General features: G+C 31.5%; 47 protein-coding genes and 6 tRNA genes (1 of these 53 running past the window's edge). 14 read left to right on the top strand and 39 right to left on the bottom strand.

Annotated elements, in window-relative coordinates; translation table 11 throughout:
• Positions 1-773: 773 nt before the first annotated feature.
• Both Lupro_RS04245 and Lupro_RS04250 read left to right on the top strand, forming a co-directional pair.
• Complete coding sequence (locus Lupro_RS04245; RefSeq protein ID WP_068206586.1) at positions 774-1,865, top strand: M42 family metallopeptidase; 1,092 nt, start codon at positions 774-776, stop codon at positions 1,863-1,865.
• Positions 1,866-2,621: a lysophospholipid acyltransferase family protein gene (locus Lupro_RS04250; protein ID WP_082703853.1), complete on the top strand. Its 756-nt coding sequence runs from the start codon at positions 1,866-1,868 to the stop codon at positions 2,619-2,621.
• 99 nt (positions 2,622-2,720) lie between these two features.
• Here the strand turns inward: Lupro_RS04250 and dsrP are convergent, their stop codons facing one another.
• The 9 genes from dsrP to Lupro_RS04295 all read right to left on the bottom strand — a co-directional run bounded on the left by dsrP (position 2,721) and on the right by Lupro_RS04295 (position 13,147).
• Positions 2,721-3,941: a sulfate reduction electron transfer complex DsrMKJOP subunit DsrP gene (gene dsrP, locus Lupro_RS04255; protein ID WP_068206590.1), complete on the bottom strand. Its 1,221-nt coding sequence runs from the start codon at positions 3,939-3,941 to the stop codon at positions 2,721-2,723.
• A 130-nt stretch (positions 3,942-4,071) separates the two neighbouring features.
• Positions 4,072-5,124 (bottom strand): 4Fe-4S dicluster domain-containing protein, encoded by a 1,053-nt coding sequence (locus tag Lupro_RS04260; protein ID WP_068206592.1) that lies wholly within the window; start codon positions 5,122-5,124, stop codon positions 4,072-4,074.
• Positions 5,125-5,140: 16 nt separating this feature from the next.
• The gene (locus Lupro_RS04265) at positions 5,141-5,779 is read right to left on the bottom strand and encodes a cytochrome C (protein WP_068206593.1); all 639 of its coding nucleotides are present in this window, start codon (positions 5,777-5,779) and stop codon (positions 5,141-5,143) included.
• Between the two features lie 4 nt (positions 5,780-5,783).
• The gene (locus Lupro_RS04270; protein ID WP_068206595.1) at positions 5,784-6,455 is read right to left on the bottom strand and encodes a cytochrome C; all 672 of its coding nucleotides are present in this window, start codon (positions 6,453-6,455) and stop codon (positions 5,784-5,786) included.
• Between the two features lie 18 nt (positions 6,456-6,473).
• Positions 6,474-8,801, bottom strand: a complete 2,328-nt coding sequence (locus Lupro_RS04275) for a molybdopterin-dependent oxidoreductase (protein ID WP_068206596.1) — start codon at positions 8,799-8,801, stop codon at positions 6,474-6,476.
• 8 nt (positions 8,802-8,809) lie between these two features.
• Positions 8,810-9,040 carry a chaperone NapD gene (locus Lupro_RS04280; protein WP_068206598.1) on the bottom strand — a complete coding sequence of 77 codons (231 nt, stop codon included), beginning with the start codon at positions 9,038-9,040 and terminating at the stop codon, positions 8,810-8,812.
• Positions 9,041-9,280: 240 nt separating this feature from the next.
• Positions 9,281-11,197 (bottom strand): acetate--CoA ligase, encoded by a 1,917-nt coding sequence (gene acs, locus Lupro_RS04285; RefSeq protein WP_068206601.1) that lies wholly within the window; start codon positions 11,195-11,197, stop codon positions 9,281-9,283.
• A 25-nt stretch (positions 11,198-11,222) separates the two neighbouring features.
• Positions 11,223-11,582 (bottom strand): DUF779 domain-containing protein, encoded by a 360-nt coding sequence (locus tag Lupro_RS04290; protein ID WP_068206602.1) that lies wholly within the window; start codon positions 11,580-11,582, stop codon positions 11,223-11,225.
• Positions 11,583-11,647: 65 nt separating this feature from the next.
• Complete coding sequence (locus Lupro_RS04295) at positions 11,648-13,147, bottom strand: aldehyde dehydrogenase family protein (protein WP_068206605.1); 1,500 nt, start codon at positions 13,145-13,147, stop codon at positions 11,648-11,650.
• Positions 13,148-13,357: 210 nt separating this feature from the next.
• Between Lupro_RS04295 and Lupro_RS04300 the strand changes: the two genes are divergently transcribed.
• From Lupro_RS04300 to Lupro_RS04310, 3 genes are all read left to right on the top strand, one after another.
• A complete protein-coding gene (locus tag Lupro_RS04300; RefSeq protein ID WP_068211436.1) occupies positions 13,358-14,140 on the top strand; it encodes a sulfite exporter TauE/SafE family protein in 783 nt (260 codons plus the stop codon).
• A gap of 174 nt (positions 14,141-14,314) precedes the next feature.
• Positions 14,315-18,823, top strand: a complete 4,509-nt coding sequence (gltB, locus tag Lupro_RS04305) for a glutamate synthase large subunit (RefSeq protein ID WP_068206606.1) — start codon at positions 14,315-14,317, stop codon at positions 18,821-18,823.
• 4 nt (positions 18,824-18,827) lie between these two features.
• On the top strand, positions 18,828-20,282 hold the full coding sequence (locus Lupro_RS04310; RefSeq protein WP_068206608.1) for a glutamate synthase subunit beta: 1,455 nt from the start codon (positions 18,828-18,830) through the stop codon (positions 20,280-20,282).
• Positions 20,283-20,327: 45 nt separating this feature from the next.
• On the opposite strand, the gene aroC is transcribed toward Lupro_RS04310, so the two are convergent.
• Complete coding sequence (aroC, locus tag Lupro_RS04315; RefSeq protein ID WP_068206609.1) at positions 20,328-21,377, bottom strand: chorismate synthase; 1,050 nt, start codon at positions 21,375-21,377, stop codon at positions 20,328-20,330.
• Positions 21,378-21,470: 93 nt separating this feature from the next.
• Here aroC and Lupro_RS04320 point away from each other — a divergent pair, with 93 nt between their 5' ends.
• Positions 21,471-21,746: an acylphosphatase gene (locus Lupro_RS04320; RefSeq protein ID WP_068206611.1), complete on the top strand. Its 276-nt coding sequence runs from the start codon at positions 21,471-21,473 to the stop codon at positions 21,744-21,746.
• Here the strand turns inward: Lupro_RS04320 and Lupro_RS04325 are convergent.
• Positions 21,743-22,495, bottom strand: coding sequence for a sulfite exporter TauE/SafE family protein (locus tag Lupro_RS04325; protein ID WP_068206612.1), 753 nt, complete (start codon positions 22,493-22,495; stop codon positions 21,743-21,745). The two genes, Lupro_RS04320 and Lupro_RS04325, sit on opposite strands and share 4 nt — an antisense overlap.
• 110 nt (positions 22,496-22,605) lie before the next feature.
• Between Lupro_RS04325 and Lupro_RS04330 the strand changes: the two genes are divergently transcribed.
• The 7 genes from Lupro_RS04330 (at position 22,606) to Lupro_RS04360 (ending at position 29,337) form a co-directional block, all read left to right on the top strand.
• Positions 22,606-22,690 (top strand) — tRNA-Ser (locus tag Lupro_RS04330).
• An 89-nt stretch (positions 22,691-22,779) separates the two neighbouring features.
• Positions 22,780-23,583, top strand: a complete 804-nt coding sequence (gene rluF, locus Lupro_RS04335) for a 23S rRNA pseudouridine(2604) synthase RluF (protein ID WP_068206614.1) — start codon at positions 22,780-22,782, stop codon at positions 23,581-23,583.
• 53 nt (positions 23,584-23,636) lie between these two features.
• Positions 23,637-24,767, top strand: a complete 1,131-nt coding sequence (tgt, locus tag Lupro_RS04340) for a tRNA guanosine(34) transglycosylase Tgt (RefSeq protein ID WP_068206616.1) — start codon at positions 23,637-23,639, stop codon at positions 24,765-24,767.
• Between the two features lie 3 nt (positions 24,768-24,770).
• The gene (locus Lupro_RS04345; protein ID WP_082703854.1) at positions 24,771-25,859 is read left to right on the top strand and encodes an LptF/LptG family permease; all 1,089 of its coding nucleotides are present in this window, start codon (positions 24,771-24,773) and stop codon (positions 25,857-25,859) included.
• Positions 25,846-26,724, top strand: a complete 879-nt coding sequence (locus tag Lupro_RS04350) for a DMT family transporter (protein WP_068206617.1) — start codon at positions 25,846-25,848, stop codon at positions 26,722-26,724. The genes Lupro_RS04345 and Lupro_RS04350 overlap by 14 nt, the downstream gene beginning before the upstream one ends.
• 57 nt (positions 26,725-26,781) lie before the next feature.
• The gene (locus Lupro_RS04355) at positions 26,782-27,735 is read left to right on the top strand and encodes an acetyl-CoA carboxylase carboxyltransferase subunit alpha (RefSeq protein WP_068206620.1); all 954 of its coding nucleotides are present in this window, start codon (positions 26,782-26,784) and stop codon (positions 27,733-27,735) included.
• Between the two features lie 51 nt (positions 27,736-27,786).
• The gene (locus tag Lupro_RS04360) at positions 27,787-29,337 is read left to right on the top strand and encodes a bifunctional ADP-dependent NAD(P)H-hydrate dehydratase/NAD(P)H-hydrate epimerase (RefSeq protein ID WP_068206622.1); all 1,551 of its coding nucleotides are present in this window, start codon (positions 27,787-27,789) and stop codon (positions 29,335-29,337) included.
• A gap of 160 nt (positions 29,338-29,497) precedes the next feature.
• Here Lupro_RS04360 and Lupro_RS04365 read toward each other — a convergent pair whose 3' ends face one another.
• Complete coding sequence (locus Lupro_RS04365) at positions 29,498-30,520, bottom strand: TlpA family protein disulfide reductase (RefSeq protein ID WP_068206623.1); 1,023 nt, start codon at positions 30,518-30,520, stop codon at positions 29,498-29,500.
• A gap of 16 nt (positions 30,521-30,536) precedes the next feature.
• The gene (locus Lupro_RS04370; protein ID WP_068206626.1) at positions 30,537-31,910 is read right to left on the bottom strand and encodes a TlpA family protein disulfide reductase; all 1,374 of its coding nucleotides are present in this window, start codon (positions 31,908-31,910) and stop codon (positions 30,537-30,539) included.
• 134 nt (positions 31,911-32,044) lie between these two features.
• Between Lupro_RS04370 and hutH the strand changes: the two genes are divergently transcribed.
• Entirely contained in the window at positions 32,045-33,553 is a 1,509-nt protein-coding gene (hutH, locus tag Lupro_RS04375; protein ID WP_068206628.1) for a histidine ammonia-lyase, read from the top strand.
• Between the two features lie 350 nt (positions 33,554-33,903).
• Here hutH and Lupro_RS04380 read toward each other — a convergent pair whose 3' ends face one another.
• The 26 genes from Lupro_RS04380 to Lupro_RS04505 form a co-directional block, all read right to left on the bottom strand.
• On the bottom strand, positions 33,904-34,497 hold the full coding sequence (locus Lupro_RS04380) for a peroxiredoxin-like family protein (RefSeq protein WP_068206629.1): 594 nt from the start codon (positions 34,495-34,497) through the stop codon (positions 33,904-33,906).
• A 59-nt stretch (positions 34,498-34,556) separates the two neighbouring features.
• Positions 34,557-34,877 (bottom strand): Mpo1-like protein, encoded by a 321-nt coding sequence (locus tag Lupro_RS04385; protein WP_068206631.1) that lies wholly within the window; start codon positions 34,875-34,877, stop codon positions 34,557-34,559.
• Positions 34,878-34,974: 97 nt separating this feature from the next.
• Positions 34,975-36,780, bottom strand: coding sequence for a TonB-dependent receptor (locus tag Lupro_RS04390; RefSeq protein ID WP_068206633.1), 1,806 nt, complete (start codon positions 36,778-36,780; stop codon positions 34,975-34,977).
• A gap of 105 nt (positions 36,781-36,885) precedes the next feature.
• Positions 36,886-37,200, bottom strand: a complete 315-nt coding sequence (locus Lupro_RS04395) for a DUF3467 domain-containing protein (RefSeq protein ID WP_068206635.1) — start codon at positions 37,198-37,200, stop codon at positions 36,886-36,888.
• Between the two features lie 2 nt (positions 37,201-37,202).
• Complete coding sequence (gene rpoC / locus Lupro_RS04400; RefSeq protein ID WP_068206637.1) at positions 37,203-41,477, bottom strand: DNA-directed RNA polymerase subunit beta'; 4,275 nt, start codon at positions 41,475-41,477, stop codon at positions 37,203-37,205.
• A gap of 86 nt (positions 41,478-41,563) precedes the next feature.
• On the bottom strand, positions 41,564-45,379 hold the full coding sequence (gene rpoB / locus Lupro_RS04405; protein ID WP_068206639.1) for a DNA-directed RNA polymerase subunit beta: 3,816 nt from the start codon (positions 45,377-45,379) through the stop codon (positions 41,564-41,566).
• A 120-nt stretch (positions 45,380-45,499) separates the two neighbouring features.
• Complete coding sequence (gene rplL, locus Lupro_RS04410; RefSeq protein WP_068206641.1) at positions 45,500-45,874, bottom strand: 50S ribosomal protein L7/L12; 375 nt, start codon at positions 45,872-45,874, stop codon at positions 45,500-45,502.
• A gap of 45 nt (positions 45,875-45,919) precedes the next feature.
• A complete protein-coding gene (gene rplJ, locus Lupro_RS04415; protein ID WP_068206643.1) occupies positions 45,920-46,435 on the bottom strand; it encodes a 50S ribosomal protein L10 in 516 nt (171 codons plus the stop codon).
• A gap of 18 nt (positions 46,436-46,453) precedes the next feature.
• Positions 46,454-47,146, bottom strand: coding sequence for a 50S ribosomal protein L1 (gene rplA / locus Lupro_RS04420; RefSeq protein ID WP_068206645.1), 693 nt, complete (start codon positions 47,144-47,146; stop codon positions 46,454-46,456).
• A 14-nt stretch (positions 47,147-47,160) separates the two neighbouring features.
• Positions 47,161-47,604 (bottom strand): 50S ribosomal protein L11, encoded by a 444-nt coding sequence (gene rplK / locus Lupro_RS04425; protein WP_068206648.1) that lies wholly within the window; start codon positions 47,602-47,604, stop codon positions 47,161-47,163.
• Between the two features lie 71 nt (positions 47,605-47,675).
• Positions 47,676-48,227, bottom strand: coding sequence for a transcription termination/antitermination protein NusG (gene nusG, locus Lupro_RS04430; protein ID WP_068206650.1), 552 nt, complete (start codon positions 48,225-48,227; stop codon positions 47,676-47,678).
• A gap of 19 nt (positions 48,228-48,246) precedes the next feature.
• Positions 48,247-48,435 carry a preprotein translocase subunit SecE gene (gene secE, locus Lupro_RS04435; protein ID WP_068206652.1) on the bottom strand — a complete coding sequence of 63 codons (189 nt, stop codon included), beginning with the start codon at positions 48,433-48,435 and terminating at the stop codon, positions 48,247-48,249.
• A gap of 81 nt (positions 48,436-48,516) precedes the next feature.
• Positions 48,517-48,589 (bottom strand) — tRNA-Trp (locus tag Lupro_RS04440).
• 60 nt (positions 48,590-48,649) lie between these two features.
• On the bottom strand, positions 48,650-49,837 hold the full coding sequence (gene tuf / locus Lupro_RS04445) for an elongation factor Tu (RefSeq protein WP_068206653.1): 1,188 nt from the start codon (positions 49,835-49,837) through the stop codon (positions 48,650-48,652).
• A gap of 61 nt (positions 49,838-49,898) precedes the next feature.
• Positions 49,899-49,970 (bottom strand) — tRNA-Thr (locus Lupro_RS04450).
• Between the two features lie 10 nt (positions 49,971-49,980).
• Positions 49,981-50,053: transfer RNA gene (locus tag Lupro_RS04455), tRNA-Gly, on the bottom strand.
• A gap of 48 nt (positions 50,054-50,101) precedes the next feature.
• Positions 50,102-50,182, bottom strand: a tRNA-Tyr gene (locus Lupro_RS04460).
• Positions 50,183-50,199: 17 nt separating this feature from the next.
• Positions 50,200-50,273: transfer RNA gene (locus Lupro_RS04465), tRNA-Thr, on the bottom strand.
• Positions 50,274-50,371: 98 nt separating this feature from the next.
• Positions 50,372-50,671 carry a ribosome hibernation-promoting factor, HPF/YfiA family gene (gene hpf, locus Lupro_RS04470; RefSeq protein ID WP_068206654.1) on the bottom strand — a complete coding sequence of 100 codons (300 nt, stop codon included), beginning with the start codon at positions 50,669-50,671 and terminating at the stop codon, positions 50,372-50,374.
• A 6-nt stretch (positions 50,672-50,677) separates the two neighbouring features.
• Positions 50,678-51,565, bottom strand: a complete 888-nt coding sequence (locus Lupro_RS04475) for a tyrosine-type recombinase/integrase (protein ID WP_068206655.1) — start codon at positions 51,563-51,565, stop codon at positions 50,678-50,680.
• Between the two features lie 74 nt (positions 51,566-51,639).
• Positions 51,640-51,837 (bottom strand): 30S ribosomal protein S21, encoded by a 198-nt coding sequence (gene rpsU / locus Lupro_RS04480; protein ID WP_068206657.1) that lies wholly within the window; start codon positions 51,835-51,837, stop codon positions 51,640-51,642.
• A gap of 92 nt (positions 51,838-51,929) precedes the next feature.
• Positions 51,930-53,321 (bottom strand): alpha-amylase, encoded by a 1,392-nt coding sequence (locus Lupro_RS04485; RefSeq protein WP_418001096.1) that lies wholly within the window; start codon positions 53,319-53,321, stop codon positions 51,930-51,932.
• A 211-nt stretch (positions 53,322-53,532) separates the two neighbouring features.
• A complete protein-coding gene (locus tag Lupro_RS04490) occupies positions 53,533-54,699 on the bottom strand; it encodes an acyl-CoA dehydrogenase family protein (RefSeq protein ID WP_068206660.1) in 1,167 nt (388 codons plus the stop codon).
• Positions 54,700-54,722: 23 nt separating this feature from the next.
• The gene (locus tag Lupro_RS04495) at positions 54,723-55,595 is read right to left on the bottom strand and encodes a ComEA family DNA-binding protein (protein ID WP_068206662.1); all 873 of its coding nucleotides are present in this window, start codon (positions 55,593-55,595) and stop codon (positions 54,723-54,725) included.
• Positions 55,596-55,605: 10 nt separating this feature from the next.
• A complete protein-coding gene (locus Lupro_RS04500) occupies positions 55,606-57,216 on the bottom strand; it encodes an alanine/glycine:cation symporter family protein (RefSeq protein ID WP_068206664.1) in 1,611 nt (536 codons plus the stop codon).
• Positions 57,217-57,326: 110 nt separating this feature from the next.
• Positions 57,327-57,671: the final stretch of a potassium channel family protein gene (locus Lupro_RS04505; protein ID WP_068206666.1), read on the bottom strand. The gene runs 651 nt beyond the window's last position; the window shows 345 of its 996 coding nt (coding positions 652-996); its start codon lies off the right edge, out of view; the stop codon is at positions 57,327-57,329.

Below are 57,671 nucleotides of genomic sequence, written 5' to 3' on the forward strand. Positions count from 1 at the left end.
AAAAATACAACATTCAAAAATCGATTTCAAATGTAAGTTATTAAAATAATTAACAGCTAATTTTATTTGTAATTTAAATGCTCCATGAGATAGCGCGGATTTGCAATCTGTCCCTTTAAAATAACAACTTCTAATTCCGCATAGTTGTTTCTAATTTTTAGGGTTCGCTACTATCTTCTCTTTTTTAGGGTTGTTCTGATTTTTACTTTATAAATGTATTCGAATTACATCCTTTTCATAATACCTATCTTGCATATTTTGTAATTTTGTTTTCGCTTTAAACGTTCACATCCTTTTTGAAAATCATTGAACAACCATTATCTTCTACTTTCGTGACAATTAGTAATAGTATCTATTATTATTTTTGAGATGTTTTTTTAAAATTACACCTAACATTTGATAGCAAAAAACCTGCTTTAGCCTTTTTAACTTTTCTTAGTTTACCATCAAAATAACACTTCTATAAATTTCTATACAAATAGGATAGGATAACGTTATTACGAGCAAAGCATAGATTTCTAATACAGAAAGTACAGATTTGTAATCTGCATCTCAACATAGTTGTATTGTTATTATTTGTCAAATGCATGGGTTGCAAATCTGCGCTATTTGGGTTACAGCGTTAGGGATTGAGCGGCCTGTTTGAGCTCTTTTAAATTTTGTTCAAAAATTTAAAAAGCAAGTAGTGAAAGCCCGCCCCACGAGGGAACGCCCAAATAATTATTTTTAGTATGAGAAAACTTCCTTATTTTTGATGAAAATTTAACTTAATTATGAGCAAAAAGAAAGCGATACTTACCAAAAAATCTATACTTTTTTTAGAGAAATATTTAAATAATGCATCGCCAACAGGCTATGAAAATGAAGGGCAAAAGATTTGGATGGATTATTTAAAACCATACGTAGATACTTTTATTACTGATAGCTATGGCACTGCTGTTGGTATTATAAATCCTGACGCTAAATTTAAGGTGGTGATTGAAGGGCATGCCGATGAAATTTCATGGTACGTTAATTATATTACCCCTGAAGGATTGATATATGTGATTAGAAATGGAGGTAGTGACCATTTAATAGCACCATCTAAAATAGTACATATTCACACAAAAAAGGGAATAGTAAAAGGTGTTTTTGGGTGGCCTGCCATTCATACGCGTATGAAAGGGAAAGAAGACACCCCTAAACTTGAAAATATTTTTATTGATACAGGTTGTAAAACTAAAAAGGAAGTTGAAGCTTTAGGAGTGCATGTTGGTTGTGTTATTACCTATCCTGATGAATTTTTTATATTGAACAAAAATAATTTTGTTTGTAGAGCTTTAGACAATAGAATGGGTGGTTTTATGATTGCTGAAGTAGCACGATTGTTAAAAGAAAATAAGGTAAAACTTCCGTTTGGTTTGTATATTACTAATTCTGTACAAGAAGAGATTGGCTTGCGTGGTGCTGAGATGATAACTCATACTATTAAGCCTAATATTGCCATAGTTACTGATGTTTGTCATGATACCACAACTCCTATGATTGACAAAAAGAAAGAAGGGGAAACAATTTCAGGTGACGGCCCTGTTATTAGCTATGCTCCTGCTGTACAAAATAATTTACGTGATTTAATTGTTGATACTGCTGAAACCAATAAAATTCCTTTTCAACGTTTAGCATCTTCAAGAGCAACAGGAACCGATACTGATGCTTTTGCTTATAGCAATGGTGGTGTTCCATCTGCCTTAATTTCTTTAGCATTACGCTATATGCATACAACTGTAGAAATGGTTCATAAAGATGATGTTGAAAATGTAATTAAATTAATTTATGAAACCCTCCTTTCTATTAAAGAAGGTGAAACATTTAGTTATTTTAAATAGGTGAAAATACTCCGTACATTTTTAGCAATTGTTAGGCTGTTACTATTTGCATTAGTTACGCTAATTTTTTACAGCCTATTGCTAATTACTAACTTATTTTATAAAAGTAAAGATAAAAAAATTGAAAGAGCAATTATTTACAGACGTTTTATAATTAGAGTTTTACATTATATATTAGGTACAAAAATTACTATTTATGGTAAAGAACCTACTATTTCGGGATTAATTATCTCAAATCATAGGAGTTACTTTGACCCTTTAGTTATTTTGAGAAATATTTTAGCGTATCCCGTAGCTAAAAAAGAAGTTGAATCTTGGCCTTTGATAGGGAGTGTTTGTAAAACTACTGGTGTAATTTTTGTTCACAGAGAGAACAAAAATAGTAGAATGAAAACTTTAGATAAGATTAACATCATTTTAAATAAAGGTTTTTCTATTTTAAATACTCCTGAGGGAACTACACATATTGAACCTACTACTATAAAATTTAAACCTGGCGCATTTGTTATTGCTGCACAATTAGGCGTGCCTGTAATTCCCGTTGCGTTAGATTACAAAAACACTTCTGATGCTTGGATAGGTGATGATACTTTTATTCCACATTTTTTACGCTGTTTTGGGAAATGGCGTACTGAAATTAAAATAAGTTTTCTAGAACCCATATTTTCTGATAACGTAGATGAATTAATAGCGTCTTCAAAAAAACAAATTGACCAAGAATTGCTTCGTTTTAGAAAAGAATGGGATGCTGCGTAACTTTATAAAATAAAAGAGGCTGATTGAAAATTTGATGCCATTCTGAAACAAGTTCAGAATGGCATCTTCAATCAGCCTCTTTTTAACATTCTTTCTTCGTTATTTCTTCTTATAAACTAGTTTTCCTAATTCAATAGCAATACCTGTTTTTGCAAGAATTGTAAATATAAATGCCCCCATTGCCCAAATACCAATAGTAACTGAAATTTCAACAAATGTTGGAGTATACTCTGCTATTTTACCCCAAGGGCCTGGAATAAAACCAGGAACAATTAACCCGAAACCTTTTTCAATCCAAATAGCTACAAACAACATTCCACATACAACATATAAAACCTTAAAATTACTTCTCAATTTATGAAATGTTAACACAGTGGTAGCAATTACATTCATACTAATAGAGGTCCAAATCCAAGGCAATAACGCTGTTTTATCACCCAAGCCAAAAAATAAATACACTGCACTTATACTATGATGTGTTGGTGCATAAAACTCTTTAAACAATTCTGAAATTAACATAATCAAATTAATTTGGGCAGCAACAGTTACAATTAAACTAATTTTTTTTATGGTATTATCGGGTACTTTAAACGCTGTAAATTTTCTAATTACAGCCAATACTAAAATAATTAATGCTGGCCCTGCAGCAAATGCCGATGCTAAAAATCGTGGACCTAACAAAGCATTGTTCCAAAACGGACGTGCCTGCAATCCTTGGTACAAAAATGCAGTTATCATATGAATTGCTACTGCCCAAAATACCGAAATAAATACCCCAGGAATATAAATTTTAGGATTGGGAGTTTTTCCTTGGTAACGCATTATTAAAATATACAATGGTACTGTTATGTTTATAAAAAGGTATCCATTTAGCACCAATACATCCCAAGTTAACATTGAGTTTGGAAAGTTAAACACGCCAATAACAGGTATCATATGCCATAAACGAGCAGGCCCACCCATATCTGCAACTACAAACGCTAAACACATTAACAACGCTGCAACAGCCAATCCTTCACCAATTAAAACTGCTTGCTTAAAATCTATGCTTTTTAAAACATATGCTGGTAGCACTAACATCACAGCCGCAGCCGCAACACCTACTAAAAAAGTGAAATTTGAAATATACAATCCCCAACTTACACGGTCTGTCATTCCAGTAACACTTAAACCCTGCTCTAATTGAATTCCATAATTATACATTCCAAACAACATTACAAAAGTTAGCACCGCCATCCATATATGGTACGCCTTACTTCCGTGCGTAATTTCTAGCAAAGAGTCTTTAATTAAACTTCCTAAAACTTTTAATGTCTTCATTTTTATTTTTATTTGGGCGTATCCTTTTATTTCTAAAAGGTCGGACTTTCGCTACTCGCTTTTTTATTTCCAATAAAAAGAGCTCAAACATACCGCTCTATCCCTTACGCAGTTTTATTTATTTAACTAATTAATCCATATAATACCAAAACTTAGGCTCTGTACCCAAATCCTCTTTCAATCTAAAAACTTTTTTATTTTCTAAAATCCAACGAATAGTACTATCTGGATCTAATAAATTACCAAAGGTTCTTGCTCCTGTAGGACAAGCCTCAACACAAGCCGGATTTTGTCCTTTACGTGATCGTTGTATACAGAATGTACATTTTTCCATCACTCCTTTCTTTCGTAATCTATTTCCTAAATAATGTTGATTTTTATTAACTTCTTCCTCAGGTACTTCAGGTGTTTTCCAATTAAATCGTCTTCCATCATAAGGGCACGCAGCCATACAATAGCGACATCCAATACACCAATCATAATCTATCACTACAATACCATCTTTTTCTTTCCAAGTAGCTTGAACTGGACAAACCTCAACACAAGGTGGGTTATCACAATGAAAACATTGTGTACCCATATAAAAATGCCCTTCAGCTGGAACTTCATGATAATAATTATCATCAGCTTCTTCAAAATTAAAGCCTTTACCATCTTCCATTTCATGGATACGTATATATTGCATTTGAGAAGCTCTATCTTGATTGTTTTCTTCAATACAAGCATTTACACAATCCATATATCCCTGACATTTAGAGATATTAAATGCATATCCAAATAATACATCCTCTTCAGCATCTTTTGAAGACATGTTTATTTTCTTTCCTGTTCTTAATTCATAGGAACGAACCAAACGATTTACCGTTTCATTCTTTTCTTTATCAGTCATTAATTTATAATTCCCTTTAAAGTATTCGTCCCATTCAATAGCTGATTTTTCTTTGCTTTCATCTCCACCAATAACACTACAAGATGTACTTACTGCTCCAGCTCCAATTAAAAGTCCGGCTGTTAGTTTTTTAAATGCAGATCTTCTGCTCATTGATACATCCATTACCTGACTGTATCCATCTTTAGGTGTTTTCTCTTCGCAAGAACCTGTATTGTTTCCACAACTACAATCTTCTAATTTTTTAGATTGATTTAAGTTTAAAGAAAACCATTTTTTAGTATTGTTACTCATTGTTTAATTTCTTAAGTTATTGTCTTTCTTTAACTTTTTCAGTATTGAAACGTGCAGGCCAACGTTTTTCAAATTGTGGTGTATGTGGATTGTGGCAATTCACACAAGTATTTGATAATCTTGGTGGCGCCCAACCTCCTAGCTGTTTTCCATGAGCACCGCCTTTCCAATCTTTAAATTCTTTTTGGTGACATTGGCTACACAATTTATGACTGTAGTTAAAATCAATAGTACTACTTGTTAAACTATGTAAATTTCCCATATCATTTGAAGTATGACAGGTAGCACAATTCATTGTTTCAGAGTTTGCATGGTTTAATTTAATGTCCCAATGTGCTGCTTTTTTATCAGCTTGCTTTTGTACCAGTGCTTCTAATGGCTCCGTATGGCACTCTACGCAATTATAAGATGATAGTTGGCTCTTGCGTTCGGGAATTAAAAACGCTGTTTCACCTTCTTCTACTAGTACTGTTTTAATTTCAGCATTTATCATAGAAGAACTTTCTGAAGGCGCTTTGTAATTAACACTTTCTCCTTCTATTTTTTCCATCACATTATGATATTTTTTTTCATTGTGTTTACAAGAAATTACAAACAAGCAAATGAATGTACCTAACATCACTTTTTTAATTATGGTTATCTTTAAATATTTCATCTTGTTATCGTATAAAATTCCCTATATCCTTCAATTCTTTATTATTCACCACATGACATTGTCTACAATTTGAACGTTCTGGATGAATGACTCTAATTTCTTTTGGTACTGCTGGCCCTGCGTGACATGCCAAACAATTCTCATGCAACTGAATTTGATGTGGAATTACCGGAGGCGCTCCAACAAATGCTGCATTGTCTTCAATAGGTACATAAAAATCTTGCTTCGTATAATTTTTAAATACACCTTTAGTGTTTTCCGTAACATGGCATTGACGGCAATTTACTTTTTCTGGGTGAGGCACTACAGGTGCATAAGCTTTATACTTGGGTACATAACCTCCATTTTGATGACATTTTAAGCAACTCTTCCCTCCTATGATTAAATCATCAATTACTGGATGAGGAATACTTGGAGGAGCTCCGTGAAAAGCTCTATTGTTATAGTATGTTTGCAACGTTCTTTGATGATTTTTATCTTCAGGCATTTTTGCATAATCCAATGCATACTTAGCCCGCTCAAACACTCCTTTTTCAGAGGGGATAAATGCTTGTTCTGTTTCTATTGAAAGATCAACATAAGCTTCTTCTTGTGATGTATAATAGCTTTTAGACCAAATATAAATGACTGTAAACATTAACAGAGTAAATAGTACTATTAAAAATAATCGTTTCATTTGTGTGTTTTTACTTTGTTAAACCCTTTCAACTTTTACAGCACATTTCTTATAATCAGGTTCTTTAGAAATTGGACAAAAAGCATCTAATGTAACATCGTTAATTAACATACTCTCATCAAAAAATGGCACAAATACTTGCCCTCTTGTTGGTAAACCTCGCTGATTTATTGAGGCTGGTAATGTACAAGAACCTCTTCTAGATGTTACTTTTACCTTTTCACCATTTCTAATTCCTAATGTTTTGGCATCCTCTGGATGAAATTCTACATACGCATGAGGCATTGCTTTATGTAACACAGGAATTCTTCTAGTCATAGACCCTGTATGCCAATGCTCTATTACACGTCCTGTATTTAACCAAAATGGAAACTCTTGATCTGGATATTCTGCTGCTGGTTCGTAAGGTCGTTGCCAAATAACAGCTTTCCCATCTGGTTTTCCATAGAAATGAAAATCTTCTCCATTAGAACAAGCAGGGTCGTACACAGCATTAAATCTCCACTGCGTAGATTTTCCATTTACATAGGGCCAAATTGCACCAGACTCTTTCTTTAAAACCTCTAATGGAGCCATTCCATGTTTGGCTCCTTCATGAAATTGTATGTACTCATTATATATTTCTTCTACGTGATTTTCTTCTGAATAAGGAAATAAATCACCATAACCCATTCTTTTTGCTACCTCAATAGTCATCCAAGCATCAGGAGTTGTATCACCCGGGCCTTCAATCATTTTATCCCAGTGCTGGGTTCTGCGTTCTGAATTCCCATACAATCCACTTTTTTCAATATGCCAAGATGCTGGTAAAATAACATCTGCTACATCAGAAGTTGGTGTTGGGAATACATCTGAAACTACTACAAAACATGAATTTTTTTCCATTCCTGAACGGTAACGACTTGTTTTTGGTAATGATACTAACGGATTGGTAACTTGTGTCCAAATAAATTTGATATCTCCTCGGTCAACGGCTCTAAACATTTCCGTTGCGTGATATGTAGGTTTTGAAGGAATATTCTCATAAGGTACTTTCCATATTTTAGCTGCCAATCTTCGGTGCTTTTCATTCATTACCACTCCTTTTGGCAATTTATGTGTAAACGTACCTACTTCACGAGCGGTTCCACAAGCAGATGGTTGCCCTGTTAAAGAGAAAGGACCATTACCGGGTTGTGATATTTTTCCTGTTAATAAATGAATGTTATATACTAAATTATTTATCCAAGTACCACGAGTATGTTGATTCATACCCATACACCAATACGAAACTACTTTTTTATTTGGGTCTCCATAAATGTTTGCTAAATACTTGATATCTTTTACAGAAACTTTAGAATATTTTGCTACTTTTTCTGGAGTATAATCTTCCAAAAACTTTTTAAATTCTTCAAAATTAATCCCTACAGGTTTGTCTTTAAATTTAAAATTATCTTCTATACCATACCCAATATTGGTAGAACCCTTACTAAAATTACAATGCTTTTCTACAAATAATTTATTTACCCAACCGTTATTTATTATTTCATAACAAATGGCATTAGCCACAGCCAAATCTGTTTGTGGTTCAAACAAAATAGACTTATTAGAGGCCATACTAGAACGAGTAGTTCGGGTAGCAAAATCAATAATTTTAGCTCCTCTATTGTTTTTTTGTTCTAACATTCTTGAAAATAATACTGGATGCATTTCTGCCATATTATTTCCCCAAGTAATAAAATAATCTGCGTGATTGATATCTTCATAACAACCCATTGGCTCATCGGCTCCAAAAGTTGTTAAAAACCCTGCAACAGCACTTGCCATACATAAACGTGCATTACAATCTAAATTATTGGTTCCAATAGCTCCTTTCATTAATTTTGAAGCTACATAACCTTCAGGTATTGTTGACTGACCTGATGTATACATTGCAACAGCATCTTTCCCATGTTTCTCAATGGTTTCCTTCATTTTGTTTGCAACAATATCCAAGGCTTCATCAATTGGTATTTTTATATAACTACCATTTTTTTTAACCAAGGCATGTGTTAATCTATCTTTTGCCTGAATACACATTGTTTGGTGGTATCCTTTTACACAAAGTAAGCCTTTATTAACTGAACTATTTGGATCTCCTTTTACTGCAACTGCCTTCCCTTTTTCTACTCCAACTAAAATACCACAGCCAACACCACAGAAACGACATGGGCCTTTTTTCCATTCCAAATTACCTCCGCTTGGTAAATTTTCAATTTGCTCAGAGGCAAAAATAATTCCTGGGAACATTGTAGCAGCAGTTGTCATTGCAGCTACAGCTGCCATTTTTTTAATAAAAGACCTGCGATCTATGCTTTCTTGTATCATTTTATCTATTATTTAGTATCAAAACCAGAAACTAATGACAAATGTTTTAAGCCATTTACATCTAGTAATTTATGATATAATTTTGTGTCTAATTCTTCTGTCTCTGTTTCAGTAACAACCACAATTACGTCGTGATTTTTAGCTGGAAAAACTTCACAGTTTTGTAATTTTTGAAGTTCCTTAACAAATGCTTCTTTCTTATCTTCTTCATAATGAATAATGTAACTTTTTATAGGCATCTTCTTAATTTTGTAACATTTGTTACAAAGATAATTGTATTTCATTAATCAAAAAGCTGACTTATGTCAGTTTTTAGAATTTGGTAATTAATTTAAAATAAATCTAAATAACGATTTAAAGATATTTTTATCTTTTAATGTTTTTCATGAGAGACCTTGCCCTAAAAAAAATTCAAAAAAAATGCCAACCTGATACCAATTCAAGTTGACATTTTATAAGCTTTAAATAAATAATTCGTTTTATTTTTTAACTAATGAACCATCGATAATAGACTGTACTACATCTGGATTTAATAAAGTTGAAATATCTCCCAAATTATCTGTTTCATTACAAGCTATTTTGCGCAAAATACGTCTCATAATTTTACCACTTCTTGTTTTTGGTAATCCAACAGTAAATTGAATTTTATCTAGCTTCGCAATTGGTCCAATATGTTCAGTAATTATTTGATTAATTTCTTTTCGTAAATTTTCATGCTTTCGAGATTCTCCTGTTTCCTTTAGAATAACAAAACCATAGAGAGCACTTCCTTTTACATCATGAGGAAAACCAACAATTGCCGATTCTGCAACTGCTTGATGTTCATTAATAGCATCTTCAATAGGAGCGGTTCCTAAATTATGACCCGATACAATTATTACATCATCTACCCTACCTGTAATTCTATAATACCCCACCTCATCACGCAATGCTCCATCTCCTGTAAAATACATGTTTTTAAATGCTGAAAAATACGTTTCTCTGTAACGCTCATGATTCCCCCAAATAGTTCTAGCCATAGCAGGCCATGGAAATTTAATACATAAGCGTCCATCTACTTGATTCCCTGTAATCTCGTTACCATGCTCATCCATTAAAGCCAATTGAACTCCTGGTAACGGTAAGGTTGCATACGTTGGTTTTGTTGGTGTGGCATACGGTATAGGTGAAATCATCATTCCTCCTGTTTCTGTTTGCCACCATGTGTCAACAATTGGACTTTTCTTTTTCCCTACATTGTCGTTATACCAATGCCAAGCTTCTTCATTTATAGGCTCACCTACTGACCCTAAAACTTTTAAAGACGACAAATCATACTTTTCTACATAATCTAAATTTTCTTTAGCTAGTGCTCTAATCGCCGTTGGAGCAGTATAAAACTGGTTAATTTTATGCTTTTCTACTATTTCCCAAAAACGACCAAAATCTGGGTAGTTAGGTACTCCTTCAAACATAACAGTGGTTGCTCCATTTGCTAATGGGCCATACACAATATAACTGTGCCCGGTAATCCATCCAATATCAGCGGTACACCAATACACATCATTTTCTCTATAATTAAATACATTCTTAAATGTATATGCAGTGTAAATCATATATCCCGCTGTTGAATGTACCATTCCTTTTGGCTTTCCTGTAGACCCTGAAGTATACAATATAAACAACGGATCTTCTGCATCCATAATTTCTGGTTCACATTCATTAGATGCTGCATCTAATAATGGTTGTAACCATTGATCACGGCCTTCTTTCATGTTAATTTCTGAATGAATACGCTTTGCTACTAATACTGTCTCAACACAAGGACATTGTGCAACTCCTTCATCTACAATTCCTTTTAAGTCTATGGTTTTACTTCCTCTATAAGAACCATCAGAAGTAATTACCATTTTACAATCTGCGTCATTAATTCTTGTTGCCAATGCGGTTGCTGAAAAACCTGCAAAAACTACAGAATGAATTGCTCCAATGCGTGCACAAGCCAATAAAGAAATTGCTAATTCTGGAATCATAGGTAAATAGATACATACACGATCTCCTTTTTTAATTCCTTGCGATTTTAACACATTGGCAAACTTATTTACACGCTCATATAATTGTTGATAGGTAATATGCTGAGTATCTTCTTCTGGATTATTTGGTTCAAATAAAATAGCCGTTTTTTCTCCTCTAATTCTTAAATGTCTATCAATGCAGTTTTCAGTAATATTTAATTTTGCGCCTTCAAACCATTTTACTTCAGGTTTTGTAAAATCCCAACTTAAAACTTTATCCCATCTTTTACGCCAAACAAAATGCTCTTCTGCTACTTCTTCCCAAAAAACTTCTGGATACCGAATTGATTTTCTATAAACTTGATAATATTCTTCTAAATGTTTTATGTGATAATTACTCATTTATACTTTCCTCTTTATTATTTTATTATTTATTTAATGCTGAATTTTCCTCTTCTGTTAATATTCTAGAATGAATAATAAACCTGATTCCGAGTGGAATTTCAAGTGAAAAACTAGAACCTCTTCCTTTAGTAATATCAACTGTTAAATGTGTGTGTTTCCAATATTCAAATTGATCTTGGTTCATATAATAATTCACTCCTACTAATTGTCCTAACAGTATATCACTATCATCCAAATACATATCTTCTTTTTCAAAAATCATAGGTGCTGAACCATCACAACAACCGCCACTTTGATGAAATATTAATTCGCCATGCTTGGCTTTTAACTGTTCTACTATTTTTGATGCTTCTTCTGTAATTGCCACTCTTTCAAAACTCATTCAAATGAAGTTTAAAAAGCTGACCGCAAAAAATACAGTCAGCTTTTGTTATTTTAATCTACTTTCTAAAAGAAACCTAATTTATTTTTGTCGTAAGAAATCAACATGTTTTTAGTTTGGCGATAATGATTCATCATCATTAAATGATTTTCACGACCAAATCCTGATTTTTTATAACCACCAAATGGTGCATGAGCAGGATATGCATGATAACAATTCACCCAAACTCTACCAGCTTTAATTGCTCTTGGTATTTGATATAATTGATGTGCATCTCTAGTCCAAACTCCAGCTCCTAAACCATAAAGTGTATCATTCGCAATTTCCAATGCTTCTGCTTCATCTTTAAATTTAGTAACAGCCACAACCGGTCCAAAAATTTCTTCTTGGAAAACACGCATTTTATTGTGTCCTTCTAAAATAGTAGGCTGTATATAATAACCATTCGCTAATTCTCCTTCTAATTTACAAACATCACCACCAGCCAATACTTTTGCGCCTTCTTCCTTTCCTATTTTGATATAAGATAGAATTTTTTCATATTGATCATTAGATGCTTGAGCACCCATCATACAATTAATATCGTATGGATTGGTTTGATTGATAGCTTTTGTTCTAGCTACTACCTTTTCCATAAATTTATCGTAAATATCTTCTTGCACTAATATTCTTGAAGGACAGGTACAAACTTCGCCTTGATTAAATGCAAATAAAACAGCACCCTCAATTGCTTTATCTAAAAACGCATCATCTTCATCCATAACACTATTAAAGAAAATATTAGGAGATTTTCCACCTAATTCCATTGTAACAGGGTTTAAATTTTTAGATGCATATTGCATTATCAATTGACCTGTAGTTGTTTCACCTGTAAAAGCCACTTTATTAACTCCAGAGTGTGATGCTAAAGGTTTTCCTGCTTCTGGACCAAAACCGTGAATAATATTAAGAACTCCAGGAGGAAATACATCTGCAATTTTTTCCATTAATAAGGTTGCTGACGAAGGAGTTTGCTCGGCTGGTTTTAATATGACACAGTTTCCGGCTGCTAAAGCTGGAGGTAATTTCCATGACAACATTAACAATGGAAAATTCCAAGGAATAATTTGTGCAACCACTCCTAAGGGTTCTTTAATATTCATTGATAAAGTATTTGCATCTAACTCAGTTGCTGAACCTTCTTCTGCTCTAATTACAGCTGCAAAATAACGCCAATGATCAATAGACAACGGAATATCTGCATTTAAGGTTTCCCTAATTGCTTTTCCGTTATCACACGTTTCTACCAAAGCAAATTCTTCCAAATTAGCTTCAATAATATCTGCTACTTTATTTAGAAGAGCTGCTCTTTCTGCTGCTGAAGTTTTACCCCAGGCATCTTGAGCTGCATTTGCTGCGGCCACAGCGTTATTCACATCTTCTTTTTGTGAACGTGCATACTTTGCAATTAATGAATTGTCTATTGGTGACCTATTTTCAAAATACGCACCTCCTACTGGGTTTACAAATTTACCGTTTATAAAATTCCCATATTTTTCTTTAAATGTTGGTTTTGAATAACTCATGATTTTATTTTTTTGAAAGATAATAATTTATTTTAACTATCAAAAATATAAGAATGTATCAAATATTACTTGCTAACTTTATGATTATTATAAAAGTAGAGGTCAATTTATCGTATTGGAGTAAAATATTTCACTCTATAAATCAACTATACTTTATAAACCGAAAGAAAAATAATGTATTTTCGTGTTCTCATTAATTTTATGATTCATATGAATATTTCTTTTCTTTTGGAAACTCTTCTTTTAAACTGGGAAATAATTCTATTATTTTTTTTTATAGCTATTCTTTACTCTTCTGTGGGGTTTGGTGGTGGATCTAGTTATTTGGCTGTACTTGCTTTAACTTCATTAACTTTTATTCATATTAGAGCAATTGCCTTATTGTGCAACATTGTTGTTGTTTCTGGCGGAAGTTACATTTACATTAAAAACAATCTTTTTAATTGGAAAAAAATAATTCCATTAGTTTTAATGAGTGTACCTATGGCTTTTCTTGGTGGCTATTTAAAAATTAGTCAAAAATTTTTCTTCATCCTTTTAGGAGTAACACTTTTTATTGCAGCTGTTTTAATGTGGTCTTCAAAATTTATCACTAAAAAATCTAAAGAAAGTAATTTCCAAAATTCTACAGCAAAAGATGTTTCTTATGGTGGAGTAATTGGATTTATTTCAGGAATGGTTGGTATTGGGGGTGGTATTTTTTTATCTCCTCTTTTACATTTAACCAAATGGGATACCCCCAAAAGAATTGCGGCAACTTCAAGTTTTTTTATATTGGTAAATTCTATTGCTGGCTTAAGTGGTCAATATTTAAATCCAAACTTTTCAATTGAACCAACCATTACACTAATTTTAATGTTTACTGTTTTAATTGGAGGCCAAATAGGTTCTAGATTAAGTGTGAAATTTATTTCACCTATAAAACTTAAAAAAGGCACTTCTATACTAATTGCTTTTGTAGCTCTACGGATTTTATGGAAACATTTGATGTGAAATTAATTTAATTCTGATTATTAAAACCCTAAAAAAACAATACATTTATTGCTGTTTTAATTATTTTCAACATTCTTATTGTTTTATTGAATATACGATAACGTATTCGTAGATTTATTAATATATAAACCTGTGTTTTCTTATTTTTGTAACTATTCTACAAATAACTTTACAATGATAAAACAAGGACTTTACTTACCTGAATTTGAACATGAAAACTGTGGTGCGGGTTTTATATGTAACTTAAAAGGAGAAAAAACAAATCAAATTATACATGATGCTTTAGAAATATTAGTGAAACTAGAACATCGTGGCGGTGTAAGTTCTGATGGAAAAACTGGAGATGGCGCCGGGCTTTTAATTGATATTCCTCATGAATATTTTAATAGAGTTTGTGATTTTAAATTACCTGCAAGAAGAGAATATGCTGTTGGCATGACTTTTTTACCTAAAAATAAAAATCAATATAACTATTGTATAGCTGTTTTTGAAAAAGAAATATTAAATCAAGGTCTTGAAATTTTAGGATGGAGAGATGTACCGGTAGATTCTTCTCAGCTTGGTGAAATTGCACTCGCTTCAGAACCCACAATAAATCAACTATTTGTTGGTAAAGGCACTATTAAAGATGAGCATATTTTTAAAGCAAAATTATATGCAGCTCGAAAAATTACAGAGCATACTATTGCCAATTCAAAAATGTCTGAAAGTTCATACTTTTATGTTTCAAGTTTTTCTCATACTACACTAATTTATAAGGGCATTATTATGCCTGAAGATATTGGCCCTTATTTTATTGATTTACAACAGCCCGATTTAGTAACTAGATTGGCATTAGTACATCAGCGTTTTTCAACAAACACAATGCCTTCATGGGAATTGGCACAACCATTTAGAATCATGTGTCAAAATGGAGAGATAAACACCTTGAGAGGAAACGTTGGTAGAATGCGTGTGCGTGAAGAAATTATGCGCAGTGAAATATTTGGTAATCAAATTGAAAAATTATTTCCTATTATTTTACCTGGAAAATCTGATTCAGCCTCCATGGATATGGTGGTTGAATTACTTTCATTATCTGGTAGATCTTTACCTGAAGTAATGATGATGATGGTTCCTGAAGCCTGGGAAAAGCACTTAACAATGTCTGATGAGAGAAAGGCATTTTACGAGTACAATGCATGTATTATGGAACCTTGGGACGGTCCTGCTTCCATTCCTTTTACTGATGGGGATTATATTGGTGCTTTATTAGACAGAAACGGACTAAGACCTTCAAGATATACGGTTACAAAAAGTGGAAAACTAATTATGTCTTCAGAAATTGGCGTAGTTGATATAGCTCCTGAAGATGTTGAAAGACATGGTAGATTAGAACCCGGAAAAATGTTTCTGGTTGATATGAATGAAGGTAGAATTATTAATGATGAAGAAATAAAATCTAAAATTGTTTCAGAAAGACCTTATAAAAAATGGTTGGATGCTACTCGGAAAAATTTAAGTGATTTACCTAATACCAATAAAGTTTGTCCTATAGAAAACACAGATCTTAAAACACGTTCTCGGTTGTTTAATTATACTACTGAAGATATTCAAGTAGTAATTACACCTATGGCACAAAATGGCAAAGAAGCGTTAGGTTCTATGGGAATTGATACTCCGCTTGCTGTTTTATCAGACAGACCTCAACTAATATCTAACTATTTTAAACAACTATTTGCGCAGGTTACCAATCCGCCTTTAGATGGAATTAGAGAAGAAATTGTGACCGATATTAGTTTAAATTTAGGAAAAGACAGAAATATCTTCAGTATTACGGAAAGACAATGTAGAAAACTTACTATTCAGAATCCAGTAATTTCAAATAATGATTTAGAAAAAATAAGACACATCTCACTAAATGATTTTAAATCTATTACTATTGAAATTCTTTATAAAAAAGATAGAGGATTGAATGGTTTAGAAGATGCTTTAGAAGCTATTATAAGTCAAGTATCCAAAGCTGTAGACAACAAAACAAATATTATTATTTTATCTGACAGAGGTGCTAATAAAGAATTTGCACCTATCCCCGCTTTATTGGCTTGTTCCTACGTAAACCATTCACTAAACAGATTGAGAAAACGTTCTTATTTTGATATTATTATTGAATCTGCAGAACCTAGAGAGCCACATCAATTTGCTACTTTATTTGGTTATGGCGCCAGTGCAGTTAATCCATATATGGTAAATGAACTTATTAGAGTTCAAGTTAAAAAAGGATTTATTACAGGTATTGATGAGCAAAAAGCTGTAGATAATTTTAATAAAGCCATTGGGCAAGGTATTTTAAAAATTATGAATAAAATTGGAATCTCTACTTTACACTCTTACAGAGGTTCTCAAATTTTTGAAATTGTTGGCTTCAATTCTAAATTTGTTGAAAAATACTTTCCATACACCACCTCAAGAATTGAAGGTATTGGATTGTATGAAATTGAAAAAGAAATTTCTAAAAGATACAATTACGCCTACCCAAAAACACTCATTAAAAACAGATTAGGATTAAATATTGGTGGCCATTACAGATGGAGACGTGGAGGGGAAAAACATTTATTTAATCCAACAACAGTAGCAAAATTACAACAAGCAGTACGCTTAAGCGATCAAAAAAGTTATGATGCATACGCAAAAGCAGTAAATGATCAAGCTGAAAATTTAATGACCATTAGAGGTTTATTTGAATTTAATAACCTCGACCCAATTCCTATTGATGAAGTTGAACCTTGGACAGCTATTGTAAAACGATTTAAAACTGGTGCAATGTCTTATGGCTCTATTTCAAGAGAAGCTCACGAAAATTTGGCCATTGCTATGAACCGTATTGGCGGTAAAAGTAATTCAGGTGAAGGTGGTGAAGACAGAAGGCGTTTTCAAAAAGATGTAAATGGTGATAGTCGAAATTCAGCTATTAAACAAGTAGCTTCTGGTCGTTTTGGAGTCACTTCACATTATTTAACCAATGCCAAAGAAATTCAAATTAAAATGGCACAAGGTGCAAAACCTGGCGAAGGAGGTCAATTACCTGGTGAAAAAGTATTACCTTGGATTGCAGAAACTAGAAATTCTACACCTTATGTTGGTTTAATTTCTCCTCCTCCACATCACGATATTTATTCTATTGAAGATTTAGCACAATTAATTTTCGATTTAAAAAATGCGAATAGAGAAGCGCGCATTAATGTAAAACTAGTTTCAGAAGTTGGTGTTGGCACCATTGCTGCTGGTGTTGCAAAAGCAAAAGCGGATGTTGTTCTTATTGCTGGTTATGATGGTGGTACGGGTGCATCTCCATTAACTTCGTTAAAACATGCGGGGTTACCTTGGGAACTTGGTTTGGCTGAAGCGCAACAAACATTGGTGATAAATAATTTAAGAAGTAGAATTGTTGTTGAATGTGACGGACAGCTAAAAACCGGACGTGATGTTGCTATTGCAGCACTTTTAGGTGCTGAAGAATTTGGATTTGCAACAGCGCCTTTAGTAGCTTCAGGTTGTATTATGATGCGAAAATGTCATTTAAACACCTGTCCGGTTGGTATTGCAACCCAAGATAAAGAATTGCGTAAAAATTTCAAAGGAACACCCGAACACGTCATTAATTTCTTCTTTTATATTGCTGAAGAATTAAGAAGTATTATGGCTCAGTTAGGTTTCCGAACCATGGATGAAATGATTGGTCAAACTTCAAAAATAAATCCAAATAAAGCGATTACACATTACAAAGCTAAAGGGTTAGATTTATCATCCATTTTACATGTACCTGAAGGCTATACTAAAATGCAATTAAAAAATACAGAAAAGCAAGATCACTTTTTAAAAGACGTTCTTGATTTTGAAATTCTAAAAGACTCACACAGAGCATTGTTTAGAAAAGAAAAAATGGTTTTAAACTATCCTATTTGTAATATGAATCGTTCAGTAGGCGCCATTATAAGTAATGAAATTTCAAAAGTTTATGGGCATTTGGGATTACCCGAAGATACATTAAGTATTCATTTTACAGGATCGGCTGGTCAAAGTTTTGGAGTATTTGGAGCACACGGTTTAACTTTTACCATTGAAGGAAATACAAACGATTATTTAGGAAAAGGATTATCCGGCGCTAAGATAATTGTTAAGAAACCCGCTAAAGCAGATTTTATTGCTGAAGAAAATATTATTGCGGGTAATGTTTGTTTATTTGGTGCTGTTAAAGGTGAAGCATATATAAATGGTATTGCAGGTGAACGTTTTGCGGTTCGTAACTCAGGAGCAACAGCTGTAGTTGAAGGTGTTGGAGATCACGGATGTGAATATATGACCGGTGGTAAAGTAGTGGTACTTGGTAAAACAGGACGGAATTTTGCGGCTGGTATGAGCGGAGGAATTGCTTATATCTACGATCCTAAAAATAAATTCACAAACGGATTATGTAATACTCAATCCATAGAATTTGAAACTATTGAAGTTGAAGATGCCAAAGATTTAAAAGCATTGATAACAAAACATGTTCTTTACACAAATAGTAACAGAGGTAAAGAATTATTAAAAAATTGGGAAACTAGTTTAAACAACTTTGTGAAAGTGATGCCTATTGAGTTTAAACGTGCTTTAAAACGTTTAGAAACTGAAGAACCAATAACCGAAGAATTAACAGCATAATAGTATGGGAAAAATAACAGGTTTTAAAGAATTCAAAAGAAAAGACGAAACGTATAAAGCAGTTAAAGAACGTGTAAGTAATTACAATGAATTTACTGTACCATTAAGCAAAACTGAAATCACAAAACAAGGCTCTCGCTGTATGGATTGTGGAATTCCATTTTGCCATAGCGCATGTCCACTTGGTAATTTAATTCCCGATTTTAATGATATGGTTCATAGGGATGAATGGAAAAAAGCTTCTTGGATTTTACATACCACAAATAATTTTCCTGAGTTTACAGGAAGATTATGTCCAGCACCTTGTGAAAAAGCTTGTGTATTAGGAATTATTGATAACCCTATCTCTATTGAAAATATTGAAAAAAATATTGTTGAAAGGGCTTTTGCTGAAGGCTGGATAAAACCTCAACTTCCAAGTAATAGAACAGCTAAAACCATAGCAATAGTTGGTTCTGGGCCTGCAGGGTTAGCTGCAGCACAACAATTAAACAGAGCAGGACACACCGTTACTGTTTTTGAACGCGATGATGCTGTTGGAGGCTTATTACGATACGGAATTCCAAATTTTAAACTAGAAAAAGGAATTATTGACAGACGAATTGCAATTCTAGAAGCTGAAGGAATAACTTTTAAAACCAATGTAAATGTTGGTGTAAATTATTCAGTAGAAAAATTAAAAGAATTTGATGCTGTTGTGTTGTGTGGTGGCGCAACCCAACGTAGAAGTTTACCTACTACAGGTGTTGAGGCAAAAGGTGTTGTTCAAGCAATGGATTTCTTAACACAAGCTACAAAAGTTGTTTTAGGCAAAAAAATTGAAAATCAAATTCTTGCAACCAATAAAAATGTAATTGTAATAGGTGGTGGTGATACAGGTTCCGATTGTGTTGGAACTTCAAACCGACAAGGAGCTAAATCTGTTACTAATTTTGAAATTATGCCAAAACCACCAGGTAATAGAAGCCCAAGTACCCCTTGGCCATTTTGGCCATTACAATTAAAAACTTCCTCTTCACACAAAGAAGGTTGCGATAGAAATTGGTTGATAAATACTAAAGAGTTTATTAGCAACGAAAAAGGTGAATTAACAGCTTTAAAAACCATAGAAGTTAAATGGAAAATAATTCCAGGCCAACGACCTGAATTAATAGAAATTGAAGGTTCTGAAAAAACGTGGCCTTGCGATTTAGCATTACTTGCATTGGGATTCACTGGACCAGAAACTACTTTAAGCGAACAATTAGGCATAAAAACCGATGCAAGAAGCAATTATAAAGCTACTAATTATCAAACAAATATTCCTCATATTTTTACAGCTGGCGATATGCGAAGAGGACAAAGTTTAATTGTTTGGGCAATTTCTGAAGGTAGAGAAGCCGCTAAAAAGGTAGATGAATATTTGATGGGCTATAGCAACTTACCTAGCAAAGGTGATGGAGATTTACCACCTATATAACTATTATTATTATTATTATTATTATTATTATTATAAACTTTTCTTTTATTTATTAAGTAACATAAAATCTGTTAGTACCATTGCTGCTAATGCTTCTACAATTGGCACTGCTCTTGGAACCACACAGGGGTCGTGACGACCTTTCCCTTTCATTTGAACTATATTACTTTCTTTATCAATAGTTTGTTGCGACTGCATAATAGTTGCCACAGGTTTAAAAGCAACCCTAAAATAAATATCCATTCCATTACTTATTCCACCTTGAATTCCTCCCGAAAGGTTTGTTTTGGTACTTCCATCAGTATTAAAAATATCATTGTGCTCACTTCCCTTCATTTTAGCTCCACAAAATCCACTTCCATATTCAAAACCTTTTACAGCGTTAATAGAAAGCATTGCTTTTCCTAATTGGGCGTGTAGCTTATCAAAAATAGGTTCACCTAAACCAACAGGAACATTTTGAATAACACAAGTAACTGTACCTCCAATGGTATCTCCTTGTTTTTTAATTTCCTCAATACGAGCAATCATTTTTTTAGCAGTAATTTCATCTGGACAACGAACAATATTACTTTCTATTTTAGAAAAATCAACATCTTGATACGGTTTTTCCATAAAAATATCTCCTACTGAAGAAGTAAATGCATTAATTTTTATATCAGAAATTACTTGCTTTGCTACAGCTCCTCCAACAACCCAATTCGCTGTTTCACGAGCAGAAGTTCTACCACCACCACGGTAGTCTCTATGACCATACTTTTTATCGTACGTATAATCGGCGTGCGAAGGCCTGTATGAATCTTTTATATGTGAATAGTCATTAGAGCGTTGGTGCACATTTTTAATCATAAAACCAATGGACGCCCCAGTAGTTTTCCCTTCAAAAATTCCTGATAGAAATTGCACTGTATCTGGTTCTTTTCGTTGTGTAACAATTTTAGATTGCCCAGGTTTCCTCCTATTCAATTCAGTTTGAATCATATTTAAATCTAACGCTACTCCTGCCGGACAACCATCAATAACTCCTCCAATAGCCTCACCATGTGACTCTCCAAAAGTTGTTAATCTAAATAAATTACCAAAAGAATTACTCATTGTATTTTGTTGTAAATTTTAAAAAACAAAGTTAAAATATTTTGAGGAATAGCATAACATTACTTACTCTATTGTTTATTTTTGTCTATAATTATGGAAAAAGTATTATATAAAATTGTTGTTAAAGGAAAAGTTCAAGGAGTTTGGTTTCGAAAATATACCTTTAACGAAGCTACAAGATTAGGGATAAAGGGTTTTGTTAAAAATGAAATAAATAACACCGTTTATATTGAGGCTGAAGGTACTTTAACTACACTAAACGAGTTTGTAAAATGGTTACATAAAGGATCTCCACTTTCAAAAGTTTCCTTAGTAACTTTTGAAATGGATAAACTAAAATATTATAAAAATTTTGAAATTTACTCTTAAAAAAACCATAGTTTTATTGCCATAATAATAACCATTACAATTAAAAATTTCCGAACCAAACCGTCACCTTTATTAACTGACCACCTGCTTGCAAACCAGCCTCCAACAGCATTACCAATAGCTAATATCAGTCCTATCTCCCAATTTATTTTATCATTATATGCAAATATTGCAACTGATGAAAAAGTATAAATTAACACAACTATTACTTTAACTGCATTACTTTTTACTAATGATAAGTTGTTTACTGACGATAAAATTAATAATATTATAAACCCTACTCCAGCTTGAATAAATCCTCCATAAATACCTACAAAAAAGAAAAGTATAACACTTATCCATAAATATTTTTTAGATGTTCTTTCAAGTGTATTAAAAAGTGTTGTTTTAGGTTTAAAAACCATATAAAACACTATTACAACCATAATAATTGCAAGTATTTTATTAAAAGTTTCTCCTTTTATATCAACAGCTATTTGAGCACCAATTAATGAACCAATTAAAGCCGAAATACCCACATAAATACTAAAAGGGAATGTAATTACACCTTTACTTTTAAAACCTGCTGTAGTAAAAATATTTTGAAATAAAATAGCAATTCTATTCGTTCCATTTGCAATATTTGGCGGTAATCCTAAAAAAATAAGAATTGGTAAAGTTAATAAAGAACCTCCTCCAGCTAGCGTATTAATGACTCCCGCTATTAAACCAATAAAAATTAAACCTATAATTTCTAAAACTGAATCCATACGAAAAATTGAAATTCAAATGTACTTTAAAATTTATTAAAATTATTCATAAAAAAAGAGGAAAAAGTTTGAGCAAAACAAAAAAGGGTTTTATATTTGCCCACGCTATTGGAGAAATGGCAGAGTGGTCGAATGCACTGGTCTTGAAAACCAGCGAGGGTCACACCTCCGGGGGTTCGAATCCCTCTTTCTCCGCTGAAAGCCTTGCATTTTATGCGAGGCTTTTTTATTATATGCAAAAAAATAAGATTATTAAGTAACTTCGTTGCTGTAAATATTAACTTGTGGAACAAAACAATAGAAATTCAATTAACTTAAATAAATACATTAGCAGTACTGGAATATGCTCGCGCAGAGAAGCTGAAAAACTAATTATTGAGGGGCGCGTTACTATTAATGGTAAAGCTACCCAATTAGGCAATCGTGTTTTTGATGGTGATTTAGTAAAAGTTGATGGTAAACCTTTGAAACAACGACCTAAAACTTTATATATTGCTTTTAATAAACCTATTGGAATTGTTTGTACTACTGATACTAAAGAAAAAAACAACATTATAAAATACATCAATCACCCCGAGCGACTTTTTCCTATTGGGAGATTAGATAAACCTTCAGAAGGATTAATTTTTTTAACGAATGATGGTGATATTGTAAACAAAATTCTTAGAGCAGGAAACAATCATCAAAAAGAATATATTGTAACTGTTAATCAGAAAATTACATCTGAATTTATTCAAAAAATGAGTGCCGGAATTCCAATTTTAGGAACAGTTACCAAGAAGTGTACAGTTGAAAAATTATCTGATTATACTTTTAAAATTGTGCTAACACAAGGTTTAAACAGGCAAATTAGAAGAATGTGTGAGTATTTAGAGTATGAAGTTAAAAAACTAAAACGTACTCGAATTATGAATGTTAATTTAGGCAATTTAGAAATTGGACAATGGCGAGAATTAACTTCGGAAGAGATGCAACAAATTAATAAAATGATTTTAAATTCATCCAAAACGGAAGATGCTTCTAAAGATCAAAATAAAATTAAAAGAAAAGCTTCTTTTTCAAAAAGAAAAAACCATAAAAGACGTTAACCTTTCTCATTAATTATTTTTCAAACAAATCCTATTCAGTATCTTTGCCAACTATGCAATTTGAACTAAAAAAAACAGATGCTCAAAGCAAAGCAAGAGCTGGAATTATAACAACCGATCACGGTACCATTGAAACACCTATTTTTATGCCTGTTGGTACAGTTGGTACCGTAAAAGGCATACATCAAACAGAACTAAAAGATGAAATTAATCCTGATGTTATTTTAGGCAACACATATCATCTTTATCTTCGACCAAAAACAAAAATTTTAGAACAAGCCGGTGGCTTGCACAAATTTATGAATTGGGATCGGAATATTTTAACTGATAGCGGTGGATATCAGGTGTATTCTCTTTCTGGAAGAAGAAAAATTAAAGAAGAAGGTGTGAAATTCAAAAGTCATATTGATGGTTCTTACCATACTTTCACACCTGAAAACGTGATGGAAATTCAACGTATAATAGGAGCCGATATAATTATGGCTTTTGATGAGTGTACACCATACCCTTGTGATTATAGTTATGCTAAACGATCTATGCACATGACACACCGTTGGTTAAAGCGCTGTATTACTCATTTAGAGAAAACACCTTTAAAATACGATTATAATCAAGCTTTTTTTCCAATAGTACAAGGTAGCACCTATAAAGATTTAAGAAAAAAATCTGCAGAATTTATTGCCTCAGTTGGTGCTGAAGGTAATGCAATTGGGGGGCTCTCTGTTGGTGAGCCTGCAGAAGAAATGTACGAAATGACTGAAATTGTTACCGCTATTCTTCCAGAAGATAAACCGAGATACTTAATGGGAGTTGGTACACCTATTAATATTTTAGAAAATATTGCGTTGGGTATAGATATGTTTGATTGTGTAATGCCAACACGAAATGCCCGTAATGGAATGTTATTTACAGCACATGGAACCATCAATATAAAAAATAAGAAATGGGAAAATGATTTTTCAGCTATTGACGAAATGGGAATAACTTTTGTTGATACAATGTACTCTAAAGCATATTTACGTCATTTATTTGCTTCAAAAGAATTATTAGGAAAACAAATAGCTTCTATTCATAACTTGGGGTTTTATTTGTGGTTGGTTCGTGAAGCCAGAAAGCATATATTAGCAGGAGATTTTACTGAATGGAAAAATGGTATGGTAAAACAACTAGATAAAAGATTGTAATCATTGAAAATACTTGATAAATACATATTAAAAAAATATTTAAGTTCTGTTATTTTAGTACTTAGTTTATTACTCCCTATTGCAATTGCAATTGATGTATCTGAAAAGGTTGACCGGTTTCTTAGACACTCTGAACTTTCTGTTAGTGAAATTATTAAGGACTATTATTTAAATTTTATTGTAATTTTTGGAAATACCTTTCTGCCCTTAGCATTGTTTATTGCCGTTATTTTTTTTACGTCAAAATTGGCAAGTAATACAGAAATTATTGCTATTCATTCAGCTAAAATATCATTTTCGAGATTTTTAAGGCCTTATTTTATTGGTGCAACTCTTATTACCGTTTTTGCACTATTTATGAACCATTTTGTTGTGCCTCGTAGTAATAAAACTTATGAAGAATTTACCAGAGCCTACTTAACAAAGAAAAAATTGGACGCTAATTTTATTAACAATATAAATTTACAACTAGGCCCTAACGATTATATTTTTTTGAAAAGCTATACAGTTAGAGCAAACATAGGCTATTCTTTTTCATACGAAAAGTTTGAAGGAACAAAATTAAAATATAAATTATTTGCTGATAACATTAGATGGAATAAAAAAGATAGTACCTATAAATTAATTAACTACAGAAAAAGGATTATTTTAGAAGATAGAGATAGCATTGAATTTGGTTCAAAATTAGATACTACATTTACATTTACTCCAAAAGATTTAGTTAATGTAGATTATTTAGCAAAAGAAATGACCTCCTTTAAATTAAAGGAATTTATTGAAATTTCTAAACAACGAGGCGTAAGTAACTTAAATACCTATTTAGTTGAGTATTATAAACGAACTAGTTTACCTGTTTCATCATACATACTTACATTTTTAGCTGTTGCTCTTTCATCTAAAAAACGCAGAGGAGGAATGGGAATTAACTTAGCTATTGGAATTTCTCTAATGTTTATTTATGTGTTTTTTCTTAAAATAGCAGAAGTTTTAGGTGCAGGAGCAGATACGAATTCATTTTTAATGGTTTGGTCCCCTAATATTATTTTTGGAGCATTGACATTATATTTATACTTTAAAAATGCCAAAAACTAAATTAAAAAATTATTTACTTCTCCATTTATTAGTTTTTATATGGGGATTTACTGCAATTTTAGGTGCTTTAATAAGTATTAATGCAATTCCGCTAGTATGGTATCGTATGTTTTTTGCAGTAATATTTGTCCTTTTTTTTATTTTGCTAACAAAAAAATCATTAAAAATATCTCTCAAATCACTTTTAAAATTTCTATTTACCGGTATTATTATCGCATTACATTGGATCGCTTTTTTCTCAGCTATAAAAATAGCAAATGTTTCAATTGCTTTAGTAGCTATGAGCACAGGAGCCTTGTTTGCTTCACTTATTGAGCCTCTTTTTTTTAAAAGACAACTCAACTATCTAGAATTATTTTTTGGTATGCTAGTTATAATTGGCTTATACATTATTTTTAATGTAGAAAAGCAATACACCCTAGGAATAATTTACGCCCTAATCGCTTCATTTTTATCTGCCTTATTTACTGTTTTAAACGGATTATATGTAAAGAAACACGAAGCCGAAGTAATTACGTTTTATCAATTATTTTTTGGCGTTGTATTTATAACCATATATATATTACTTTCAAGTACATTTACAATTGAAGATTTTTATTTGAGTATTTCAGATGTTGTTTATCTTCTAATTCTAAGTAGCATTTGTACTGCCTATGCTTTTGTTGTTTCAGTTAAAATAATGAAATTTTTAACACCCTACACCGTAATGTTGACTGTTAATTTAGAACCTGTTTATGGTATTATATTAGCTGTATTAATATTTGGAGATAAAGAAAAAATGAATCCGCAATTTTACATTGGTGCCTTATTGATTATTGCTACTGTTATTATTAATGGAGCCTTAAAAAATAAAAAAAACACTTAACATACTTTCAAAATTCATAAGTTCATTATATTTGTAATCACATCCAAACCTAAAAATATGGAATATCTAGATTTTGAATTACCAATAAAAGAGTTAGAAGAGCAACTTAATAAATGTGAGTTAATTGGTAAAGAAAGTGATGTTGATATGACTGAAAGTTGTAAAAACATTGAAACTAAATTATTAAAAACAAAAAAAGAAATTTATAAAAATTTAACTGCTTGGCAGAGAGTACAGCTATCTCGTCACCCTAACAGACCATACACTTTAGATCATATCAATTCACTTGCCGGTAATACTTTTATGGAACTACACGGAGATAGAACGGTAAAAGACGACAAAGCAATGGTTGGTGGTTTAGGTAAAATTGGAGATCAATCATTTATGTTTATTGGCCAACAAAAAGGATATAATACCAAAACCCGCCAATATAGAAATTTTGGAATGTCAAACCCAGAAGGTTATAGAAAAGCACTACGTTTAATGAAAATGGCTGAAAAATTTAATATTCCAGTTGTAACATTATTAGATACACCTGGAGCCTATCCTGGTTTAGAAGCAGAAGAACGTGGGCAAGGTGAGGCTATTGCTCGTAACATTTTAGAAATGACAAAACTAAAAACACCTATTATAACCATTGTAATTGGCGAAGGTGCTTCAGGAGGAGCATTGGGTATTGGGGTTGGTGATAAAGTATATATGATGGAGAATACTTGGTATTCTGTTATATCTCCTGAATCTTGCTCATCTATTTTATGGAGAAGTTGGGAACACAAAGAAGAAGCTGCTGAAGCTCTTAAGTTGACAGCTGAGGATATGAAAAAACAAAAATTGATTGATGGTATTATTAAAGAACCATTAGGAGGAGCACATTATAATCGTGAAAAAGCATTTAAAGAAGTTGAAAAAACCATCTTAAAAGCATATAAAGAACTAAAAGATCTAACACCAAAAGAACTGGTAAAAAATAGGATGGAAAAATATGCAAATATGGGTGTTTTTAAAGGATAAAATTTAAACTAAACCTCTCTTTTTGAGAGGTTTTATATTAATTTTACAAATATGTATATTCTATCTTCCAAGCAACTAGCTCAAGTTGATAAGGCAACTATTAAGAATAAAGCAATAACTTCTATTGATTTAATGGAACATGCTGCCACTCTTTGTTTTCAATGGCTTCACACACGTTTACAAGGGCAAAATATTAAAATTCACGTATTCTGTGGTATAGGAAATAATGGCGGTGATGGTTTAGTAATTGCACGACATTTATTCCAACACGGATACAATGTAAATTGCTATATCGTTAATTTTAGCGACAAAAGAACTGATGAATTTTTGACTAATTATGATAGGCTGAAAGAAATTGGCGAATGGCCAACCGTTATAAATAATGAAACTAATTTTCCTAAAATTTCTTTTGAAGATATTGTTATTGATGCAATTTTTGGAAATGGACTATCGAGAAGCCCAGAAGGATTTACAAAAAAATTAATTCAATATATCAATAACACAAAAGTTTTTACACTTGCAATTGATATGCCTTCAGGTTTATTTGGAGATAAATCGGTTACCAAAAAAGATGCTATTTTAAAAGCAGGTCATATACTTTCGTTTCAAACACCAAAACTAGCATTTTTATTATCTGAAAATAAAGAGTTTGTTAATACTTGGGAAATAATTGATATTGGTTTAGATGAAGAATCTATAAATAACTTACAGCCTAAAATTAATTTTACTACAAAAAGTGAAATTATACCATTATACAAACCTAAAGATAAATGGTCTCACAAAGGTACTTTTGGACATTCCCTTATAATTGGTGGTAGCTTTGGCAAAATTGGAGCTATTACCTTAACTTCAAAAGCTACACTTAAAATTGGAAGTGGGCTAGTTACTGCCTATGTACCAAAATGTGGTTATAATATTTTACAAATTGCAATACCAGAGGTAATGGTAGAAGTAGATGATGATAAATTACTAACTTATTTCAATTTTAAAACTAAACCATCTGTTATTGGCATAGGCCCAGGAATGGGAACTGCTGAAAAAACAGCTTTAGGATATGAGAAATTCATTAAAGAAAATAAACTCCCATTAGTGATAGATGCTGATGGTATAAATATATTAGCACAAAATAAAACATTACTTAAATACTTACCAAAAAACACTGTTTTAACACCACACCCTAAAGAATTAGAACGACTTATTGGGACTTGGAAAAATGACTATGAAAAATTAACTATTGCCAAACAGTTTTCTAAAAATTACAATATAATTTTAGTTATAAAAGGTACTTATACCGTTATAATTGATAATGAATTTATGTATTTCAACTCAACAGGAAATCCTGCGCTTGCTACTGCCGGAAGTGGAGATATTTTAACTGGAATAATTACGGGCTTAATTGCTCAGGGATACAAACCTAAATACGCCGCAATATTTGGAGTGTACTTACATGGTAAAACTGCAGATATTGCTATACAAGAAACTAGTTATGAAACATTTACTGCCAGTTCTATATTAGAGTATTTACCTGATGCAATTTTAGATTTATTCAATCAAGAACAGATTAATGAAGTTGGAAACGAAGAGAACGAATCCACAACATAAAATAATAATGAGGCTGTCTAAAAAGTGTCATTCTGAATGTAAATGAAGAATCTCCTTGAAATTAAACACTTATATATCAAGATGTTGAGATTTTTCACTTTGTTCAAAATGACAAGTATAATTGCTTTTCAGACAGCCTCATTCATTTTCTATACATATTCTATATTCCTAATTCTTTTAACAATTCCTTCAACTTAGGATTTGAAGGTCTAACAGCATCAGCATCAACAATATTCCCTTCAGGATCTAACAAAATAAATCTTGGAATGGAATTGATTCCATATTCTACAATAAATTCAGATTCAAAATTATTATCAGCAAATAATTGTATTCCTCCTAGTTCTTCATTTTTTACCATTTCTTTCCAAGTTTTATGGGCATTAGGTTTATCAACCGAAATACTTACAAACTCAATATTTTTCCCTCTAAACTCTTTTTCTAATGCTTTCAAATAAGGTATTTCTGCTTTACACGGTGCACACCAAGTTGCCCAAATATCTAAATAAACATATTTACCCCTTAAATCTTTTAATGAAGTTGTACCTCCATTACTGTTTTCATAATTTTTAAAAACTGGAGATACTTTCCCTTTTGCAAATTTCACCATGTTACTGTGCATTTTTTCATAATTTGAATCTATGTATCCAAAAAACATAGCATCATTTCTAGCATCAGCCTTATCAATTATTGAATCTAAGTTTTTCGCCTTATCTTTAAATCCTTTTAAAATAGATTTTGCTTCAGCAACTTTAGCTTTATATGCTTCTTTATCTAATTTAAAATAGGTTTTAGGGTTTGCCAAATCACTCATATAAAATGAACGTTTATCTTCCATAAAATTATTTGTTACTGCACCTTTTCCTGTATAAACAATACCATCAGAAAATTTATCGCCTTTAAACTCTAAATTTAAATTATATCCATTCTTCAAAAATAACGTAATTCTATCATTCCCATTTACCATGGCAAAAACACCATTAGTTATTTTTAATGTATCTGAAAATGCACCGTTTTTATCAACCTCAATATCTTTAGAATATCCTCTTCCTTGAATTGTAATTTTTTCAACATCTCCAGATTTAAGTTTCCCTTTTATTGCTACATAATCTCCAACCTTATTATTATTTTTACAAGATATAACTAGTAATGGTAGTGCTACTATAAGCCAAATTATTTTTTTCATTTTTTTGTTTTTGTTATTATTCTATTTTTAATTCGTTAAATAAATCAATTAGTTTACTATTAGACGGTCTTGGTGCATTAGAGTTTACAATTTTCCCTTCGGGATCTATTAAAATAAATCTTGGAATCCCTTTAATTGAATATTCTTTTACAAAATTAGAGTTCCAATCTTTATCCGAGAATAATTGAATTCCTTTTAACTCTTTTTCTTTCACCATTTTTTGCCACTTATCATGGTCAGCAGCCTTGTCAACAGAAATACTCACAAATTCAATATTCTTATTGCGATATTTACCTTCAAGTTCTTTTAAAAATGGTATTTCTCTCTTACAAGGGCCACACCATGTTGCCCAAACATCAACATAAACAAACTTACCTCTTAAATCTTCTAACGATGTAGTTCCTCCAGCAAAATTTTCATAATTTTCAAATTTTGGAGAAGGCTCTCCTTTTGCTACTGTTTTTAATTTCTTATAACTTTCTGTTATTTGTTTATTATTTTCAATATTCGTGGAATTTGAAATAAAGGTTTTATAAAATGTTTCTAAGTCATCTGTATATGTAATTCCATACCTAGCCTTATCAAAAAGCAAACTGTTTTTTATTGTTTCATTGGGTATTATTCCAACTATTTTTAAAAAAGCAATGTCTACAGAAATACTATCTCTTTCAGCAAGTTCTCTAGCTTTTTTGTAATTATTTGATCCAATTAAGTTTTTATAATCAGAAGAATACATAAAATCTTCTTCATTTGTAAAATCAAGGTTCTCCAAATCAATTAAAAAGTCATCTGAAATTTTAAATTCTGGCATTTTCGCATAATGCGCATGATACATTTCATAAATATTTAACTTGTTTAGATAAGCATAATTAATATTTCTTAATTCCTTTATTTTAAAATCATCAGAAATACCTTTTTCAGCTTTAATTAGTTTTTCTAAAGCAGTTTTAAGTTTATTAAATCTTGTTCTATAATCATTTTCTCCCAATAAATAAACTTCAGTCCCAGATCCTATTATTTGTTTTTCTACTTTTTCTTTTGCTAATAAATAATTATTGACTGCTGATCCTTTTCCAGATAAAGTTAGTGTATTTTCAAAATCATTTGTATCAAAAGAAATATTGATATTATTACCTTTTTCTAGGTACAATAACACCCTATTTTTCCCGTCAAAAAGTATATATGTATTTGTATTTAAAAAAAGAGTATCTGAAAAACTACCGTCATCAGCAACTCTAATTACTTCTTTAATAGATTTATCTCTACTATTTAAGGTAAGTTCTTTACTTTTATTTGTAATTTTACCATGAACAACAACATAATCTACAGGTGTTTCTTGCTTGCAAGAAATCACTGTAATTATAGTAATAATTACCAATATTCTATTCATTTATATAGTTGTTTTTCATTATAATTCACCAAAGATAAAATTTATTATTCAATTAACTTATTTCAACTTTACTTTAACAAATAATTTGCATATCTTGATATGTTTGTAGAATTTTACACCTCAAAAATTTGACCATGAGTAACACACATTTTATTGATTCAAAAATTGTAGATTTTAACCTTTTAAATGAGATAGTTTTTCAGGGGAAAAAATTAAAACTTTCAAAAGAAGCTATTACAAAGATTGAAAATTGCCGTACTTACTTAGATGAAAAAATAACAAATAACACCTCGCCTATTTATGGAATAAATACTGGATTTGGATCTTTATGTAATGTGAAAATTGACAATGATAATCTGCAAAAATTACAAGAAAACTTGGTGATGAGCCATGCATGTGGAACAGGAAGTATTGTGCCAAAAAGTATTGTTAAACTAATGCTTTTTCTTAAAATTCAGTCTTTAAGTTACGGTCATTCTGGTGTACAACTAAAAACTGTTAATCGCTTAATTGATTTTTATAATAATAATATTATCCCTGTTGTTTATACCCAAGGATCTTTAGGAGCATCGGGAGATTTAGCTCCGCTAGCTCACTTAGCATTACCACTAATTGGGAAAGGCGAGGTTTATTTTAATAATGAATTAATTTCAGGCGAAGAAATTTTAAAGAAATTTAATTGGGAGATTATCAAGCTAAAATCAAAAGAAGGTTTAGCTCTTTTAAATGGTACCCAATTTATGAACGCATATGGTGTTTCTTTAATTTTAAAATCTTATAAACTATCCTATTTAGCTGACTTGATAGGAACTATTTCTTTGGAAGCATTTGATGGAAGAATAGAGCCTTTTAATGAATTAATCCATTTTATTAGACCTCACAATGGACAAATAAAGACTGCCAGAAGAATAAATGAATTTTTAAAGGAAAGCAAACTAATTAACCAACCTAAAGAGCATGTGCAAGATCCGTATTCTTTTAGATGTATGCCTCAGGTTCATGGCGCAACCAAAGATGCTTTAGCATTTTGTAAAAAAACATTTTTAACTGAAATTAATTCAGTAACCGACAATCCAAATATTTTTGTTGAAGCTGACAAAATAATTTCAGGAGGTAATTTTCATGGACAACCTTTAGCTTTAGCTTTTGATTTTTTAAGTATAGCAATGGCTGAACTGGGAAATATCTCTGAAAGAAGAACTTTTCAACTTGTTTCAGGTTTAAGAGGTTTACCGCCATTTTTAGTAAAAAACCCTGGGTTAAACAGTGGTTTTATGATTCCTCAATATACTGCGGCTAGTATTGTAAGTCAAAACAAGCAGTTGGCTACCCCTGCTTCAATTGACTCAATAGTTTCAAGTAATGGACAAGAAGACCATGTAAGTATGGGAGCAAATGCAGCTACAAAGGCAAAACAAATTGTTGATAATATTGAAACTATTTTGGCTATTGAATTATTGAATGCTTCACAAGCAATTTATTTTAGAGCTCCTAAAAAATCATCGCCTTTTATAGAATCATTTTTAAAACAGTATAAAAGCGAAGTTGCCTTTATAGAAAATGATACAGTTTTAAATTTAGAAATAAAGAAAACAATCCAATTTTTACAAAACTTAACCATTGATACTGAAGAGTTATTTTAACAATTAAATAAAAAAAGCGATAGGTTAACCTATCGCTTCTAATTCAAATAATTTATAACGCTTTTTCAAATCTTATATACCAAATCTTCTTTTACTATTCCAAGTTACACTTTTTGTATTTCTAAAATCGACTACATTTAGTCTTCTTTTACTATCCTGATTTTTAATTTTTTTACTTACTTTCATAACAGTATGTATTAGTTGTTAATTTACAGTGCAAAAGTACAACATTTTTAAGTTTCAATCCTATTTTTTATTAAATATTTAATAAAATATTAACATTATATCACTAAACATATGTATTATTGACAATACAAGACTTAATAATTAGCATATATGCAAATTCAAGGCTATTCTATTTTGTTTAAGATTTCAGTTAAATTAGCTCTTTTTTTATAGTCGGAATCATAATGAACATAACTTATTCTATGGTTTTTATCTATCATGTAAGTAGCTGGCACAGGTAGTACATTATTTTCTTTTTCATTATATTCACGAACTCTTTTGAGGGTAAATTCAAAATATTTAGGAACATTCTCTTTAGTAACTTTAAAAGCTACTTTATAATCATTCATAATTTTATTATTAAAATCATGAATGATTGAAAACTTGGAATTAAATTTACTTGTAGTTTCTTTAATCTTTTCAACTTTTTCAGGAGTAACTACAATAACAAATACTCCATTTTTTATAAATTTTTCTAGATTCTCCTGTAAACTAGCTAAATGCTTTTTACAATATGGACACCAATTACCCCTATAAAACAGTAATAATATTTTTTTGTTTTGTAAAATTTTATTGGAATTAATTTCAGAATTAAATTGATCAATCCCTCTAATTACAGGTGCTTTATCTCCAACTTTTAAATAATTATTATCTATTTGTGATGAAGCTTCAACTACAAATAATAACTGAAAAAGTGTTATAAATACAATTCTTATCATACTGTTTAATTTTTAGTTTTTAATACAGTCGTAAAAAAGCATTTGTAATTACAAAACCTTCAATCTTTTTCAGAATTTAATGTTATTTTTCCTGAAAAAAATTCAAAATACATTTTAAAATCAGATCGTAAACTCCACAATGGATACTTAAATGTGGCTGGTTTATTTTTTTCAAAAAAGAAGTGGCCAACCCAAGCAAATCCATAACCTACAATTGGAACAAATAATAGCCAATAGGGATTTAAATATAGAACAGCGGTTAAAGTCATAGCCAAAACAAAAGTTGTTCCTATAATATGTAATAATCTACAAATTTTATTACTGTGTTGTTTTAAATAAAAAGGGTAGAACTCTTCAAATGTTTTTATTCTTTCTTCCATAAAACTACTTTTAAAAATTCCAATTTACAATTAATAATTTACTTTTTATTTACGGTAATTAAAATTTAATGCTTTGTGTATTTTTAACTATTTACATTTAATATATAGCATATTTTGCACTAAACATAATATTTCCTTTTGGCATTGGCACTAAATTAGTTTCTGTATAAATAGTATTGAAGATGTTATTAGCTACTACAGAAAATTCAATATTGTTTTTAATACTTACCAAAAATTTTGCATCTACAACACTATAACTCACTCCATCCGTTCTCTCAACATATTTATAAGATATATTTTGACTTAGGGTGGCATTTAATTTAAAATGAATGTTTGAATTGAATTGATGCTTTATACTATTTAAAGAATAGCGTGTAAATTGTACATTATTGTCTTTAATATTATCTTCAATAAAACTATAACTCATCGTTATTTTTTGATAATACTTTCTAATTTTAAAATTATAATTAATTGTGGTTTCAAACCCTTGTGTTAGTACTTCACTAAAGTTTCTCGTCTCCCATTTATCTTCCTCATTTTCCTTAGTCCAATCAATTAAGTTATCTGATGTCCTTTTAAAAAGAGCAACATTAAATTGTACTTTTGTAGTTGTATATTTAAATCCTAGTTCTTCTGACAAAGCAGACTCAGGCTTTAGGTTTTTATTTCCTTGAGTTGTAGGTCCAATATAAAACATATCTGTAAACGTAGGTACTCTATAAGTATATCCAATATTTCCATATAACTTAAATTTTTCAGATATACGATAACCTATGTCAATACCTGGGAAAATATTTGTTTTAAAATCAGAATAATAACTTATTGAAAAGCCCGGTGTTACATCTACTATATCATTAAATAATTCAAACCGTTGTTCTAAAAAACCTGTAATGGCTGTACGGTTATGATTACCTAAATTATTACTAACTAAAAATGTTCTTGACACATCAATTCCTATACCTGTTTTCCCAAAATTAGAATTAAAAACCATACTCGTTTCAGCTCCAATTTTATTAGAGATATGTAAATTCCTAAAATAGGATGGATTTTCACGCAAAAACAAATACATATCTTGATTTCTTCTCCAATATAATTTTGGTTTTAGTATAAAGTTTTTCAATTTATAAGAGGAAGACACACCAACTAGGCTCGTTTGTGTTTCTTCATACTGATTTTTAAAATTCGGACTTGCGTAAAATCCATTTGCACCAAATTTTCGTTGGGTAAATGAAGTTATTAAACTATATTTTTTAAAGTTTGATTTAAAAAAGACTGAGGTATTTTCAAAATCTGTATTAAATCTATATCCATCAGATTTTTGATAATTAAGCACTAAAAAAGTAACTCCATTTTTAAATTTTTGGCTTAATGAAGTAATTGTTTTTTTATTATTATAGGAGCCATATCCCATACTTAAATTTAAAGCATCATTTGTTATTTTTTTAGTAACAATGTTTATTGCGCCCGTAAAGGCATTTTGACCATAAATACGAGCTGCTGGCCCTTTAATAATTTCTATTCTTTCTATACTCTCTAGTGGTAAAATTGCATTCATAGTATGATGCCCTGTCTGAATATCATCCATTTTTATACCATCAATCAACACCAATGTTTGATTAAAATTTCCACCTCTTATATATAAATCAGACTGCATACCATCAATTCCTCTACGTCTAACATCAATTCCTGCGACAGTTTGCAGTAAATCTTCAATGTTTTTTGCTGAAGATTCAATTATATCATTAGCTCTAATAAGAGTAATTGTACGGGATGTTTTAGAAAAAGGCAAAGAAATTCTATTTGATGTAATAGAAACCTCTTTTAATTTAATGGTGTCTTTTTGTGCATTTATTGAAATACTAAAAAACAGTAAAACAACACTTAATTTATAAATTGTTTTCATTCATTTAATTTCTTAATTATAAAGCGGCAAATCTAAAAATAAGATTTAATGTAGCATACTATTTTAACAAAAAAGAGCCGAACAAATGTTCGACTCTTTAACTTTTTATGCTTCTCCAGTGGGTCCAAAATTCATTGGTATTGGAGGCTGTTCATAATCTTTTATTTCTCCATGACTTTTCTCAAATCTTTTTACATTTTCAGCGAGTGCTTTTACTAACCTCTTTGCATGTTGAGGCGTTAAAATTATTCTCGATTTAACTTTCGCCTTCGGTTGCCCTGGCATAACACTAACAAAATCAACAATAAATTCAGATACTGAATGATTAATAATGGCCAAATTTGCATATATCCCTTCGGCTATTTTTTCATCTAGTTCAATATTAATTTGTCCCTCGTTTTTAGATTTTTGATCACTCATAATTATAAACTTGATTCCATTTCTTCTTTTGAGCCTACAATAATATTATCGTATTCTCTCATACCTGTACCTGCTGGAATTCGTTTACCAACAATTACATTTTCTTTCAATCCTTCCAATGTATCAACTTTACCACTAACAGCAGCTTCATTTAATACTTTAGTTGTTTCTTGGAACGATGCCGCAGAAATAAATGATTTAGTTTGTAAAGAAGCTCTAGTAATACCTTGTAAAATTTGCTCAGCCGTTGCTGGTTTAGCATCTCTAGCTTCAACTAAATTTTTATCTTCTCTTCGCAATACAGAATTTTCATCGCGTAATTGACGAGAGCTAATTATTTGACCTTCTTTTAAATTCTCAGAATCTCCTGCATTCTCAACAACTTTCATTCCATAAATTTTATCATTTTCTTGAATAAAATCGTTTTTATGAATCAATTGATTTTCTAAAAATAATGTATCTCCAGAATCTATAATTTTAACCTTACGCATCATTTGACGAACTACAACTTCAAAATGCTTGTCGTTAATTTTCACCCCTTGCAAACGATATACTTCTTGAATTTCATTTACTAAATACTCTTGAACCTTACCTGGCCCTTGAATATTTAAGATGTCGTTTGGTGTAACAGCTCCTTCTGATAAAGGCATCCCTGCTTTGATAAAATCATTTTCTTGAACCAAAATTTGATTAGAAAGTTTAATTAAATATTTTTTAATCTCTCCTAATTTAGATTCTACAATAATTTCTCGATTTCCACGCTTAATTTTTCCAAAAGAAACGACTCCGTCAATTTCAGAAACAACAGCAGGGTTAGATGGGTTACGTGCTTCAAATAATTCTGTTACACGTGGTAAACCTCCCGTAATATCACCAGATCTTCCTGATTTACGAGGTATTTTAACGATTACCTTACCTGATACAATTTTTTCACCATCTTCAACAATTAAATGTGCACCTACTGGTAAGTTATAAGATCTAATCACGTTATCATTGTCATCCATCACTAATAGTGTTGGAATCGTTTTTTTGTTTTTAGATTCAATAATAACCATTTCTTGGAAACCTGTTTGCTCATCAATTTCAACAAGATAGTTAATACCAACTTCAATATTTTCAAACTGTATTGTTCCCGCAAATTCTGAAACAATTACTCCATTAAATGGATCCCATTTACAAATTATATCGTCTTTTTTAAGTTTTTGACCATTTTTAACAAAAATAGTTGAACCGTAAGGGATATTATTTGTACTAAGAATTAAACCAGTTTTTTCATCAACAACTTTAATTTCAGATGTTCTAGAAATTACAATATTAATACTTTTCCCATCATTATCAGTTCCTTTAACCGTTCTTAAATCATCAATTACAGCTTTTCCGGCAAACTTAGTTTGCAAGTTATTGTCTTCTGAAATATTACCAGCAACACCCCCAACGTGGAATGTTCTAAGTGTTAACTGTGTACCAGGCTCACCAATGGATTGTGCTGCCACAACTCCAACAGCTTCACCCTTTTGTACCATTTTTTTGGTTGATAAACTATGACCGTAACATTTTGCACAAATACCTTTTTTAGCTTCGCATGTTAATGCAGAACGTACTTCCACTCCGTTTATAGGTGAATTTTCAATACGTTTTGCTATTTCTTCAGAAATTTCATCACCAGAATTAACCAATATTTCTTCCGTAATAGGATCAACAACATCATGTAAAGATACACGTCCTTCAATTCTTTCGCTTAAAGTCTCAACAATTTCATCATTCTTTTTAAGTGGTTGTACTATTAACCCTCTTAATGTACCACAATCATCTTCATTAATAATAACATCTTGTGAAACATCAACTAATCTACGTGTTAAATAACCTGCATCTGCAGTTTTTAATGCTGTATCGGCTAAACCTTTACGTGCACCGTGAGTTGAAATAAAATACTCTAAAATTGATAAACCTTCTTTAAAGTTTGATAAAATTGGATTTTCAATAATTTCACCACCACTAGATGTAGATTTTTTAGGTTTTGCCATTAATCCACGCATACCTGTTAACTGGCGAATTTGTTCTTTAGAACCCCTTGCACCTGAGTCTAACATCATAAATACCGAATTAAATCCTTGTTGATCTTCACGTAAACGTTTCATTGAAAGTTCAGTTAAACGATTATTTGTAGATCCCCAAATATCAATTACTTGGTTATAACGTTCCTTATTAGTTAGCATACCCATATTATAGTTTACCATAATATTGTCAACCTGTGCATTTGCTTCAGCAATCATTGTATACTTCTCTGGTGGAATGATAATATCTCCCAAACTAAATGATAAACCTCCTTTAAATGCAAAGGTATATCCCATAGATTTCATTGCATCTAAAAACTTCCCTGTAGTTGGAACATCTGTTACTTTTAATACTTTTCCAATAATATCTCTCAAAGATTTTTTAGTAAGTACTTCATTAATATAACCTGCTTCAATTGGAACAACTTCATTAAATAACACTCTACCAACTGTAGTTTCAATTATTTGGTTAACAAGTTCACCTTTTTCATTAAAATCTTTTGTTCTTACTTTAATTCTTGCATTTAAATCAACTTGATTTTCATTAAAAGCAATAGTAACTTCTTGCGGAGAATAAAAAGTTAACCCTTCTCCTTTTACGTGATATTCAGGAGTAGATTTTCTTTCCTTGGTCATATAATACAATCCCAACACCATATCTTGAGATGGTACCGTAATTGGTGCTCCGTTTGCTGGATTTAAAATATTATGAGAGCCTAACATTAATAACTGACACTCTAAAATAGCTTCAGGCCCTAATGGTAAATGTACTGCCATTTGGTCACCATCAAAATCGGCATTAAATGCTGTACAGGCCAATGGGTGTAATTGTATGGCTTTTCCTTCAATTAATTTTGGTTGAAAAGCTTGAATACCTAAACGGTGTAATGTAGGAGCCCGGTTAAGTAATACAGGATGTCCTTTTAAAACATTTTCTAAAATATCCCATACAACCGGTTCTCTTTTATCTATAATTTTCTTTGCAGATTTAACTGTTTTTACAATTCCTCTTTCTATTAATTTTCGAATTACAAAAGGTTTATAAAGTTCTGCAGCCATATCTTTTGGAATACCACATTCAGATAACTTTAACTCTGGACCTACAACAATTACAGAACGCGCAGAATAATCTACACGTTTACCTAGTAAGTTCTGACGAAAACGCCCTTGCTTTCCTTTTAACGAATCTGATAAAGATTTTAGTGGTCTATTAGATTCTGTTTTAACTGCTGAGGATTTACGTGTATTATCAAATAATGAATCTACTGATTCTTGTAACATACGCTTTTCATTACGTAAAATTACTTCAGGAGCTTTAATTTCAACCAATCTTTTTAAACGATTGTTACGTATAATAACTCTTCGGTACAAATCATTCAAATCTGATGTTGCAAATCTACCACCATCTAAAGGTACTAATGGGCGTAATTCTGGTGGAGTTACCGGTATTACTTTCATTATCATCCATTCTGGACGATTTTCTCTATTTTTATTGGCATCTCTAAATGCTTGAACAACATTTAACCTTTTTAATGCTTCTGTTTTACGTTGTTTAGATGTTTCAGTATTTGCTTTGTGTCTCAACTCATAAGATAATTCATCTAAGTCAATACGATTGAATAAATCAATTAAACAAGCTGCCCCCATTTTAGCTATAAACTTATCAGGATCATTATCATCTAAGTATTGATTTTCAGGTGGAAAACTTTCAAGAATATCTAAATATTCCTCTTCTGTTAAGAAATCCATTTTTTGCAATGGTTCCCCTTCTGAATTTGTTGCTCCAGCTGGTTGAATTACTACATAACGTTCGTAGTAAATAATCATATCTAACTTTTTAGACGGTAACCCTAACAGATACCCCATTTTATTAGGTAGTGATTTAAAATACCAAATGTGAGCTACAGGAACCACCAAGTTAATATGTCCTACTCTATCTCTTCGAACTTTCTTTTCGGTTACTTCAACACCACAACGGTCACAAACTATTCCTTTGTAACGAATTCTCTTGTATTTCCCACAAGCACATTCATAATCTTTTATTGGTCCAAAAATACGTTCGCAAAATAATCCATCTCTTTCAGGTTTATGTGTGCGGTAATTAATAGTTTCAGGTTTTAACACTTCTCCTCTTGATTTCTCTAGAATTGCTTCTGGAGATGCTAAACCAATTGAAATTTTGTTAAATTTTTTTACAGTGTATTTCTCGTTTTTTCTTGCCATAATATAATGATGGATTCGAATTTTAAAAATGTAAAAATATAATGAATAGTTAGGAGGAAAAACCTCCTAACTATATATTTTAGTTATTATTCTTCTAATCTAACGTCTAATCCAAGGCCTCTAAGCTCGTGCATTAATACGTTAAATGACTCTGGTAAACCTGGTTCTGGCATTGGATCTCCTTTAACAATAGCTTCATATGTTTTAGCTCTTCCTAAAACATCATCCGATTTTACTGTCAAAATTTCACGTAAAGTACTTGATGCCCCATAAGCTTCAAGTGCCCAAACTTCCATTTCTCCAAAACGTTGACCTCCAAATTGTGCTTTACCACCAAGTGGTTGTTGCGTAATTAATGAATAAGGACCTATTGAACGTGCGTGCATTTTATCATCAATCATATGACCTAATTTAATCATATAAATAACACCAACTGTGGCTTTTTGATCAAATCGTTCCCCTGTTCCTCCATCATATAAGTATGTGTGTCCATATTGTGGTACTCCTGCTTCATCAGTTAGTTTATCAATTTCATCAATAGTTGCACCATCAAAAATAGGTGTTGCAAACTTTTGTCCCGTTTTTTGACCTGCCCATCCAAGAACAGTTTCATAAATCTGTCCAATATTCATACGTGATGGTACACCTAATGGATTTAATACAATATCAACTGGAGTTCCATCTTCTAAGAAAGGCATGTCTTCTTGACGAACAATACGGGCAACAATACCTTTGTTACCATGTCGTCCTGCCATTTTATCACCTACTTTTAATTTACGTTTTTTAGCAACGTATACTTTTGCTAATTTTAAAATTCCTGCAGGTAACTCATCACCAACTGAAACTGTAAATTTTTCACGTCTTAAACCTCCTTGTAAGTCATTCACTTTAATTTTGTAGTTGTGAATTAATTCAACAACTAATTTATTAAGATGACTATCCGTAGTCCAAGTACCTTTCGTTAAATAGGCAAAATCTGGAACAGAATTTAACATTTTTAAAGTATACTTTTTCCCTTTTTGAAGTATTTCCTCTCCTAAATCGTTTAATACTCCCTGCGAAGTTTTTCCACTTATTAGTGAAAACAATTTATCTGTTAATACAGAACGTAATTCTTCAAATTTCGCAGTATATTTACTCTCTAAGTTGGCAATGCTAATTTTATCTTGTGCTCGTTTAGATTTATCTTTTACGGCACGTTCAAATAATTTTTTATCTATAACAATACCTCTTAGTGATGGTGAAGCTTTTAAAGAAGCATCTTTCACATCACCTGCTTTATCCCCAAAAATAGCTCTTAGTAATTTTTCTTCTGGTGTAGGATCAGATTCTCCTTTTGGTGTAATTTTACCAATTAAAATATCTCCTGGTTTTACTTCGGCACCAATACGAATCATTCCATTTTCATCTAAATCTTTTGTAGCTTCTTCTGAAACATTTGGAATATCATTTGTTAATTCTTCAGCACCTAATTTAGTATCTCTAACATCCATTGAATATTCATCAATATGAATAGATGTAAAGATATCTTCTTTTACAACTTTTTCAGAAATTACAATTGCATCTTCAAAGTTATATCCTTTCCAAGGCATAAAGGCAACTTTCATATTTCTACCTAGTGCTAATTCACCGTTTTGTGTAGCATACCCTTCACAAAGCACCTGCCCTTTTTCAACTCTATCTCCTTTTTTAACAATAGGTTTTAAGTTAATTGAAGTTCCTTGGTTTGTTTTTCTAAACTTAATTAAATTGTATGTTTTACTATCTCCATCAAAACTTACAATACGATCTTCATCAGTTCTGTCATATTTAATTTCAATGGTATTTGCATCAACATATTTTACCAAACCAGCTCCTTCTGCATTCATTAATATTCGAGAATCTTTTGCTACTCTACGTTCTAAACCAGTACCAACAATTGGAGATTCTGGTTTCATTAAAGGTACAGCTTGACGCATCATATTTGACCCCATCAATGCACGGTTGGCATCATCATGCTCTAAAAACGGAATTAATGAAGCTGATATTGACGCGATTTGATTTGGTGCCACATCCATATAATTAACCTTTGTAGGCTCAACTACCGGATAGTCAGCTTCTTCACGAACGATTACTTTTTCTTCAGTAAATTTTCCATTTTCATCTAAAGGAAGATTAGATTGTGCAAATTTCTTTCCTTCTTCTTCTTCAGCACTAAGATACTTTGGTTTGTTAACAGTGTCTACAATACCTTTATTAACTTCTCTATAAGGAGTTTCTATAAATCCTAAATTATTCACTTTTGCAAAAACTGCCAAAGATGAAATTAAACCAATATTTGGTCCCTCAGGAGTTTCAATTGGGCATAAACGACCATAATGTGTATAGTGAACATCACGCACCTCAAACCCAGCTCTTTCTCTAGATAAGCCTCCAGGGCCTAAAGCTGATAATCTTCTTTTATGTGTAATCTCAGCCAATGGATTTGTTTGATCCATAAATTGAGATAGCTGATTTGTTCCAAAAAATGAGTTTATAACAGATGATAATGTCTTCGCATTAATCAAATCTATAGGTGTAAACACCTCATTATCACGCACATTCATACGTTCACGTATAGTACGAGCCATACGAGATAAACCTACGCCAAATTGACTTGCTAATTGCTCTCCAACTGTACGTACACGACGGTTAGATAAATGATCAATATCATCTACTTCAGCTTTAGAGTTTACCAGTTTTATCAAGTTTTTGATAATGGTAATAATATCTAATTTTGTTAAAACTTTTTGATTGATATCTTCATTCAGGTTTAACTTTTTGTTCATTCTATAACGTCCAACCTCACCTAAGTTATAACGTTGTTCAGAAAAGAATAATTTGTCTATAATACCTTTTGCCGTTTCAAAATCTGGCGGTTCAGCATTACGCAATTGCCTGTAGATGTGTTCAACAGCTTCTTTTTCGGAGTTTGTTGGATCTTTCTGTAGCGTATTATGAATAATTGCATAATCTGCCATTTCGTTATTCTCTTTATGAAGCAAAATGGTTTTAGAACCAGACTCAATAATTTCTTCAATTTGGTCTTTTTCTAAAATTGTATCTCTATCTAATACAATTTCATTTCTTTCAATAGAAACAACTTCACCGGTATCTTCATCAACAAAGTCTTCAAACCAAGTTTTTAATACACGTGCTGCTAATTTTCTGCCTAAAACTTTTTTAAGTCCACTTTTTGAAACCTTCACTTCTTCTGCAAGATCAAAAATTTCAAGAATGTCTTTATCTCTTTCGTAACCAATAGCTCTAAATAGCGTAGTTACAGGTAATTTTTTCTTTCTATCAATGTAAGCATACATTACTTGATTGATATCTGTTGCAAACTCAATCCAAGAACCCTTAAAAGGAATTACTCTTGCTGAATATAATTTTGTTCCGTTTGCGTGGAACGACTGTCCAAAAAATACTCCTGGTGAACGATGCAATTGAGAAACAACAACTCTTTCTGCTCCATTAATACAAAAAGTACCACTGTGAGTCATATAAGGAATTGTACCAAGATAAACATCTTGTACTATTGTTTCAAAATCTTCATGTTCTGGATCTGTACAGTATAATTTTAGACGTGCTTTTAAAGGAACACAGTAGGTTAAACCTCTTTCTATACATTCTTGGATAGAATATCTAGGAGGATCTACAAAATAATCTATAAACTCTAGTACAAAATTGTTTCGAGTATCAGTAATTGGGAAGTTGTCAAGGAAGGTTTTATATAATCCTTCGGTACTTCGTTCGTCAGCTTTGGTTTTAAGTTGGAAAAAATCTTGAAATGATTTCACTTGAATATCTAGAAAATCTGGATATTCCATTACCAATTTTGCTGATGCAAAGTTTATTCTTTCGGTGAATTTTTTTGTGGCCAATGGACAAAAACTTTAGGTTAAAAAACTATTAAAATATAAGAACGAATATATACGCAAAATGGTTTAGGTCTAAGGATTGCACCTAAGACCTAAACCTTAAATTGTTTAGCGATTGAAAGCTTACTTAAGCTCAACCTCTGCTCCTGCTTCTTCTAATGACGCTTTTAATCCTTCAGCTTCATCTTTAGATATACCTTCTTTAATTGGTGCTGGTGCGCTATCTACAATCCCTTTAGCTTCTTTTAATCCTAAACCAGTTAATTCTTTAACCAATTTAACAACTGCTAATTTAGATTGACCTGCTGCTTTTAAAATTACGTCGAATTCAGTTTGTTCTTCAGCTGCATCTTCTCCACCAGCTGCTGGTCCTGCAACTGCAACTGCTGCTGCTGCTGGTTCAATACCATATTCGTCTTTTAAAATATTAGCTAACTCATTTACTTCTTTTACTGTTAAGTTAACAAGTTGTTCTGCGAAATCTTTTAAATCTGCCATTTCTCTTTGTTTAATTTTTATTATTTAGTTTATTAGTGCACTTATTTATTTTTCTGATAATGTTTTCAGAATTCCTGATAGTTTATTACCTCCAGACTGTAACGCTGAAATAACGTTTTTAGCTGGTGATTGTAATAATGAAATAATATCTCCAATAAGTTCTTCTTTAGACTTAATGCTTACAAGCATATCTAATTGGTCATCTCCAACATAAATTGCTTCTTCAACATAAGCTCCTTTTAATACGGGCTTATCAGATTTTTTACGAAATTCTTTAATAACTTTTGCAGGAGCATTACCTGTTTCCGAAAACATTAAGGAAGTATTTCCTTTTAATATTCCTGGTAGATCTCCAAAATCCTTATCAGATTTTTCCATTGCTTTTTCAAGCAAGGTATTTTTAACAACAGCTAGTTTTACATTTGCTTTAAAACAAGCTCTACGTAAATTAGATGTATCTAAAGCATTTAATCCTGAAATATCTGCTAAATAGATAATATTACCTTCAGTTAACTGTGTTGTTAAAGCTTCTATTACTTGTGATTTTTCTTCTCTCGTCATAATTACTAAGTTTTAACTTTAATTAACTGATTTAGCATCTATACTTATTCCTGGACTCATAGTACTAGATAAGTAAATACTTTTAACATACGTTCCTTTTGCTGCAGTTGGTCTCAACTTTAATATTGTTTGCAATAACTCATCTGCATTTTCAGCAATTTTATTAGCATCAAATGATACTTTTGCTATTGCAGCGTGTACAATACCCGTTTTATCAACTTTAAAGTCTATTTTACCAGCTTTTACTTCTTTTACAGCTCTTGCAACATCCATAGTTACAGTACCTGTTTTTGGGTTAGGCATTAAACCTCTTGGTCCTAAAATACGACCTAAAGGACCTAATTTACCCATAACACTAGGCATTGTAATAATAACGTCAACATCTGTCCATCCTCCTTTTATTTTTTGAAGGTATTCGTCTAATCCAACATAATCAGCTCCTGCTTCTTTTGCATCGGCTTCTTTATCTGGAGTTACTAATGCTAATACTTTAACATCTTTACCAGTTCCGTGAGGTAATGTTACTACCCCTCTAACCATTTGATTTGCTTTACGAGGATCTACTCCTAATCTAACAGCTAAATCAATAGATGCATCAAAATTCACAGAAGTAATTTCTTTTACTAAAGCAGAAGCGTCTTTTAATGAATAAGATTGAGTTTTATCAAACTTATCATATGCTACTTTTTGCTTTTTAGTTAATTTTGCCATTTTTAATAACTGTTTTATTGTTTTACAGGAGCTTTCCCTTTTACTTTAATACCCATTGAACGTGCAGTACCAGCCATCATTAGCATAGCAGACTCAACAGTAAATGCATTCAAATCTACCATTTTATCTTCTGCAATTGTTTTCAATTGATCCCAAGTAACTGTAGCTACTTTATTTCGATTAGGTTCTGGAGAACCTTTTTTTATTTTGGCTGCTTCTAATATTTGTACAGCTGCTGGTGGAGTTTTTACAACAAAATCAAAAGATTTATCTTTATATACAGTAATTGCTACTGGTAAAACTTTTCCTTGTTTATCTTGAGTTCTTGCATTAAATTGCTTACAGAACTCCATTATATTAACTCCGGCAGCACCTAAAGCAGGTCCAACTGGTGGTGATGGGTTTGCAGCACCTCCTCGAACTTGTAATTTTACAACCTTACTTACTTCTTTTGCCATTTTTTAATCTTAAGTTAGATAATACATTTTTAATTGGAAGCAAAAATATAATATCAAAATTATTGTAACAATTATGAAATTTTATCTACTTGCATATAACTTAATTCTAATGGTGTTTTTCTTCCAAAAATCTTAACCATTACTTCAAGTTTGCGTTTTTCTTCATTTATTTTTTCTATAGTACCATCAAAACCATTAAACGGTCCATCAATTACTTTTACTGTTTCGCCTATAACATAAGGTATTGCAACATTGTCATTCTGTATAGATAATTCATCTACTTTACCAAGCATACGGTTTATTTCAGCTTTTCTCATGGGCACAGGATCACCACCTTTAACTTCTCCTAAAAAACCTATTACTCCTGTTATAGACTTAATTATATGTGGAAGTTCTCCACTTAAGTTTGCTTCAATCATTACGTAACCAGGAAAATAAACACGTTCTTTATGTACTTTCTTTCCGTTTCGTATTTGAATTACTTTTTCAGTTGGCACCAAAACTCTATCAACATAATCGGTCATTCCTAAACGAGCAATTTCATTTTCAATATAAGTTTTCACTTTATTTTCTTGCCCTCCAATAGCTCGAACCACATACCATTTTTTAATAGAATCAGTCATATATAAACTTTAATATTATTTAAAATAGTTTAAAATATTCAACTAAACCTGCTTGAAAAACTTTATCTACAAGAAATACTGCCAATGCAAATAACACTGTAAAAGCTGCAACAACTACCGTAGATTTTTGAGCTTCTTCCCAAGGTATCCAAGAAACTTTATTACGCAACTCTTCAAATGAGTCCTTTATATAATTAACTAAATTCATTTTTTTTTATTTTTATGGATAAAATTCATTTTCCTTTAACTACACTCAGGATATGCTTTCATCTCATATTTATTTCATTCGCACGGGTGGAGAGACTCGAACTCCCGACACCTGGTTTTGGAGACCAGTGCTCTACCAACTGAGCTACACCCGTAAAGATAAGGTGCCTCCTTAAAAGAAGCACCTATAATTACTCTTTTATTTAGGTGTATAATTAATCTAACATTTCTGTTACCTGACCTGCACCTACTGTTCTACCTCCTTCACGAATTGCAAAACGCAAACCAACGTTTAATGCAATTGGTTGGTGTAATTCTACAGTAATTGTCAAGTTATCACCTGGCATTACCATTTCAACTCCATCAGGTAATTGAATAGTACCTGTTACATCTGTTGTACGCACATAAAACTGTGGACGATAGTTATTATGGAATGGCGTATGACGACCACCTTCTTCTTTCTTAAGAACATACACCTCAGCTTTAAACTTAGCATGTGGAGTTACAGAACCTGGTTTACAGATTACCATACCTCTTTTAATATCTTCTTTTGCGATACCTCTTAACAAAATACCTACATTATCTCCTGCTTCACCTCTATCTAATATTTTACGGAACATCTCAACTCCTGTAATTGTAGAAGTTAATTTTTCAGCACCCATACCAATAATATCAACTGGATCACCTGTATTAGCAACACCTGTTTCAATACGACCAGTTGCAACAGTTCCACGACCAGTAATTGAAAAAACATCTTCAATTGGCATTAAGAAATCTTTCTCAACATCACGCTTTGGTAACTCAATCCAAGTATCAACTGCATCCATCAACTCCATTATTTTATCCATCCACTTTGGCTCTTTATTCAATCCTCCCAAAGCTGAACCTTGAATTACAGGTGTATTATCTCCATCATAATCATAGAATGATAATAAATCTCTAATTTCCATTTCAACAAGTTCTAAAAGTTCCTCATCATCAACCATATCCACTTTATTCATGAATACAACCAATCTTGGAATACCAACTTGACGACCCAATAAGATATGCTCTCTTGTTTGAGGCATAGGCCCATCAGTAGCTGCAACAACAATAATAGCACCATCCATTTGAGCGGCACCTGTTACCATGTTTTTTACGTAATCCGCGTGACCTGGACAATCAACATGCGCATAGTGACGATTAGCGGTTTGATATTCTACGTGAGCTGTATTAATTGTAATACCTCTTTCTTTTTCTTCAGGAGCATTATCAATTTGGTCAAAGTCTTTTACTTCAGAAAGACCTTTTTCTGCTAATACTACAGTAATTGCAGCAGTTAAAGTTGTTTTACCGTGGTCAACGTGTCCAATAGTACCAATATTTAAATGTGGTTTGGAGCGATCAAAATGTTCTTTTGCCATGATTATTTAAATTTTAAATCTTAGTTATATATAGTGTTTAATTCATTCTATTTTATTCTTGAGCCAATGACGGGAATTGAACCCGTGACCTCTTCCTTACCAAGGAAACGCTCTACCACTGAGCTACACCGGCCAAAAAAAAGAGCGAGAGACCGGGCTCGAACCGGCGACAGTCAGCTTGGAAGGCTGAAGCTCTACCAACTGAGCTACTCTCGCAATATTTTTTTCAATTCCTCACTAGTTTATATTTCTACAAATTAGTTGTGGTGAGAGAAGGATTCGAACCTTCGAAGCTTGCGCAGCAGATTTACAGTCTGCCCTCGTTGGCCACTTGAGTATCTCACCATTTTTTCAAAGATCTGAGCCGATAGAGGGACTCGAACCCACGACCTGCTGATTACAAATCAGCTGCTCTAGCCAGCTGAGCTACATCGGCATTTTACTCCATAAAAGAAGCCCGCTATTTCTAACGGACTGCAAATGTATTAAAGTTTTACTCTTTATACAAAACTTTTTTAATTAATTTTTAACTTTTTATTTAGCCCTAACTTTTTCCTTCTTTTTTGTTAGCTGTCTCTTCAGTGAATCAGTAGCTAACATCACCCCTTCTTCAAATGTTTTACTTTGCTTTTTAACTACCAAATCATTTCCTGGAATACCCAATTTAATATCTACTAATTTATTTTTTTTATCACTTGTTTGCTGAACTTTTAAAAATACCTCTGCATCAACAATTCTATCATAATATTTTTCTAAACTATTTAATTTTTTTTCAACAAATTCAATAAGATTTACATCAGCATTGAAATTAACAGACTGTACACGTACTTTCATAATAAATTAGATTTTTTCACTCCTTGGGTGAGTTTTATTATACACTTCCTTTAACTTTCCCAAACTACTATGGGTATAAACTTGTGTTGATGCTAAACTAGAATGCCCAAGCAATTCTTTTACCGAGTTTAAATCAGCACCTTCATTTAATAAATGTGTTGCAAAAGAATGCCTTAAAATATGAGGGCTTTTTTTTACTTTTGATGACACACTACTAAAATAATTATTTATTACTCGATACACAAGTGTATCGTATATTATTTTACCTTTTTTTGTGATGAACAAATAAGATGAATTGGTTTCATTTTTATTGCGTATTTCAAGGTATTTAATTAATGATTTTTGAACTGACTTTAATAACGGAATAAACCGCTCTTTATTTCTTTTCCCTAATACTTTAACAGTTTCATTAACAAAATCAATATCTGTAATTTTTATATTAATTAATTCACTTCTTCTAATGCCTGTTGAGTAAAATAATTCAATTATTAACTTATTTCTAAGTGATTCAAAATCATAATTTTCATCCATTAAATTAAGTGCATTTGTTATTTCTTTTTCAGAAAAAGGGATTTGCACTTGTTTTGGCGTTTTTAATGCTTTGTGTTTTGCTAAAGGATTTACTTCAATCTCTTTCGTTTTTTGAAGAAATTTATAGAAAGATTTCAATGAAGAAACTTTTCTATTAATTGACCGATTTGAAAGATTAGATTCAACCAAACTAACTATCCAGCTTCTTATTTGTGTATAATTTACAACAACAATACTTTGCTCATTATATACCTCATTGCAAAATACCTGAAATGAATTTAAATCATTTGAATAGGCAGTTGTAGTGTGTTTTGAAAATTTTTTTTCTAATGCTAAATAATTTATAAAGGCATTTATAGGCATAAAAAAAACGTTAGTAACAAATTTACAAATTGTTATTTGTAATTACTAACGTTTTATTATTTTTTAGCTATAAATTAACTCTGCTCTTCAGCAGTTCTCAATTTCTGAACGTATTGAGCTTTTATGTTTCGAGCACGCTTTACTACTGAAGGCTTATTGAATTGTTTACGGTTACGTAAATTTTTCATTGTTTTTGTACGATCAAACTTCCTTTTGTAACGTTTTAACGCTCTATCTATATTTTCTCCGTCCTTTACAGGTATAATTAACATATGTTGGCACCTCCTTTCAAACTGTTTTCTTTTAATTTTTGGATTGCAAATATATAACTAATTATTTTATTTGTTCTTTTTATTTTGAAAATTTATTTTGGAGCCCAAACAGAATAACTTTTAGGTGGTGCTTGTATTTTTACCCAGTTACCAGATTGAGTAGTTGGTTCCCAATTTGAGAAACCTGTATAGTCTTTTATTGTTGTGTTTGACCAATTGGTTTCAATCCAACGTTCTTGCCAATAATTTGAATTATTTATATAAACAACTAATCCCGCGTTATTGTAACCATTTCTTTTTGCAATATACTCATCTGTATCTGTATATAAAATATTTGTAGTACCGCCAGCCAAATTATTATGAATCCAAATTAAATTATTTAATCTTTCTTTATCTAACCATTCCTCATAATCTCTATAAAAGATAGTAGGATACCCTTCATGAGTCAAAATATAAGCGTATGCTAACATTTTTCCTGAAAAAATTTCATCGGTATCATGATTTGTTACAAAGGTCACTGCTTTACTTGCATTCCGTTTCCACAACATATCATCATTCAATTTATTTAAATTATTTCCATCAAATGCTTCATTCATTTTATAATAACAAGCAAAATCAAAAGCACTTGCTTGTGACTGAGTTGTCCACCAATCTAAAGTATTTACATTTGAATCCCAGTATTCACCAACACTAAACCCTCCAACTTCTGTAATCCAATCTTTAACTACCCAGGGTTCAAACCCTTTCACATAATCAAAACGCCAACCATCAAAACCTATAACATCTTTATAATATTTAGCTACAGATTCTGTATCTTTCCATAACCAATTTTGTACATTTATTTGATGATGACATAAATCAGGAAAACCTCCAAAGTAACCAGAATCGGAACTGTGATTACTATTTGGATGAAAATCATCATATGTTCTATTAAACTTTCCTGATAATGGCGTAAAACTAGTCCATGTATTTGTACCAGTAATAGGATTGGCTTCACTTGCCCCTCCACTGTTATGATTGATAACAATATCAGCTATTACACTTAATTGAGCTGAGTGAGAAGCATTAATCAAGTCTATTAATTCAGTTTTTGAACCAAAACGCGTTTCTACACTACCCATTTGGTTATACTCACCTAAATCGTAATAATCAAAAGGATCATACCCCATTGAAAAAGCGCCATTTTGGGCTTTTGAAGCTGGCGGAAGCCATATAGCATCTATTCCTACGTCGCTCCAACTTTGAACTTTACCTTTTACTGTATTCCACCAAGTTCCTCCAGATGGTACATCCCAATAAAAAGCTTGCATCATAACTCCTAAACCTATAGGTTTTAAACCTGTTCTAGCAGAAGTTTCATGTGTAATTGATTTAATTTTACCTTCTAACCGAGGTAATTCTTCTATATTTTCCTTAGAGCATGCAACTAAAAAAAGAGTACTTAATAGTATTAATTGAAAATAAATTTTAAGGGGTTTCATCATTTATAGTATTTAAAAGTTTTATGGAATTTAAAAATTAAAAATGACACAATTGAAATTAAAATTATTACGCAAACGTTGGAGTGTTGAAAACTTTTTTACAATAACGTTGTAGTGTTGAAAACTTTAGATAGTAACATGACTATTAAATTAAATAAAAATAGTTAAATAAACTTTTATCTATTTTTAAATTATAAATATCATTTTAAGTGTATTATGTAGCTGGCTTATATTCTTTTTTATCAATAACTATTTTTGCAATAATTTCTCTTAATATTTCAGAGGTTCCTCCTCCAATTTGCCCCAGCCTACTATCTCTTAATAATCTTGCCATTGGGTACGCTTCCATATATCCATAGCCTCCCAACAATTGCAAACATTCATTTATAACAGTATCTGCCATTTTTGTTGATAGCAATTTAGACATACTCGCTTCTTTAACAATATACTGACCTTCATTTAATCTTTTTGCTATAGAATAATTAAACTCTTTACACATTTCAACTTCACTTGCCATATCAGCAACTTTATGCCTTAATACTTGGAATTTATCAAGCGTTTTACCAAAAGCTTGTCTTTCAGACATATACTGTATAGCATATTCTAAAGCAAACTCAGCTCTAGCATGCGCATTAACTCCCATAACTAACCTTTCCAAAGAAAAATGACTCATAATATATGAGAAGCCTTTACCCTCTTCGCCCATTAAATTTCGCACAGGAATTACAACATTATCAAAAGCTATTTCACCCGTATCAGATGCTCTCCAACCTAATTTATCAAGTTTCGTAGCTGATACTCCTTTAGTTTCTCTATCTATGATAAAAATACTAATTCCTTTATTTCTTGATGTTGTATCTGTTTTTGCTGCTACTATTAAATAATCTGAATAAACACCATTGGTAATAAATGTTTTTGAGCCATTAATGATATAATTATCGCCTTCTTTTATTGCTGTTGTTCTCATGCCTGCAACATCAGAGCCTCCAAATGGTTCTGTAATACAGAGACATCCTATTTTTTCACCATTAATACTTGGTGTTAAATAGTCTTTTTTTATAGTATCATCACCTTCCTTATTCACATGTGTCATTGCAAGGTAAACATGTGCCCACATAGCTGCTGCAAATCCGCCTGAATTTACCTTCTGTAACTCTTCTAAAAATATAATTGTATAAAAAATATCTAAATTTAATCCACCATATTCCTCTGGAGAATTCAAGCCAAAATACCCCATTTCACCAAACTTTTTCCAAATAAAACGATCAATAGTGCCTGTTTTTTCCCATTTATCAATGTAGGGAATTACTTCTTTTTTTAAAAAATCTCTAAAGCTTTTTCTAAAAGCTTCATGTTCTTCGGTAAAATACATACTATTCATAATGGCTAGTATCTTAAATGTTATTATTCAGCCACCAAATATAAGGCTATTCTATCGAATTTTTCTATTGGAAAACCATCAATTTTTTTCAACTCTTCAAGTGATTGAATCTCAGCAACTTCATCTCTATAATTAACTATTTTTTTGGTGAGTTCATAATCAATGTAAACAATAGCTAAAACTTGTTTAAAAGTTGCCTCGTTTACATTAAGTTTTTGAATAAGGGGAGGTTTTACAACTTCAAAACGTTGCAAAACTCTATCAATTACTTCTTTATCAATATTCCATACTTCATATAACTGATTATCAAATGAAAAACCTTGCAATTTATTTCTATAAGCTATAATTCTGTCAGCCAATTTTTCACCAATACCATTCACAATTCTTAATTCTGATGCGTTTACAGTATTAATATCCTGTTTTACAACTATTTTTTTAGATGAATTTATAAATTTCTTTTTTTGAGGTGTTTTTTTAAAATCTACCCATTTTGGAAATTTAAAATTAGGACTAATTTCATTTAACAAACTATCACTTACTTTTGTTACTTCTTGAAATTGCTTTATTGAATTAACGTAACTTCCTCTTTTTCTGTAATTGTGAAGCCTATCAATTTCATCAATACTCATACCTAGTTGATAACCTTTAAAGTCAGTAATGAAATTTGGATTAAACAAATAAACTTTAGGCTTTTTATTTTCTATTTCAATTATTTTTAGAGAGTCTATTTCTTTTTGAAAAAGTATCATTTCCTTCTCTGAAAAATTAGTTATTTCATTCGAAGAAAAATCAACAAAAAAGAATACTGACTGGAGTAGAACAATAATTAATACTAAAAATAAAATTCCATTTCGTTGACGTTTATTGTAACTGAAATGGAATTTTGAATTGTTCATTTTATGAATCTTATCCTTGTGTATTCCTAGATTTTATTGCCGCCATATATTTATTCAATTCTTCTTTCACTTTTGGTGCTAACAATACTAAACCTATCATATTTGGCACCATCATTGCAAAAATCATTGCATCAGAAAAACCAATAACCGAACCTAAACTTGCTGCTGAACCAATTACAACAAAAACAAGAAATAATATTTTATAAGCATATTCCATTTTTTTTGTTCTTCCAAATAAATAAGCCCATCCCTGAAAACCATAATAAGACCAAGAAATCATTGTTGAAAATGCAAATAATACAACGGCAATTGTTAAAACATAAGGAAACCAAGAAATTACCGAAGCAAAAGCTCCTGATGTTAGTAAAATTGCTTGAGCATCATTTAAACTTGCGTTTTCAGCAGCTACATTTCCTGTAATTACCAAAACCAAGGCAGTCATAGTACAAACAACAACGGTATCAATAAAAGGTTCTAACAATGCTACCATACCTTCTGATGCTGGATATTTTGTTTTTACTGCTGAGTGAGCGATAGAAGCTGACCCTACACCTGCTTCATTTGAAAATGCCGCACGTCTAAATCCTTGAACTAATACACCAACGGCACCTCCTACTACACCTTCTGGGCTAAATGCTCCATAAAATATTTGCAAGAAGGCATCACCAATCATATCATATTTTGAAATTAAAACAAAAAGTGCTGCTGCTACGTAAATTACAACCATAAAAGGAACTATTTTATCTGTTACTTTGGCAATTTTTTTAATTCCTCCAATAATTACGATACCAACTAGCACAGCCATTATAATTCCAAACAACCATCCTTTCCCATATAAAATTGAGCTTTCTCCACCTGTTATATGTTCAACCAATTGAAAAGCTTGGTTTACTTGGAACATGTTTCCCCCTCCAAAAGAACCTCCAATTACAAATACCGCAAAAACTCCAGCTAAAACTTTTCCTAATTTACCTAAACCTTTTGCTTTTAAACCTTTTGTTAAATAATACATTGGCCCTCCAAAAACGGTACCATCAGATTCTATATCTCTGTATTTTACACCTAGGGTACATTCTACAAATTTAGATGCCATACCTAAAAATCCTGCTACTATCATCCAAAAAGTAGCACCTGCTCCACCAATAGAAACTGCAATAGCAACCCCTGCTATGTTTCCTAAGCCAACCGTAGCCGACAAGGCCGCTGTTAACGCTTGAAAGTGTGAAACTTCACCTGTATGCCCTTCTACTCTTATTGTATCTGGGTTATCACCATCATCTGTAAACACTGCTCCTGCAACTTCTACATTGTGATCTTTTCTCCCTTCTAAATCATCATATTTACCACTTACAATTTTTATTGAAGTAAAAAAACCTTTAAAATTTATAAAATTAAAATAAAAGGTAAAATATGTAGCTCCTAAAATCAAAGGGAACAGCACCCAATATATTTTAATATTTTCTGAAAAAGGAATTTGATAAAAGATGAAATCTACAAACCAACCTGTTGCATTACCAAATGCTTGGTCTATTTTTTCATCTAATCCTTTTTTAACTACTTCTTGAGCAAATGTTGCGAATGGTAATACTAATACTAATAGTGATAGAAGCTTTTTATTCATAATTTTTGGTAGATTTTTTAAAAGTAGCTGCAATATGGCAAAAAAAAAAAGTTGCTACAAGTTTTTATCTTTAAACTTGTAATATTCCATAAACACTACAATTTGTAACATTATAAAACTTGACGTAATTTTTCAATTTGATTTGGTCTACCAAGCACAATTAAATTTGAGTTTGCTTTTAATTTTGTTGTTGCTTCAGGGTTTATAATGTATTCATTTTGAGGAGTTTTAAATCCTATTACCGTACAGCCCGATTTTCGCCTCACATCTAAATCTAAAATAGTTTTATCTAAAAATTCAGAAGGTAAATCGTTAATAGAAATTTCTTCTAAATTAGTTGAACACTCGTCAGTTATTGTTAATTTTTCAACAAATTCAACCAAATCTGGTGTTACAACCAAAGATGCCATATGTTCTCCACCTATTTTATCGGGCATAATAATGTTTGTGGCTCC

Source organism: Lutibacter profundi, assembly GCF_001543325.1.
GTDB classification, from domain to species: domain Bacteria; phylum Bacteroidota; class Bacteroidia; order Flavobacteriales; family Flavobacteriaceae; genus Lutibacter; species Lutibacter profundi.

Coding starts and splice junctions, on each gene's coding strand:
- Lupro_RS04245 (WP_068206586.1), top strand. CDS start 774: ATGAGCAAAAAGAAAGCGATACTTACCAAAAAATCTATACTTTTTTTA.
- dsrP (WP_068206590.1), bottom strand. CDS start 3,941: ATGAAGACATTAAAAGTTTTAGGAAGTTTAATTAAAGACTCTTTGCTA.
- Lupro_RS04260 (WP_068206592.1), bottom strand. CDS start 5,124: ATGAGTAACAATACTAAAAAATGGTTTTCTTTAAACTTAAATCAATCT.
- Lupro_RS04265 (WP_068206593.1), bottom strand. CDS start 5,779: ATGAAATATTTAAAGATAACCATAATTAAAAAAGTGATGTTAGGTACA.
- Lupro_RS04270 (WP_068206595.1), bottom strand. CDS start 6,455: ATGAAACGATTATTTTTAATAGTACTATTTACTCTGTTAATGTTTACA.
- Lupro_RS04275 (WP_068206596.1), bottom strand. CDS start 8,801: ATGATACAAGAAAGCATAGATCGCAGGTCTTTTATTAAAAAAATGGCA.
- Lupro_RS04280 (WP_068206598.1), bottom strand. CDS start 9,040: ATGCCTATAAAAAGTTACATTATTCATTATGAAGAAGATAAGAAAGAA.
- acs (WP_068206601.1), bottom strand. CDS start 11,197: ATGAGTAATTATCACATAAAACATTTAGAAGAATATTATCAAGTTTAT.
- Lupro_RS04290 (WP_068206602.1), bottom strand. CDS start 11,582: ATGAGTTTTGAAAGAGTGGCAATTACAGAAGAAGCATCAAAAATAGTA.
- Lupro_RS04295 (WP_068206605.1), bottom strand. CDS start 13,147: ATGAGTTATTCAAAACCAACATTTAAAGAAAAATATGGGAATTTTATA.
- Lupro_RS04300 (WP_068211436.1), top strand. CDS start 13,358: ATGAATATTTCTTTTCTTTTGGAAACTCTTCTTTTAAACTGGGAAATA.
- gltB (WP_068206606.1), top strand. CDS start 14,315: ATGATAAAACAAGGACTTTACTTACCTGAATTTGAACATGAAAACTGT.
- Lupro_RS04310 (WP_068206608.1), top strand. CDS start 18,828: ATGGGAAAAATAACAGGTTTTAAAGAATTCAAAAGAAAAGACGAAACG.
- aroC (WP_068206609.1), bottom strand. CDS start 21,377: ATGAGTAATTCTTTTGGTAATTTATTTAGATTAACAACTTTTGGAGAG.
- Lupro_RS04320 (WP_068206611.1), top strand. CDS start 21,471: ATGGAAAAAGTATTATATAAAATTGTTGTTAAAGGAAAAGTTCAAGGA.
- Lupro_RS04325 (WP_068206612.1), bottom strand. CDS start 22,495: ATGGATTCAGTTTTAGAAATTATAGGTTTAATTTTTATTGGTTTAATA.
- tgt (WP_068206616.1), top strand. CDS start 23,637: ATGCAATTTGAACTAAAAAAAACAGATGCTCAAAGCAAAGCAAGAGCT.
- Lupro_RS04350 (WP_068206617.1), top strand. CDS start 25,846: ATGCCAAAAACTAAATTAAAAAATTATTTACTTCTCCATTTATTAGTT.
- Lupro_RS04355 (WP_068206620.1), top strand. CDS start 26,782: ATGGAATATCTAGATTTTGAATTACCAATAAAAGAGTTAGAAGAGCAA.
- Lupro_RS04360 (WP_068206622.1), top strand. CDS start 27,787: ATGTATATTCTATCTTCCAAGCAACTAGCTCAAGTTGATAAGGCAACT.
- Lupro_RS04365 (WP_068206623.1), bottom strand. CDS start 30,520: ATGAAAAAAATAATTTGGCTTATAGTAGCACTACCATTACTAGTTATA.
- Lupro_RS04370 (WP_068206626.1), bottom strand. CDS start 31,910: ATGAATAGAATATTGGTAATTATTACTATAATTACAGTGATTTCTTGC.
- hutH (WP_068206628.1), top strand. CDS start 32,045: ATGAGTAACACACATTTTATTGATTCAAAAATTGTAGATTTTAACCTT.
- Lupro_RS04380 (WP_068206629.1), bottom strand. CDS start 34,497: ATGATAAGAATTGTATTTATAACACTTTTTCAGTTATTATTTGTAGTT.
- Lupro_RS04385 (WP_068206631.1), bottom strand. CDS start 34,877: ATGGAAGAAAGAATAAAAACATTTGAAGAGTTCTACCCTTTTTATTTA.
- Lupro_RS04390 (WP_068206633.1), bottom strand. CDS start 36,780: ATGAAAACAATTTATAAATTAAGTGTTGTTTTACTGTTTTTTAGTATT.
- Lupro_RS04395 (WP_068206635.1), bottom strand. CDS start 37,200: ATGAGTGATCAAAAATCTAAAAACGAGGGACAAATTAATATTGAACTA.
- rpoC (WP_068206637.1), bottom strand. CDS start 41,477: ATGGCAAGAAAAAACGAGAAATACACTGTAAAAAAATTTAACAAAATT.
- rplL (WP_068206641.1), bottom strand. CDS start 45,874: ATGGCAGATTTAAAAGATTTCGCAGAACAACTTGTTAACTTAACAGTA.
- rplJ (WP_068206643.1), bottom strand. CDS start 46,435: ATGACGAGAGAAGAAAAATCACAAGTAATAGAAGCTTTAACAACACAG.
- rplA (WP_068206645.1), bottom strand. CDS start 47,146: ATGGCAAAATTAACTAAAAAGCAAAAAGTAGCATATGATAAGTTTGAT.
- rplK (WP_068206648.1), bottom strand. CDS start 47,604: ATGGCAAAAGAAGTAAGTAAGGTTGTAAAATTACAAGTTCGAGGAGGT.
- nusG (WP_068206650.1), bottom strand. CDS start 48,227: ATGACTGATTCTATTAAAAAATGGTATGTGGTTCGAGCTATTGGAGGG.
- secE (WP_068206652.1), bottom strand. CDS start 48,435: ATGAATTTAGTTAATTATATAAAGGACTCATTTGAAGAGTTGCGTAAT.
- tuf (WP_068206653.1), bottom strand. CDS start 49,837: ATGGCAAAAGAACATTTTGATCGCTCCAAACCACATTTAAATATTGGT.
- hpf (WP_068206654.1), bottom strand. CDS start 50,671: ATGAAAGTACGTGTACAGTCTGTTAATTTCAATGCTGATGTAAATCTT.
- Lupro_RS04475 (WP_068206655.1), bottom strand. CDS start 51,565: ATGCCTATAAATGCCTTTATAAATTATTTAGCATTAGAAAAAAAATTT.
- rpsU (WP_068206657.1), bottom strand. CDS start 51,837: ATGTTAATTATACCTGTAAAGGACGGAGAAAATATAGATAGAGCGTTA.
- Lupro_RS04485 (WP_418001096.1), bottom strand. CDS start 53,321: ATGATGAAACCCCTTAAAATTTATTTTCAATTAATACTATTAAGTACT.
- Lupro_RS04490 (WP_068206660.1), bottom strand. CDS start 54,699: ATGAATAGTATGTATTTTACCGAAGAACATGAAGCTTTTAGAAAAAGC.
- Lupro_RS04495 (WP_068206662.1), bottom strand. CDS start 55,595: ATGAACAATTCAAAATTCCATTTCAGTTACAATAAACGTCAACGAAAT.
- Lupro_RS04500 (WP_068206664.1), bottom strand. CDS start 57,216: ATGAATAAAAAGCTTCTATCACTATTAGTATTAGTATTACCATTCGCA.